Source organism: Streptomyces sp. NRRL F-4489, from assembly GCF_001509485.1.
GTDB lineage: Bacteria > Actinomycetota > Actinomycetes > Streptomycetales > Streptomycetaceae > Streptomyces.
Genome location: NZ_LLZI01000270.1, coordinates 1 through 49,298, shown reverse-complemented (window position 1 = coordinate 49,298; position 49,298 = coordinate 1). Strand labels below are relative to the sequence as shown.

At 69.8% G+C, this 49,298-nt stretch carries 34 protein-coding genes and 3 pseudogenes; 11 read left to right on the top strand and 26 right to left on the bottom strand.

Translation table 11 applies throughout. From position 1 onward, the window contains the following. Positions 1-72 precede the first annotated feature (72 nt). Together ADL22_RS29365 and ADL22_RS35540 are read left to right on the top strand one after the other, a co-directional pair. On the top strand, positions 73-486 hold the full coding sequence (locus ADL22_RS29365; protein WP_066986525.1) for a cupin domain-containing protein: 414 nt from the start codon (positions 73-75) through the stop codon (positions 484-486). Positions 487-1,120: 634 nt separating this feature from the next. Beyond that, positions 1,121-1,267 (top strand): hypothetical protein, encoded by a 147-nt coding sequence (locus ADL22_RS35540; protein ID WP_159048737.1) that lies wholly within the window; start codon positions 1,121-1,123, stop codon positions 1,265-1,267. 200 nt (positions 1,268-1,467) lie between these two features. Here the strand turns inward: ADL22_RS35540 and ADL22_RS29360 are convergent, their stop codons facing one another. From ADL22_RS29360 to ADL22_RS36515, 10 genes and pseudogenes are all read right to left on the bottom strand, one after another. Then, a complete protein-coding gene (locus ADL22_RS29360; protein ID WP_234430899.1) occupies positions 1,468-2,112 on the bottom strand; it encodes a hypothetical protein in 645 nt (214 codons plus the stop codon). A 9-nt stretch (positions 2,113-2,121) separates the two neighbouring features. Further along, positions 2,122-4,653: a hypothetical protein gene (locus ADL22_RS29355; RefSeq protein ID WP_066986522.1), complete on the bottom strand. Its 2,532-nt coding sequence runs from the start codon at positions 4,651-4,653 to the stop codon at positions 2,122-2,124. Beyond that, positions 4,650-5,102, bottom strand: a complete 453-nt coding sequence (locus ADL22_RS29350; protein WP_066986516.1) for a DUF6507 family protein — start codon at positions 5,100-5,102, stop codon at positions 4,650-4,652. Before ADL22_RS29350 ends, ADL22_RS29355 begins: the two co-directional genes overlap by 4 nt. A gap of 134 nt (positions 5,103-5,236) precedes the next feature. Then, positions 5,237-5,548, bottom strand: a complete 312-nt coding sequence (locus tag ADL22_RS29345) for a pore-forming ESAT-6 family protein (RefSeq protein WP_066986513.1) — start codon at positions 5,546-5,548, stop codon at positions 5,237-5,239. Between the two features lie 49 nt (positions 5,549-5,597). Further along, the gene (locus ADL22_RS29340) at positions 5,598-5,930 is read right to left on the bottom strand and encodes a hypothetical protein (RefSeq protein ID WP_066986510.1); all 333 of its coding nucleotides are present in this window, start codon (positions 5,928-5,930) and stop codon (positions 5,598-5,600) included. 201 nt (positions 5,931-6,131) lie between these two features. Further along, positions 6,132-7,550 carry a DUF6177 family protein gene (locus tag ADL22_RS29335; RefSeq protein WP_066986543.1) on the bottom strand — a complete coding sequence of 473 codons (1,419 nt, stop codon included), beginning with the start codon at positions 7,548-7,550 and terminating at the stop codon, positions 6,132-6,134. Positions 7,551-7,632: 82 nt separating this feature from the next. Beyond that, a pseudogene (gene eccCa, locus ADL22_RS29330) lies at positions 7,633-11,540 on the bottom strand (type VII secretion protein EccCa). Between the two features lie 66 nt (positions 11,541-11,606). Further along, a complete protein-coding gene (locus tag ADL22_RS29325) occupies positions 11,607-12,857 on the bottom strand; it encodes a MinD/ParA family ATP-binding protein (protein ID WP_079064522.1) in 1,251 nt (416 codons plus the stop codon). A 71-nt stretch (positions 12,858-12,928) separates the two neighbouring features. Next, entirely contained in the window at positions 12,929-14,284 is a 1,356-nt protein-coding gene (gene eccD, locus ADL22_RS29320; RefSeq protein ID WP_066986507.1) for a type VII secretion integral membrane protein EccD, read from the bottom strand. Then, a complete protein-coding gene (locus tag ADL22_RS36515; RefSeq protein ID WP_234430901.1) occupies positions 14,285-14,587 on the bottom strand; it encodes a hypothetical protein in 303 nt (100 codons plus the stop codon). Between the two features lie 807 nt (positions 14,588-15,394). On the opposite strand from ADL22_RS36515, the gene ADL22_RS29310 reads away from it, so the two are divergent. From ADL22_RS29310 to ADL22_RS29300, 3 genes are all read left to right on the top strand, one after another. Continuing rightward, positions 15,395-25,687: a LamG-like jellyroll fold domain-containing protein gene (locus tag ADL22_RS29310; protein WP_420711609.1), complete on the top strand. Its 10,293-nt coding sequence runs from the start codon at positions 15,395-15,397 to the stop codon at positions 25,685-25,687. A gap of 31 nt (positions 25,688-25,718) precedes the next feature. Continuing rightward, a complete protein-coding gene (locus ADL22_RS29305) occupies positions 25,719-26,339 on the top strand; it encodes an SMI1/KNR4 family protein (protein WP_079064521.1) in 621 nt (206 codons plus the stop codon). 1,027 nt (positions 26,340-27,366) lie between these two features. Then, the gene (locus tag ADL22_RS29300; RefSeq protein ID WP_079064520.1) at positions 27,367-28,782 is read left to right on the top strand and encodes a lytic transglycosylase domain-containing protein; all 1,416 of its coding nucleotides are present in this window, start codon (positions 27,367-27,369) and stop codon (positions 28,780-28,782) included. 554 nt (positions 28,783-29,336) lie between these two features. Here ADL22_RS29300 and ADL22_RS29290 read toward each other — a convergent pair. From ADL22_RS29290 to ADL22_RS29280, 4 genes and pseudogenes are all read right to left on the bottom strand, one after another. Continuing rightward, positions 29,337-29,564, bottom strand: a complete 228-nt coding sequence (locus ADL22_RS29290; protein WP_066986499.1) for a hypothetical protein — start codon at positions 29,562-29,564, stop codon at positions 29,337-29,339. A 320-nt stretch (positions 29,565-29,884) separates the two neighbouring features. Further along, a pseudogene (locus ADL22_RS34290) lies at positions 29,885-29,995 on the bottom strand (3-hydroxyacyl-CoA dehydrogenase family protein); the annotation flags it as partial. 17 nt (positions 29,996-30,012) lie between these two features. Then, positions 30,013-30,465, bottom strand: coding sequence for a tyrosine-type recombinase/integrase (locus ADL22_RS36900; RefSeq protein WP_066986496.1), 453 nt, complete (start codon positions 30,463-30,465; stop codon positions 30,013-30,015). A gap of 51 nt (positions 30,466-30,516) precedes the next feature. Further along, the gene (locus tag ADL22_RS29280; protein ID WP_066986493.1) at positions 30,517-31,287 is read right to left on the bottom strand and encodes a transposase; all 771 of its coding nucleotides are present in this window, start codon (positions 31,285-31,287) and stop codon (positions 30,517-30,519) included. A gap of 90 nt (positions 31,288-31,377) precedes the next feature. Between ADL22_RS29280 and ADL22_RS29275 the strand changes: the two genes are divergently transcribed. Beyond that, complete coding sequence (locus tag ADL22_RS29275; protein ID WP_234430897.1) at positions 31,378-31,935, top strand: GNAT family N-acetyltransferase; 558 nt, start codon at positions 31,378-31,380, stop codon at positions 31,933-31,935. Here ADL22_RS29275 and ADL22_RS29270 read toward each other — a convergent pair. The 9 genes and pseudogenes from ADL22_RS29270 to ADL22_RS29230 all read right to left on the bottom strand — a co-directional run bounded on the left by ADL22_RS29270 (position 31,932) and on the right by ADL22_RS29230 (position 41,537). Further along, positions 31,932-32,465, bottom strand: coding sequence for an immunity 49 family protein (locus ADL22_RS29270; protein WP_234430896.1), 534 nt, complete (start codon positions 32,463-32,465; stop codon positions 31,932-31,934). The genes ADL22_RS29275 and ADL22_RS29270 overlap by 4 nt on opposite strands. 258 nt (positions 32,466-32,723) lie before the next feature. After that, on the bottom strand, positions 32,724-33,488 hold the full coding sequence (locus ADL22_RS29265; protein WP_324615622.1) for an immunity 49 family protein: 765 nt from the start codon (positions 33,486-33,488) through the stop codon (positions 32,724-32,726). 92 nt (positions 33,489-33,580) lie between these two features. Next, the gene (locus tag ADL22_RS29260) at positions 33,581-36,499 is read right to left on the bottom strand and encodes a hypothetical protein (RefSeq protein ID WP_066986479.1); all 2,919 of its coding nucleotides are present in this window, start codon (positions 36,497-36,499) and stop codon (positions 33,581-33,583) included. After that, positions 36,496-36,948: a DUF6507 family protein gene (locus ADL22_RS29255; RefSeq protein ID WP_066986476.1), complete on the bottom strand. Its 453-nt coding sequence runs from the start codon at positions 36,946-36,948 to the stop codon at positions 36,496-36,498. The genes ADL22_RS29260 and ADL22_RS29255 overlap by 4 nt, the downstream gene beginning before the upstream one ends. A gap of 130 nt (positions 36,949-37,078) precedes the next feature. Further along, positions 37,079-37,390 (bottom strand): pore-forming ESAT-6 family protein, encoded by a 312-nt coding sequence (locus ADL22_RS29250; RefSeq protein WP_066986474.1) that lies wholly within the window; start codon positions 37,388-37,390, stop codon positions 37,079-37,081. Between the two features lie 52 nt (positions 37,391-37,442). After that, the gene (locus tag ADL22_RS29245; protein ID WP_066986530.1) at positions 37,443-37,775 is read right to left on the bottom strand and encodes a hypothetical protein; all 333 of its coding nucleotides are present in this window, start codon (positions 37,773-37,775) and stop codon (positions 37,443-37,445) included. A 190-nt stretch (positions 37,776-37,965) separates the two neighbouring features. Further along, on the bottom strand, positions 37,966-39,384 hold the full coding sequence (locus ADL22_RS29240) for a DUF6177 family protein (RefSeq protein WP_066986471.1): 1,419 nt from the start codon (positions 39,382-39,384) through the stop codon (positions 37,966-37,968). Between the two features lie 81 nt (positions 39,385-39,465). Next, a pseudogene (locus ADL22_RS29235) lies at positions 39,466-39,979 on the bottom strand (type VII secretion protein EccC); the annotation flags it as partial. A 688-nt stretch (positions 39,980-40,667) separates the two neighbouring features. Then, on the bottom strand, positions 40,668-41,537 hold the full coding sequence (locus ADL22_RS29230; RefSeq protein ID WP_079064519.1) for a 3-hydroxybutyryl-CoA dehydrogenase: 870 nt from the start codon (positions 41,535-41,537) through the stop codon (positions 40,668-40,670). A gap of 192 nt (positions 41,538-41,729) precedes the next feature. On the opposite strand from ADL22_RS29230, the gene ADL22_RS29225 reads away from it, so the two are divergent. Next, positions 41,730-43,013, top strand: coding sequence for a glycoside hydrolase family 10 protein (locus ADL22_RS29225; protein ID WP_066986465.1), 1,284 nt, complete (start codon positions 41,730-41,732; stop codon positions 43,011-43,013). A gap of 62 nt (positions 43,014-43,075) precedes the next feature. Here ADL22_RS29225 and ADL22_RS29220 read toward each other — a convergent pair whose 3' ends face one another. Both ADL22_RS29220 and ADL22_RS29215 read right to left on the bottom strand, forming a co-directional pair. Then, on the bottom strand, positions 43,076-43,285 hold the full coding sequence (locus tag ADL22_RS29220; RefSeq protein WP_066986461.1) for a DUF1918 domain-containing protein: 210 nt from the start codon (positions 43,283-43,285) through the stop codon (positions 43,076-43,078). A 237-nt stretch (positions 43,286-43,522) separates the two neighbouring features. Continuing rightward, positions 43,523-44,506: a DMT family transporter gene (locus ADL22_RS29215; protein ID WP_066986457.1), complete on the bottom strand. Its 984-nt coding sequence runs from the start codon at positions 44,504-44,506 to the stop codon at positions 43,523-43,525. On the opposite strand from ADL22_RS29215, the gene ADL22_RS29210 reads away from it, so the two are divergent. From ADL22_RS29210 to ADL22_RS29200, 3 genes are all read left to right on the top strand, one after another. Beyond that, a complete protein-coding gene (locus tag ADL22_RS29210; protein ID WP_066986455.1) occupies positions 44,505-45,968 on the top strand; it encodes a PLP-dependent aminotransferase family protein in 1,464 nt (487 codons plus the stop codon). The genes ADL22_RS29215 and ADL22_RS29210 overlap by 2 nt on opposite strands. 371 nt (positions 45,969-46,339) lie before the next feature. Further along, positions 46,340-46,792, top strand: coding sequence for a GNAT family N-acetyltransferase (locus ADL22_RS29205; protein WP_066986452.1), 453 nt, complete (start codon positions 46,340-46,342; stop codon positions 46,790-46,792). Between the two features lie 103 nt (positions 46,793-46,895). Beyond that, on the top strand, positions 46,896-47,549 hold the full coding sequence (locus ADL22_RS29200; RefSeq protein ID WP_079064518.1) for a pyridoxal-phosphate dependent enzyme: 654 nt from the start codon (positions 46,896-46,898) through the stop codon (positions 47,547-47,549). Between the two features lie 90 nt (positions 47,550-47,639). Here the strand turns inward: ADL22_RS29200 and ADL22_RS29195 are convergent, their stop codons facing one another. Further along, positions 47,640-48,434, bottom strand: a complete 795-nt coding sequence (locus ADL22_RS29195; protein WP_066986448.1) for a helix-turn-helix transcriptional regulator — start codon at positions 48,432-48,434, stop codon at positions 47,640-47,642. A 395-nt stretch (positions 48,435-48,829) separates the two neighbouring features. Between ADL22_RS29195 and ADL22_RS29190 the strand changes: the two genes are divergently transcribed. Further along, positions 48,830-49,021, top strand: a complete 192-nt coding sequence (locus tag ADL22_RS29190) for a DUF1059 domain-containing protein (RefSeq protein WP_066986445.1) — start codon at positions 48,830-48,832, stop codon at positions 49,019-49,021. Positions 49,022-49,298 lie beyond the last annotated feature (277 nt).

The window sequence follows — 49,298 nt, the reverse complement described above, 5'->3', positions numbered from 1 at the left end:
CCCACCCACCACACGAATTACCACCCCCCACCCCACTCCCATATCGGACCGATCGGACCGAAAGGCACCCCCATGCACTTCATCCAGCGCCAGCCCACCAGCAAGGCCCCGGCCGACTGGTTCACCGGAGACGTCTGGTGGGACGTCATCGTCACCGGCCAGGAACCGTCCCGGATGCGAGCCAACCTCGTCCGCTTCGCCCCGGGCGCCCGCACCAACTGGCACTCCCACGCTGTGGGCCAGACCCTCCACATCACCTCCGGCATCGCCCTCATCGGCACCCGCGACGGCACCGTCCTCGAAGCCCACCCCGGCGAAACCATCAGCTGCCCGCCCCACGAGGAACACTGGCACGGCGCCACCCCCAACCACTTCATGGAACACCTCGCCCTCTGGGAAACCACCCCCGACCACACCCCCGAAACCCACTGGTCCACCCCCGTCACGACCTCCCAATACAACGCCCCCCGCCGCCGCAGCAATTGACCCCTACCGCACATACGGATGTCCCGGGCCGCAGCCCGGGACATCCGCCGCTATTACGACACCCACGAGACCTGAATGTGCTCCGGGCTCGGCGCGCTGGCCATCACCAACGGGCAACCGACGTCTGGAACGCCGCGCCGGCCCACCTTCAACAGAGCAATAGCGGGAGCCCACCGAAAGTCGGAATCGCAGGAATTCCACGCGCTCGTTGCGGTGGCTACCGCGGCCGGCTTGACGTTCCGCCCAGTGACTGCTCCTCGTGCCGAGGGGTTGGAGACACGCCGCGCGGTGTCGATCTGGGCGTCCCGCCGCATCGGCATCATGACGACGTGGCTGTCCCCGCGTCGCCAACTGACGATCCCCCGAGTCCCGCCCGATCGCCGACGGGGAAGTGCGGCTCAGCGCCCCGAAGCCTTGTCCGGCGCGCCTTCGACTCCCTTGCGGAGTCACACCGTACTTGTGGAATAAAGGTCGCCGAACCTGGCGGGTGGGTTTCTCGGTCGCCCGCCGTTCCGTGATGTGAGGGCAGCGGCCCGAGGTGGTCAACCCGTTTCCGTCGCTTACCGAGATGGAGTCGCCGGCTCATCGCACGCAAAGAGCATAGGTAGGTGGTCTGCGGTAGCGGCTTGGCGAGATGACCAAGGCGATGGCACTGGCCGTCACCGAACGGGTCGGCGAACCGGTCGAGGAACACGCCACGCGATCCTCGGCACACCGGTTCTCTCTGGTCAAGGAATCCGGTCTCGCGCACACCATCGACCAGTACGGCTCGCCCTCTTGAACATGGACGCGTGTCGGCAATGGACGAGCCATATCCGAGCGCTATCGGGCCTCCGCGTTTAGGTTGGAATAAGTCCCGCTCCTACCGACTTCCATGCCTTACACCAGACTCTTGGGTGCCATGCTGTGCCTGGCTTCCCGGTTCTCGCCGCTCAGTGCATTTCTGAGTGGGATCGCGTGGACCGTTGAATTTGGATTATGTCATAGCAGGTCAGTCAAATTTGGCCCGAGCCCGTCAATGATGTCGGGAGCCTTGAGGCCGTGGCCCTCGGCGACGCCGAAATAGGTCGGCTCCCCTGGCTCGGCCAAGACCCCCAGCATGTCATCCAGATGTCGCAGCGCTTCCGCGAGGCGCGGGGCATTGCGTTCATGAACGGCAGGATGTGGTCTGCCCTGAAAATCACATAGACTCCAGACGTCGTGGTAGACGGAGAGTTCCGCCGAGGGGCCGATGACGTCGGGAGATACGCTGAGTTCTACGAGGCGAGGTTCGCGATGGGGTTTTCCTTCGGCGTCGAGCCAAATACCCGAACCGACCACGGTGATCTCGGACATCTCTGCTGACGGGTAGCCGACCGGTTGGCAGGCCCTTGCCTGTTCCGCGATTTTAGGGTCTTCAAGTGAGCGCCCCGCGATGTCGAGGCGAGTATGGATACCGATCCCACCCTTGCCCACCTCGAACCAGCTCCACTCCAAGGAGGCGGGCTTCAGCAACTCGTTCGCCTGCAGAACGGCGGACATGCGCGAAGCCGTCTCGAGAGCTGACTCCAGCCCCGGCCCGGTCACGTCCTCAAGATCCCAAAACCATGATCCGCATTCCTTTGGTGCGCGCATCAGAGTCGGCATGGACTTTCCTTACGGTTTAGTTGCATTGGTCGGGAATACGGTGAAAGAACCGTCCTTGAAGCGTAGCTCAAAAGAGGCATTGGTTCGGTCCGCGGCGCGGTGGACAATATTCAACATGCGCTCTGTCAATGATCCCTTGACATCGTCAATGTCCAGAATCGCGGCCTTCACTTTCACTCCCGGTCCTGCGAGCTGAGCCTTCGCGATCTTCGTCACCGCCGACTTGATCCCATTGGCACTCTGCAGATCCTTGAGTTGGGCGCCGTACTCGATGCCGTTCTCGGATCTTACGAGAACATCCAAGTCGAGATTTTCGTCGGGTAGCTTCAACTCGAATTCAATGTTACCTACACCCTTGGTCTGCAGGTCGGCGGCATGTTCCAGTGCTTGATGAACAGCTGGCATCATGTCTCTCTGCTTCACCTGGAAGATGAGATCCTTATATCCTGGGCAGTCAGAGAATCGTCCGCCTGCGATATATTCGGCGACAGCTCCTCCATAGCCCGACTTTCGGAGCTGAATCAGCATTCGTTCCTGGTCCGCCGGAGGTACCTTCGACTCCGTAAGTGCGGCCAGGACCGCGTCTTCCTGCTCGGGGGCCATTTTGCCCAGAGGCTGTTGAGCAACGCTATCGCCTTCGAGATGCACGGAAGGCTCGTCAGGGGTGCCTGGTGCGTCCGTCCCATGGCTGTCATGGCCGGAGCCGGCGCCACCTCCGGAGTTGGCATCGGACGAAGTCGGCTCTTCGTGTCCGCTGTATGGCGCGTTTCCGTGACCGCCCTGGTGCGCCGCATCCTGCCCGACCCCCGTGCCGTGGCCTGACTCAACGGGTTTGGCCTCCGTGTTGGCCCGGCCGCCCAAGGGGGAGGCGTCGATATGGTCGTTGTTGGGCGTGTGAGTGCTCCCGGTGCTGCTTGGGCCATCATGATTCGTTGCAGAGATCGGGCGGATGCCGTCGTCCGGTCTGCTCCCTCCGGGGCCCACGCCGCCGTGCGCCCGGCCGGGCACGTCCGAGCCGACGGGTACGGCGTCATCGCCCCGTCCGCCGACTCCGGCCAGGACCGGTTGCTCCTGGCGAACCGGGGTCTCGGTCCGCGGGGTGTCCGCGCCCGCGGCGGAGGTGGTGGTTTGTGCCTTGGGGGCGTCTTCGGCGTGTTGGAAGAGGGTGCCGTCCTCGTTGTAGAGGTCGCCTCTGCCGCTCATGTACTTTCCGGTGGCCGGGTCCTTCACCGTGTTCGGTGGGAGGTCGACGGTTCCTTCGGGCAGCTTGATCCGGTCGTCAGGGAGCTTGGTCGCCCCTTCGGGGATGGCGGTGCCCTTGGGCAACTGCACCGTGCCGTCCGGGAGCTTGACGGCGCCTTCGGGCAGACTGAAGGCCCCCTCTGAGATTTTCGGGACCTGGAGATGGCCGGTGTTCTTCAGGTGGGCCATGACGTCGCTGATCTTGGATACGCCGGTGCCTGCGCCCTTGAAGAGGTAGGTCATGGGGTCGATGGCCTCGCCGACCTTGCCGGCCATGGACGCGGCTCTGGCCGCTGCGCCGGCTTTGGTCGCGCCTTCGACGGCGGCGCCGCCGCCTCGGGTGATGAGGGCGGTGAGGACGTTGAAGGTGACGGCGCCGGCGGCGCGGGAGCCGTTGGATTGCCATTGGTCCCAGGCGACGAAGGCCTTGCCGGACTCGAGCATCGCGGTGCGGGCGTCGCGGAACCAGGAGGGGAGCATGCGTCCTGGCGTCATCAGGTAGAGGGGGGCCGCGGCGGGCATGATGCCGAGGAGTCCGGCGGTGGTGGAGAGTTTGGCCAGGCCCTTCCATGCCTTTCCGGCGGCGTCCCAGCCATCGACGCCGACGAGGGTGAGCAGCCCTTTGATGGCGCCGCCGGCGCCGTCGATGAGGACGCCTTTGCCGAAGTCGTAGGCGTGGTCCCAGACCTTCCACCAGGGAACGGATTCCTCGACCGCCTCGCCCCAGGGCAGGCTTGGGGAGTGGGTGAGGGTTTTGGCGTCGTAGCCGTAGCCGCTCTTGTGGGCGGCGTCGAGGGTGTGGAGTTTCTGGCCGCCGACCAGGCCGACGATCTTGGCGTGGCAGTCGCGTTCGGCTGCCTGGAACGCGGCCCAGACCTGGGCGATCTTGTTGCGGCGGGCCAGATTCTCCTCGATCAGGTCGCTGTCTTCGCGCCAGTCGTCGTCGCTGCCCTCGACCTTGTGGCGGAAGTCGGCGGCGTCCTGTTGGAGCTGCTTGAGCTGGTTGACCAGAGGCCGGATCTCGTGGGCGTAGGTGCCCAGGGCGCCGGCGATGACCCGCATGTCGTGGCTGACGTCGCGGGCGGTGTCCGCTACGGGTTTGGTGACGGCGAAGAGTTGCTCGGCCTCGGGCGCCTTGTAGAAGGCGGACAGGCCGCCGAAGGAGGTGTGGACGGCCGAGCCGGCGGTTTCGACCTTGGGGCCGCCGTGGGAGAGGGACTTGACCTTGGATTCGAGGAGGTCGAGGTCGCCGGTGAAGACCGGTACTTCGGAGGGGTCGACCGGTGCGCCGTCGCTCATCTCTGCTTCCCCCCGAGGTCCTTGAATGCGTCCAGGCGTACGGCGCGGGCGGCGTTCTGGGCGTTCCGCGCGGCTTCCAGGTCGCCCTGGACGTACTCATTGGTGGCCTTCACCGCGCCGAGAACGGCGGCCTGGCAGCGCTCGGCCATGGCGTTGAAGTCGTTCTTGCGGGCCGCGGCATACGCGGCCAGCGCGGTGGCGACCGGACCCGTCGACGTCTGCGACCACACCGGTGCGCCCGTCGGCCCCTTCGCCGCGGGCCCCGGCATCACGGGCCCGTGCGGTGACGCGGCCGCTTGTGAGCCCGGCACGGCCGTGCCCGCCGCCTGCGCGGCGTCGCGCAGGTCCGCGAGCAACCCGCTCAGCACGTCCCCCAGGTCCTCGGCGTGCCCGCCGACGACCTTCAACTGACCCTGCACACCCTGCGGTTGAATATCCCACGACGTCATGGATCCCCCCTGCCTCACTTTCCGCCGCGCCGCCCGCAGCTGTCATGTGCGGCGCCGCCCCTTCCCCGGGCGGCCGCGACCACCCCGCCGGCGCGCCCCGGAAGGCGCTTGCCGTGCCGGTCCACCGCGGCCGGTCAGCCGATGTTGTCGACCGCGGACTTCGCGCGCGCGAGCGTCTGGTGGGCGGTCGCGTCGTTCTTCTCCAGCGTCGTCTTCAGCAGGTGGATGATGTTCTTGACCTCCTGCGAGGCGCGGTTCCAGCGCATTTCCTTGGCGTGGTACTCCTCCGCGACACCGTCCGCGGTGAAGTCCGCCATCGCCTGCTTGACCTGCGCGTCACGCGCCGCGATCACCTGCTCCAGACGTCCGATCACCGCCTGGATGTTGCCCTGCGCCTCCGCCGACGCGCCCGAGTCGTACGAGCGGCGGTCCATACCCGCAGCCATCACTATCCTCCCCGTTGAAAAATCCGATGACGTCTGCCGCGCCGGCCGGTCAGCGGCCGGAGAAGCGGGCCGCGTCGAAGTTCGCCGCCGCCATCTGCGACCGGGCGTTGTCGGCCTGCTCCTGAACGCCCGAGCCGAACGCCGACTCCATGCCCGACTGGCCGCCCACGATCGCGGCCAGCGCGCTGTTCAACTCCGCCGTGATCTCGTCCGCGTGCGCCTTGAACGAATCGAACGCCGCCTTGCCCGCGCCGTTGAACTTCCCCTCCAACGGCTGGGCCGCCTGGACCAGCTGATGGATCAGCGACCCCAGTTCCGTACTCGACCCCTGCGACTGCGACCTCAGCGTCGAGAGCGTCTGCGCCCCCATGTCGAACTTCATCCCAGCTCCCCCTACCAGTCCTGACGTGCCTACGGCCATGCCTATCAACCGCGACGTAACCGCCGCAATCGACAATCCGATGCTACGACGAGGGTGTGACAGTGGCTGGCTGCCAGGGGCTGCCAGGGGCTGACAAGGGCTGACGGTGGCTCAAAGTCGCTGCTCCTCGCTGCCTCCCCTCATCCGGCCGGCCGGCCCCGCTCACGCGCCCTTCAGATGCCGCATCAGACGTTCGAAGTCCTGCCAGCCCGACAGGTCCGACGGATTGCCCGGCAGCGGGTAGTACAGCGCCGGGCGCGCCGTCGGACCGAGGGGGACCGGTGCCGGGGAGAGCGGGGTGCGGCGGGCGCGGTCACCGGGCATCTGCCGGACCTCCTCGGCGCCGAGCACGAACGCAACCGGCACGCCCGGTCCCTCGAAGCGGGGCGGCACCGCCAGGTCGCGGCGGGCCTTGCGGAGCTGGACGAGCATCGACTGGAGGTGGTGCCGGGTGGCGAGCAGCTCCGCGGCCCCGGTCAGGGACGCAACGGGGGGCTCCTCGCCGGCGCCGTAGCCGAACATCAGCGTGACGTGTTCCTCCACGCCCGCCTTCGTACGGCTGATCCGCACCGTGGCAAGGCCCGGCCGGTCCGGGCCGCCGACCACCACCAACCACGTCGGCTCCGGCGCCCGCTCACGGGCGAGATCGGTGATCTGCCGCGGTGACCAGGGGAGATTGGCGGGTTCCGCCGTTCCCCACCCGGCCGGCGGCTCACCGGTCAGTTCGCGCCATATCGACTCCAGCGCGCCACCGAGCACCAAGCTTTCGTCGGCGGGGTGGACGGTGCGGAACGTCACGGCCAGCTGACGCTCGCCGGTAGCCGTGACCTCCTTGTAGGAGGCCGCCACCGGGGTCCGCGGGTCGTCAGCTGTCGCCTCCGCCGACGGTGCGGGGGCGAACATGCCGTCCTGCCAGCGCAGTACGGCTCCGGTCAGGCCGTCGTAGTAGCCGTCGCGCTCGTCCCGCACGACCCAGCGGGAGGGCCAGGCGCTGAGGCTGTCGCGCGCCGCCGGGGAGAGTGCGGTTCCCGGTGGGGTGACGACCTGGAGGCCGAGCCCGGCGGTGGCGGCGGTGCGGAACGCGTCCGAAAGCCAGGCGGTCATGGCGAGAACCGGACGGTCCTGGATGACCACCGCGACCTTGTCGGTGAGGACGTCGACGGCGGGCTGCCCCGCGGTGGGCGGGGACGCGACGGTCACCCCCTCGGTCTTCACCACGGCCAGGGAGCGCGCGGCCTCGGGCGGCCAGGCGGAGCCGCCGGCCAGCGTGGCCAGCCGGGCGGCGAAGGTCCCGGCGAGTTCTTCCGCGTGTGCGATCCCGGTGGTGGCGCGGGCCTCGGTCCACCAATAGGGGACCGGCGGCGGGGTGGCTCCGAGCAGGCGCTCGGCCTCGCCCTGGACCTGGACGAGCAGCGGCGCCTCGACGGAGACGAGCGGGCGGCCCTCGGCGTCGCACAGCCGCACCACGGCTCCTTCGCCCGCCGTGTCCACGAGGTTGTCGGGTCCCCCGGAGAGCAGGCCGGCGAGCATGGCCCAGGGGTCGGGCATGCGCGAGGTGAGGGCGATGACGTCCTTGGTCATGTTCTCGTCCGGTCCTTCATCGGTCGTGGCATGGCTGCCGTGGGCCTCGTGGTCGCACATGCGCGGGGCGGGTCCCGGTGCGTCACGAGGGGGAGTACGCGGTCTGGATCAGCCGGTTGGGGCGGCCCCTGCGGATGAGGACGCCGCGGCCGGGGGGCTGCTGGGAGGCGTAGACGCCGGGGAACAGCTGGCCCTCGCCGCGGTCGCCCGACATCACGAGCGCCGAGGCCCCCGATTCGCGCAGGCTCTGCACCAAGGGCTCGTAGAGGCCGCGGGAGGCGCCCGCGACACGGCGGGTGAGGACGAAGTGGAGGCCGATGTCCGCGGCGGAGGGGACGTACGGCAGGAACGGGGCGAGAGGTTCCTGGCCGGCGGTGGTCAGGACGTCGTAGTCGTCGACGAGGACCACGATGCGCGCAGGACGCTCGCGACGCCGGCGGCCAGGCCCGCGCACAGCTTGGCGTTGTAGGCGTAGCCGCCGTTGAACTCCTCGGGGATCGCCCCGCGCAGACTCCGCCGGGGGTCCATGACGGCGAAGACCAGCTCGTCCTCGCCGTAGCGGTCGATGAGGCCGCCGGCGATGGTCTTCAGCAGGTTCGTCTTGCCGCATTCGCTGTCGCCCAGGACCAGCAGGTGCTGGTCGTGCCCGAACAGGTCGAGGAGGACGGGTTCGAGGGCGGTCTGGTCCAGGCCGATCGGGACCCGCCGGGGTTCGGTGGCGGGGCCCGGCAGGAGGCCGGGCTCCAGGAGGTGCGGCAGTACGCGGACCGGCTGGGCGACCTCGCCGCTCCAGGTGGCGCGGACGGTCCGGGCGGTACGCTCCAGGACCGTACCCAGCTCCGCGGTGTCGGCGACCCCGTCCGTCCGGGGCAGTGCCACCTGGGCGAAGAGCTTGCGGTCGGTGAGGACGCGGCCGGGCTCGTCGGGGGAGAGCGTGGCGGCGAGTTTGTGGTCGATGCTGGATTCGCCGGGGTCGTTCAGGCGCAGTTCCATACGGGTGCCGAAGGTGGACTGGACGGCGATGCGGGCGTCGTTCCAGCGGAGCATGCCCGCGACGACGTGGATGCCGTAGCCGCCGCCGCGCTTGAGGATGTCGGTGACGCCGTCGTCCAGCTCCTCGAAGTCGTCGCGCAGCGCGCCGAAGCCGTCGATGACGAGCACGATCTCGGCCGAGGCGAGCTGGGGCAGCCGGCCCGCGGCGTGCAGGGCGCGCAGCTGCTCGACGGAGTCGATGCCGTGCTCGCGGAAGAGGTCCTCGCGGGCGGCGAGCATGGTGCGTACTTCTTCGACGGTACGGGCGGCGCGTTCACGGTCGGCGCGGCCCGCGACGCCGCCCACGTGTGGCAGGCCGGACAAGGCGTGGAGGCCGCCGCCGACGAGGTCGAGGCCGTAGACGCCGACCTCGCGCGGGGTGTGGGTGAGGGCGAGGGAGAGGACGAGGGTGCGCAGGAGGGTGGTCTTGCCGGACTGGGGGCCGCCGATGACGGCGGCGTGGCCGCCCGCCACGGTGAGGTCCAGGTACCACTGGCCCTGCCACTGCCGGGTCGGGTCGTCGAGCACGCCGAGCGGTATCTCAAGGGGACCGCGGCGCCCCGCGAGTTGCGTACCGCGCGTACCGACGTCCAGGGGGCCGGCGACGGTGTCCAGGGCGATCGCATCGGGAAGCGGGGGCAGCCAGATGCGGCGCACCGCACCCGCGGCGTTGGTCAGCTGCCCGACCATGACGCCCAGCTCGGTCGGCCCCATCTCCCGGCGCCGTACGGCCTGCTCCTGCTCGTCCGAATTCCCGGCGGTGGCAAGGGAGTTGAAGGTGCCGTAGGGAAGGGCGAGGGGACCCGTGTCCTCGTCCGCCTCGCGCTGCACGGGGCCTCGGTAGGGGCCCGATACGTAGCCGGCCTTGAAGCGGTCGTAGTGGCTGGTGTCGACCTTGAGGTAGCCGAAGCCGGGGATCGGCGGCAGGTGGAAGGCGTCGGTGGTGTCCAGGACGGTGCGGGATTCGTCGGCGGAGAAGGTGCGCAGGCCGAGCCGGTAGGAGAGGTAGGTGTCCAGGCCCTTGAGGTGGCCGCCCTCGATGCGCTGGCTGGACAGCAGCAGGTGGACGCCGATGGAGCGGCCGATGCGGCCGATGGACAGGAACAGGTCGATGAAATCCGGCTTGGCGGTGAGCAGTTCACCGAATTCGTCGATGACGACGAAGAGGTGCGGCAGCGGCTCCAGGCCGGGCCGTCCGTGGGCGCGCAGGGCCGCGTAGTCGCCGATGTCGGCGATGTTGCCGGCGTCCTTGAGGACCTGCTGGCGGCGCTTGACCTCGCCGGCGAGCGAGGCGTGGACGCGCTCGACCAGGCCCGCCTGGTTCTCCAGGTTGGTGATGACCCCGGCGACGTGCGGCAGGCCGGCGAACGGCGCGAAGGTGGCGCCGCCCTTGTAGTCGACGAGGACCAGGGCGAGGTCTTCGGGCGGGTGCGTGGCCGCCAGGGCGAGGACGATGGTGCGCAGCAGTTCGGACTTCCCCGAGCCCGTGGCGCCGACGCACAGGCCGTGCGGGCCCATCCCCAGCTCCGAGGACTCCTTCAGGTCCAGCAGCACCGGTTCGCGGGCGTCGTTGACGCCGATGGGGACGCGCAGGAAGGCGCGTTCGCCGCGCGGCGCCCACAGGCGCGCGAGGTCGAGCCGCGCCACGTCGTCGATGCCGAGCAGCTCGGCGAAGTCGACCGGCCCGGTCAGCGGCGCGTCGGCCCGGGACTCGGCGGACAGCCGCAGCGGCGCCAGCATCCGGGTCAGCCCCTCGGCGAACGCGAGGCCGACGTCGTCCACGGTGCCATGGGCGCCGGCCGGCTCCTGCCCGCGCAGGTCCTCGATGACCACCCGCTCGCCGTCCACGGTGATCCGGACCCCGACCTGCCCCGGCTCCTGCACCCGCTGTTCGAGCAGGTGCAGCACGGTCACTCCCATCTCCCGCAGGCCCACCGCCTCGTCCGGGCACGGCAGTTCAACGGCGTCCGCGCCGTGTCCGTCGGCGACCACCAGCAAGCGGGACGTCATCGACAGGGCGTCGTCACCGGACAAGCCGCGGCGCACCTCGGCCGCGTAGGACGCGCGGCGCCGCAGCTCCGGACCGAGCTGCCGGGCGAGCTGAGGAGGGGAGGGCGCGATACGGCGCGCGGCCACCGGCCCGTCGAACTGCTCGGCGTCCAGCAGATGCGGCAGCCACTTGGCCCACTCCCACTCGGCGATCCGCTCACCGGGCACCGCGAGCGCCATCGCCACATCGTCCGGCGCGTGCAGCGCGGCGGCCTGCACCAGCACGGCGCGCGCGACGCGCAGGCAGTCCTCGCGCGGACCGATGACGCTGACGTTGCCCACGCGGTCGAGCGGGACGGTCAGCGGCAGTTCCGTGCCGGTGCGGAAACGGGCCCGCAGCGCCGACGCCTCGTTCAGCATGAACCGGTCGGGCGGCGTGAGGACGGAGGACCCCTGCTGCGCGATCTGTATCTCGCGCACCGGCATCTCGCCGGCGCCCACCCGAACCCGCAGGAAATCGGCGTCGGCGCGCCGGCGCTCCCACAGCCGCGCCGGATCGCGCACGATGTCGTAGAGCGCGGCCGGCGGCGGGTCGAGCACCTCGGCACGCTCCCGGCGCCGCTGCTCGTCGGCCGAGAGCTCCTCGCGCAGGTCCTCCAGATACGCCAGATACGCCTCGCGCTGGGTGCGCCGGGTGCGCTGGGCCCTGCCGCGCTGCGAGAAGACCAGGGCGGCGGACCCGATGACGGTGACGAGGAGGATGATCGCGCCGAGCCCGGCGAACTGGCTGTTGCGCACCACCGTCATCATCACCACCGACGACATGACACCGGCGACGGGCAGCAGCGACATGGCGATATTGCCCGCCTTGCCCTCGGGGAGGTTGGGCGGGGCCTCGATGACGCGCGGCTCGGAGGCGGCCGGGGGCCGGACGGTCCTGGCCGGTCGGTGGATCAGTCGGGTACTCATCGTCGTCGTCCGTCAGTCGCAGTTCATCGGGCCCGGCCGTGGCGCACGGTCGGGCCCGGCATCCGGTCAGTGGCGTGTCTGGGCGAGCTGGAAGACGTCCGCGGCGATGCGCGCGGCGGCCTCCCTGGTCGGGGCGGCGAGGAGTTCGGTACGGACCGGCCCGCCGGCGGCCAAGTGCCGGTCGTACGGCAGGACGTGGACGCTCGCCCCCGTGGTCCCGATCCGCCGGGCGGCCTCGTCGAGGTCGAGTCCTTGGTGCGGGACCAGCTCCGTGAGGACGACGACCGTGCCGGCGATCACCTGCCGGGGCAGCTTCCGCATCCACTGGAGCACGGCGTACGTACTGCTGACGCCCTCCGGCGTGGCCGGCGCGGTCAGCACCCGGCTGTGGGAGGCGGCCAGCGCGACCCGGGCGACCTCGGCGGGCAGCGTCTCGCAGTCGACGACCATCACCCCGAAGTAGCGCCGCAGCGCCACCACCGCCCGCTCGTACGCCCGGCTGTCCAGCATCGCGCCGATCTGCCCCAGACTCGCGGGCAGCAACCACGCGTTATCGGGCAGCTGGACGAGATAACCGGTGACGTCGAGCAGCGTCATGTCCGGCTTCACGAGGTCCGCGATATCGCTCGTCGTCCAGCGCCGCGACGGGGCACCGAGCCGCAGCGGCAGCGAGCCCAGCGCCGGATCGGCCTCCAGGAAGAGGACCGGATCCTGACGGTAGTGCGCGTAGGCGGTGCCCAGCAGCGCGGCAACGGTGGACTTGCCGGACCCGCCCCGGATGGAGGTGACGGCGATCTGCCGGCCGGTCGTCACGGGCTGCTGGAGCACGGCGGCGGTGCGGGTCGCCTCGGCGACCTCACGGGCGGCGGACGAGGAGAGCGTACGGCGCAGGGCGCGCGCGGCACGCGCTGCCCAGGACTCACCGCGCCGCGGCTTGCGCAGGCCGGGCATCCCCTCGTCCACCACGGGCCGGGAGCCGGACGACGCGGTGCCGGGCGGGGTCTGCGGGGAGTACGGGGCCGGGGCGGGCTGCTCCTGCGGCTGGCCGTACGACTGCGGGTGCGGGTGCGGAGAGCCGGGACGGCCGCCATTGCTGCCCGCCTGCGGCCCCTCCACCGGGTACGGACGACCGGCCTGCCGCGCCGCGCCGACCTCACCCGCGGTACCGGGCCCCGGTCCCTGGGGGACCTCCGCGGGAAGCCCCGGCCCGGGCGCCGGGTCGCCATACGTTGGGGCGGACGGGCCCTGCGCCCCCTGCTGTGCGCCGCCCCGCAGATCGCGCAGCACATCCCCCTGCCAGCCGTCTCCGCTCGACATGCCTGCCCTTCATCCCAACCCGCTGCCCCGCCCGCAGCGCTCGCACATCGACTCAGAACTGTTCAGAACTGTCAGAACTGGTGGAGCAGCTGCCCGTACACACCGAACACCCCGAACGCGAGCGGGAACAGCCCCACCATCCCGACCGATTCCACCAGATCGGCCATCCGCCGCAGCCGGACCTGCATGTGCTCGGGCACCCGCACCGCCAACACCACCAACGGCAGCACCGCGGCCGCGCACAGCACAATCAGCGGCCCGGCGCCCCCCTCGTGCTCCATCCACACCATCACCAGGCGCACCACCAGGCACGACGCGGCGACGACGAGCGCGGCGACCTCGGCGACCAGCGGGAAGGCCCGCGCCCGCGACAGCAGCACCACCACGACGAGCGACGTCAGGGCCACGGTCCACACGGTCGGCCGCTGCGCCGGTGTCAGCAGCCAGCCCGCCGCGGCCGCCGAGCCCGCGGTCACCGTCGTCGCCAGAACGAGGCCGCGATGCGTCGCGGCAAGCGCGGTCCCCACCTGATGGCGACTCACCGAAACCCCCGCCGAACGGCGGTCGTCGAGCGCGGTCAACCCCGACGCCATCAGGGCGAGCCGCGGCAGCAGCCCCAGCACCACCAGGGAGAAGACGGCCATGACCGCGCCGAGCCGGGCCGGATCGCCCTGAACGGCAGCCGCCGCTTCCCAGGCCGCGGCGAGCACGGCGGTGGCAGCGGCCCCCACGAGCCCGCCCCTGCCCAGGGGCGAGAGGTACCCCAGGGCCGCCAGCGCCACCACCAGCGCGCCCGCCACGCCGGCGAGCCGCCCGGCGCCCGGCCAGCCGTAGGCATCGGCCGCCGTCCACGCGGCGAGCACGCCGAGCCCGCCGGAGGCGACCAGCAGCGCGGTGGCCAGGCCCCGATTCCCCCGCCCGGCCTTCGCGGCGAGCGCACCCGCCGCCAGAAGGACGAGCGACACACCCCACAGCACACCGGCCAGACCACCGAGCGGGAACTCACGCCGGGCGAGCAGCGCGGCGGCCACCGCGAAGGCGACGCTCGCCACACCGGCGCCGGCCCGGCGCGCGGCCGGCCGCCAGCGCCAAGCCCGCACGTCGAGATCGTCAGCCACCTGGTCGGTGACATCGTGGATAACGGGAGCGGGCGGCGCGGAATGCGCCGTGACGAGCCGCAGCACCGTCCCATCGGCGATCCCGGCCGACGCCAGTGTGCTGTCGTGCGGCAGAACCGTTCCGTCCGACGTCGCCAACTGCCGTGCGGCCGGCCGTGACGCGGGCCGATCGCCCAGCAACTCCAGCACATCCGGAATCAACTGCCCGATCGGCGTATCGGAAAGCAGAACGACATCGGCCCGCCGCCGGTCACCGACCAACGTCACCCGACTCAGCTGCCCCCGAGAAGTCGCATTTCCGCTCACCACTTACCGGAACCTATCATCGCGCCCTTGACGAACTCCCGGCTCAGCCGGACCGCCTGGCCGATTCCGATCCGCCGACACGCCCCGGATTCCCGCCGTCCGCGCCCCCTGCCCGTACTGCCGCACCTGCCTCTGCTGCTTCTCCTGCTCCGACTTCTGCTGCGCCAGCGTGTGCTGAAGAAACGACCACCCCACACACCCCGCACACAGCACAGCCGTGATCGCGATCCCCGCGAACACCTTCCCCAGCCGCTCATCCGCCGACCGCCGCCCCCGCTGCGCACCGAACAGCACGGCATCCCGCATCCTGCGCCGCCGCACCGCCACCGACTCCAGCAACTGACTGTCGTAATCCCGCACTACGTCGCCTTCCACCGCCTCGGTCGTCCCGACTTACCCTCGCAACATAAGGCATGGGCCTATTGGCGACGGACCGGTGCGCCGGGCAGGCGGCCCCACAGCGCCGGTTCCTCGGCCGCGTGGTGAGTACACCCCCGCCCCCGCGGGCGATCCGCAAGATTCGGACGGACTGCCTCATCGGTCGCCACACGGGCTGGGCGACTGTCACGGGCAGCGTGATCCCGCAGACGGCTGCCGACGATGTGCGATGCAGCTCGGCAGCCACCACCTAGTTCAAGCGAAGAGTGACGAGTGGCGCCTGCTGATGCCTCGTCAAGCGCGAGAGCGTCACGATATCGCAAAGATGATATAAATCTCTCTTTCCGATTCTATGTAATTTGCAAAGAGTGGGGCGGATGTCATAAACATTGATCGCTTTTGGCTGCTCCGTGGGGGATTCCTGTGCGTTGTGTGCGATCTGTCGCAACTCTCATTGTTTTCGTGCTCGCTGTGCTGTGTGGCACGGAACAGGCCGCGTTGGCGCTGAACAAGTGGGAGCAGGTCAACTCGCTGATCACTGACGCACCGGAGCAGCGGTGGGGCTCGGCCGACGGCAAGGGGCACCACTCCTCGGCCGCGGACACCCGTGCCCGCGCCGGCGGTGGTCGTGCCGGGGCGTTGGAGGCCCCCGGACAGTTGCCGGCAGAGCAGAGAGCTCCCGGCAAGGACATGCTGACCGGCAAGAAGCTAGGCGCTGCGGCCGCGCCGCCTGCCATGGATCCTGCCGAGCAGGTCGAGGCGCCCCCCGTGCCTGAGCCCAAGGGATTTGATCCCGAATCGAGCCGGGAGGTCGTGGACGAGCGGGCGCGCCAGCAGCGCACGTACCGGAATGAAGACGGTACGTACACCACGCGCTTCTACGACGAGCCGGTCAACTTCCGGACGAGGGACGGCAAGTGGCAGGCGATCGACCCCTCGCTCGTCCGCCGGGAATCCCCTGCGGGGCCGCGAACAATGAGTGCCGCAGCGCCGGGTTGGGAGACTCGGTCGACGGAGTCGGGCATCGTCTTCGCTGATCACGCTGACGCCACCCCGGTGCTGACGATGGATGTCGGTGAGGGATACGCGATCGGCTACGGGGTCGAAGGCGCCGCGCACCGTGAGGGCGCCGTGGACGGAGCGCTGGTCGCCTATCGCGATGCGCGGCCGGGCGCGGACCTGGAGTACCTCGCGAGCAGTGACTCGGTGAAGGAGACCCTGCTCCTCAAGGGCAAGGAGGCGCCTACCGAGTGGCGTTTCCCGCTGCAGACACAGGGGTTGACGGCGAAGCCGGACGAGCGCGGTGGTGTCGCCTTCACGGACAAGGACGGTCGTGAGCGGGCCTGGATGCCGCCGGGCTGGATGGAGGACTCCGCCCTCGACGAGCACGGGAACCAGGGCGAGATCTCCTCCGGTGTGCACTACAGCCTGGAGGACAAGGACGGCCGGCAGACCCTGGTTGTCTCCTTGGACAAGGAGTGGCTGGCCGCGCCGGAACGGGTCTTCCCGGTGCGGGTCGACCCCTCGGTCAAGGCACTTGCCGCCACGTCCGGTACGTACGTCCAGTCCCCGTACGACCAGAACTTCTCCAGCGACACCATCCTCAAGGTCGGAACGTACGACGGCGGTAAGCACAAGGCGGCCTCCTTCCTGCGCTTCAACGGTGTGGAGTCGGAGCTCAAGAACGCCTGGGTGCTCGGCGCCCGGCTGTCGCTGTACAACACCTGGTCCTACTCGTGCAGCGCGCGTCCGGTGACAGTCCATCCCCTCACCTCCAACTGGGAAGAGAGGAGCACCACGAAGTACCCCGGGCCGGCCACCGGGCCGTCGCTGGCGTCCAAGAGCTTTGCGCACGGCTGGCGGCCGGCAGGGACCAACAACTGGTCCTGCGGCCCGGCTTGGGAAGGCATTGATCTCGGGACAGCCGGCCGTCATCTCGTGGATGACTGGACACACGGCCGCAAGAAGAACTACGGGTTGGCGGTCAAGGCGTCGGAATCCGACTCCCGGGCATGGAAGCAGTTCGGATCGGACAACTACCCCAATGGCAAGCCCAGTCTCGATGTGACGTGGGACAAGTACGGGGCTGCCTACAAGGCCGGCGCCTTCACCAAGCCGGTGACCGCCACCTCTGAGGGGGCGATGAAGGTCACGGTCACCAACCAGGGCCGTGACACCTGGGGAAAGGCCGGCCAGTACAAGCTGCGCTACGACCTGTTCGATGCCAAGGGCATGCGGCTCAACGAGGATTCCAAGGTGCGCTGGACCGCGATGCCCCGTGACGTCAAGCCGGGTGAGAGCGTGACACTCGACGCCGCGATCGCCCCGATGGCGCCCGGTACTTACACGCTCGTGTGGACGATGGAAGACGTCGGCACCGTTCGCTTCACCGACCGGGGTGTGCCTGGTGCCGCCATCAAGTTCTCCGCCGCCAACATCCCGCCACAGCTCACAGCCGAATCACCGGGCAGTGGGGGCATCCTGCCCTCGCTGACGCCCACGCTGTGGGCCGCGGGCAAGGACCACGACCACTATCCGAGCAACGCGCTGCAGTACTCCTTCGAGGTGTGCGAGGTCGAAGGCAAGGACGCTCGCAAGAACTGCCGCATGGGCCCGCGTGGTGCCTCCCAGCAGTGGTCGGTCCCCAGCGGCTGGCTGTCCTGGGGCAAGAACTACGCTTGGTATGCCTACGTCTACGACGGCAAGGACACCTCCGTCCGCCCCAACCCGGCATTTTTCAGCAGCCAGGTGCCGCAGCCTGCTGTGACCGGATACCTCGGTGGCGACGGCGGCCGCGAGTTCGGCGCCCGGGCCGGGAACTACTCCACGGCCGCGACCGATGCCTCGGTGTCCACCGTCGGGCCCGAGCTGGCGGTGACCCGTACCTACAATTCGCTCGACCCGCGCACCGACAACGTCTTCGGCGCCGGCTGGTCGACTCGCTGGGACATGCGGGCGTTGCGCGAGAACAGCGGCGATGTGGTCGTCACGCTCGCCAACGGCAGCCGGGTCCGGTTCGGCCGCAACACGGACGGCAGCTACGCAGGTCCGTCCGGGGGCAAGGGAACCCTCACCCAGACCAAGGATGGCGGCTGGGTTCTGCGGGACAGCTCGGCGATCCTGTACTCCTTCGACTCCGCCGGACGCCTGACAAAGATCACGGACGATGCCGGGCGGGAACAGTACCTGACATACACCGACGGCAGATTGGCACAGGCAAAGGACGCGCTGTCGGGACGCGCTCTGGCCTTCACCTGGAGGGACGACCGGGTCGCATCGGTGACCACGAATGAGGTCGGCGGTGGAAAGTCCGGGCTGACCTGGACCTATGGGTACTCCGGAGGTCGCCTGGCGAAGGTCTGCGCACCGGACTCCGGCACCAAGTGCACGGTGTACGACACCGCCGACGGCTCGCTGTACCGCAGCGCCGTCCTGGACCGTAACCCCCTGTCCTACTGGCGACTTGGTGAGACCGAGGGCTCGGTCGCCAAGAGCGCAGCGCCCTCACGCACCGGTCTGAACGACGCCCTCTACCGAGACGTGCAGCTCGGTAAGAGTGGCGCGTTGGCGGGTACCAGCGACCTGGGCGCGGAGTTCGACGGTGAGGACTCTTACGTCGAACTGCCCGAGGACACCTTGCGGACCTCCACGTTCCTGACCACCGAGCTGTGGTTCAAGACAACCACCCCCGGCGTGCTGGTTGGCTTTCAGGATGGACGTCTCGACGAAGGGCAGCCTGGGGACTGGGTACCGCCGCTGACGATCGACAGGGACGGAAAGCTGCGCGGACAGTACTGGACCGGCAAGGTCGAGACGATCGTGAGCAAGTCCGCGGTCACGGACGATGTCTGGCATCACGCCGTACTGACCGGCGCGGGCACCACGCAGTCTCTCTACCTCGACGGTGAGCTCGTCGGTTCGCGTACCGGCCCGATCGACCACCGGAACATGTCGTATGCCTACCTGGGTGCCGGCTTCTCCAGCCCGGGCTGGGGGACGTCCGACGGCGTGCATCACTTCAAGGGCAGCATGGACGAGGTGGCCATCTACCACCACGCGCTGGACGCGGCGGCCGTGGCTGAGCACTACGCGTCCCGCAAGGCCGTCGGCCAGATGACCAAGGCCACCCTGCCGTCGGGCCGGGTCCACGCCCAGGTTGCGTACGACAGCGCCACCGGGCGGGCGACCGAAATCACCGACCGCAACGGCGGAACCTGGAAGGTGTCAGCTCCCACCTATTCCACCGGTTCGACGGCCTACGCCGCTGCTGTGCGCAAGGCAGGGCCGGCCGGCTACTGGAGGCTCGGCGAGCGCAGCGGCGCCACTGCCGCCAATGAGATCGGCGACGGTGGCGACGGCTCATACCTTGACGGTGCCCAGCTCGGCGGAGCCGGAGCTTTCGCAGACGGCGACAACGGTGCCTTGACTCTGGACGGCACACGAAGCGCAGTGGAACTCCCCACGGACGCCTTCCACAACGGCGGCCCGATATCGGTCGAGATGTGGTTCCGGGCGGAGCAGCCGGGTGTCCTGTTCGGTCTGCAGGACAAGGAACTCGGACAGACACCGTCGAAGTGGAACCCCAGCCTGCTGGTCGCCGCCGACGGCAAGCTGCGGGCGCAGATATCGAGTGGGGGGAAGAACGACCCGATCGTCTCCGCGCAGAAGGTGACCGACGGCACATGGCACCATGTGGTGCTGGCCGTCCACGACTTCGGACAGGCACTCTTCCTCGACGGTGAGGCCGTCGGCTTCAAGGACGGAGCCGTCAAGCCGCAGACCGTGGGGCACGCGTACATCGGTGCCGGTTTCTCCAGCACGGGCTGGGACGGAATAGAGGGCAACAAAACCCGGTACCTGACCGGTGAGGTGGACGAGGTCGCCTTCTACTCCTACGCCGTCTCCCGGGCGGAGGCGACCGGGCACTACCTGGCCCGCAACGGTCTCGTATCCGGCAGCGGCGCCGCGTACCAGGGAATCGTCACCGCAGACGCGCCAGGCGGCTACTGGCGGCTGGACGACATGGAGGAAACGGCACACAGCCGCACGGCGGTGAACGACGGTACCGGCCGCTACATCAATGCTCAGCGAGGCGTGTTCGGCATCTTCGGTACCGCCGACAACTACGGGGTGCACCTCTCGGGCAACGGTGCGGTGGAGGTTCCGTTCGAGCGGCTGGTCAAGGCTCCAGACATCTCGGTGGAACTGTGGTTCCGTACGGATAAGCCGGGAGTGCTGTTCAGTCTGCAGGACAGGAAGCTGGGCGAGACACCGTCAAAGTGGAATCCCAGTCTGCTCATCGACCCGCAAGGCAAGCTGCGTGGCCGCCTGTGGACTGCCGCGTCGCCGACCGGCATCATCTCGCCCGGCGCCGTCACGGACCGCCAGTGGCACCACGTCGTTCTGGCCGGCTCGGGCAGCGGTCAGTCGATGTACCTGGACGGCACCAAGGTGGGCTCGCTCGACGGCGAGGTCAAGCCGCAGTCGATGACGTACGCCTACTTCGGGGCGGGATACTCCAACCGGGGCTGGGACGGCCTGGACAAGGCCGACACCCGGTACTTCACCGGCGAGCTGGACGAGGCGGCGGTCTACCCCAAGACCCTGACCGAGGACCAGGTCGCCCGGCACTACCAGGGCCGACAGCACTCCGGCTTCTCCGCGCTGACGTCGACCGTCTCGGTCACCGACCCGCAGGGGCGCACCAGCAGTGTTTCCTATGACGCGCTGCGCGGCCAGCGACCGGTGGCCGCCATCGATGCCGACGGCGGACGCACCACCTACGCATACGACACCGGCGGCTTCCTGCACACCGTGACCGACCCCAACGGGCACACCACGGTCACTGGACATGACACGCACGGCAACACCGTCTCCAGGACCACCTGCCGCGACAGCAACTCCTGCTGGACCACCTTCACCGACTACTACGTCAACGACAAGGACCCGCTGGACCCGCGCAACGACAAGATCGTGGCGACCCGGGATGCCCGTTCCTCCAGCGCCAAGGACGACCGTTACAAGACGGCGATGACCTACACCGCACACGGTCTGCCCGACAAGACCGTGCTCGCCGACGGGAGCACCTCGGCCACCACGTACACCACCGGAACGGAAGCGGCCGAAGGCGGCGGAACCGTACCCGCGGGCCTGGTCAGCGTCCAGACCGCTCTCGACGGCGCGGTCACCCGCTTCGATTACTACGCCAACGGCGACCTGGCTCGGACCAACTCGCCGTCCGGCTTGATCACGCGGTTCGCCTACGACGGCCTCGGCCGCAAGGTCTCCGAAACCCAGATATCGGACACCTTCCCCAAGGGCGTCACCACCACTTACACCCACGACAACCTCTCGCGCGTGGTGTCCGAGACAGGCACCAGCGTCAAGAACGAGATCACCGGCGCCACCCACACCGCCAAGATCACCCGCACCTTTGACCCGGACGGCAAGCTGCTGACCGAGTCCACCGAGGACATCACGGGTGGCGACGCCACCCGCGTCACGACCCATCACTACGACACCCACGGGCGCCTGGAACGCACCACCGACGCCGAGGGGAACGAGACCAGCTACGGGTATGACACGTTCGGCCGGGTTGACCGCCAGCAGGACGCGATCGGCAATACCTTCGCCTACACCTACACGCCTCGTGGTCAGCACGCCACCACCGTCCTGAAGGACTGGCAAGGCGGCCCCTCCGGCGAGCCACGTGATCTGACCGTCGTCTCGCACTCCTACGATCCGGCAGGGCGACTGGCCGAAACCACCGACGCGATGGGCGCCACCACCGCGTACACCTACTACGACGACGGCCTGCCGGCCACCGTCACGGCCAAGGACGTCGTACAGGCCGACGGCAGTAAGCACGACATCGTCCTGGAGAAGAACCACTACGACGGCGCGGGCAACCTCACCGAGCAGACCACCGGCGGTGGACGGACAACCGTCACCCGCGAGGTGGACGCTCTAGGACGGATCACCCGCAGCATCCTCGACCCCAAGGGCCTCAACCGCTGGACCACCTACGGCTACGACCCGGGCGGCCGACTCGCCGAGCAGAAGAACGCACTGACCACCAAGCACGTCACCTACGACACCGCGGGCAACCCCGTAACCGAGACCCTCAACGACGGAAAGCGCGAGATCACCAACCGGTACGCCTACGACCAGCGCGGTCTGCTGGTGTCCTCGGTGAGCCCGCGGGGCACGGAGGAGGGGGCCAAGGCCGCGGACTTCACCACCACCGTCCGCTATGACGAGCTGGGCCGCCCTGTGGAGAGCATCTCCCCACAGATACAGGCCGAGCAGGGAGGCGCGGAGGCCAAGGCCGTCAAGCCGGCCACACTCACCGGCTACAACACCTTCGGTGAAGCCACCGCGACGCGCGACCCCAACGGCGCGATCACCCGCACCGAAGTCGACAGGCTCGGTCGCGCCACCGCCGTCACCTTGCCCGGCTACACCCCGCCGGGCGGCGAGAAGATCACCGCAGTTCAGCGGACGGCATACGACGGCGTCGGCCGCATCACCTCCACGACCGACCCGCTGGGACGGGTTGTCGGGTACGCCTACGACCAGTTCGGCCACCTCACCGGGAAAACCCTCCCCATGCGGCAGGCGGACGCCGGTACGCCGCAACTCAACGACAAGAGCAGCTGGTTCAAGCTGGGCCCCAAGGGCTTGCCGCAGTTCCCGGACAAGGGTCACTGGTTCACCTGGACCCCCACCGGCCTGCCGCTGTCGGCCACCGACCCCAACGGCGCACGCGTGGAGGCCACCTACGACGGACTCGGCCGCAAGCTGACCTCGACAGTCGTCGAACGCAGCGCCCCCGACCACAACCTGACGACCCGCTACTCCTGGGACGACGCAAGCAACCAGATCGCCTTCACCAGCCCCGCGGGCCGCACCACGAAGGCCGCCTACAACGCGGCCGGTGAACCGGTCGAAACGACCGACCCCGCGGGCGGCACGACGACGTTCGGCTATGACGCACTGGGGCGGCGGAGCGAGACCACCGATGCCACCGGCCGCAAGAGCACCACGCAATACGACGGCCTGGGCAACATCACCGGCACCACTGACTACGGCACCGGCACTCAGGCGCTGCGCTCGACCGGAGCCCAGTACGACGCCGACGGAAACCGCGTTGCCGCCACGACGGCGACCGGCAGCACGATCAAGTTCGCCTATGACGCGCTGGGCCGGATGACCAGCCAGACCGAAGAGGTGGCCGACGGCAAGTCGATCAACACCGGCTTCGGCTACGACGCCGCCGGCAACCGCACGCGTATGACCGACGGCCGCGGCAACAGCACCACATACACCTTCACCCCCTGGGGGCTGCCCGAGTCCACCATCGAACCCGCCACCAAGGCCCACCTCAAGGCCACCGACCGCACCTGGACCACGATCTACGACGCAGCCGGCCAGGACGTCACCGAGCTGCTGCCCGGCGGCGTAACGCGCCACCGCACCTTCGACCTCTCCGGACGACTGGTCAAGGAGACCGGACAGGGAGCAGAAGCCACCACCGGCGACCGCGTCCTGGAATACGACCTGGGCGGACGACTCACCGCGACAGGCGCCGGTGACGGGCCGGACCGCAACACCTTCCACTACAACGACCGCGGTCAGCTCCTCTTGGCAGACGGCAAGGGCGGCAAGTCGACCTACGCGTACGACGTCGATGGCAACATGACCTCCCGCGCCGACGCGTCCGGAACGACCACCTTCACCTACGACAGCGCAGGCCGACTCAGCCTGACCCAGGACGCCCTGACAGGCGCGCGCTCCCAGGTGTCCTACGACGCCGCCGGCCGCGTCACCCAGGAGCAGTACGCCACGCGTGCGCCGTCCTCCAGCGATGCCTGGACCGAGGGCGCACGACGCAGCGACAGCTACGACGCCCTGGGCCGGCTGACCGAGGACAAGATCACCTCGCCCGACGGCAAGAGCGAGGTCACCGCCATGAGCTACGGCTACGACCTCGACGACCGCCTGACGGCCAAGACCACCCACGGCACCGCCGGCGCCGGCACCAACACCTACGGCTACGACAAGGCAGGCCGCCTGACCTCCTGGACCGCCGGCGGCACCACCACCTCCTACACGTGGGACGCGGCAGGCAATCGCACCGCGGTCGGTACGTCCGCCGCCACCTACGACGAACGCAACCAGCTGCTCACACAAGGAGACACCACCTACGGCTACACACCACGCGGCGCCCTCGCCTCCATCAACTCCGGCAAGGGCGCTTCCCGCCACCTCACCCACGACGCCTTCGAACGCCGGATCACCGACGGCGACACCACGTACTCCTATGACGCGCTGGACCGCGTCACCCGGCGTGGCGACACCTCCTTCACCTACGACGGCGGGTCCAACAACCCGGTCAGCGACGGCACCCGCACCTACAGCCACACCCCGGACGGCAGTCTGCTGGCCACGTCCAACGGCCAGGCCGCGGCACAGCGCTCCCTGACAGACCGCCACACCGACGTGGTCGCGGGCCTGACCCCGGACGGCACGAAAGTCACCGGCTCTACCGCCTACGACCCTTTCGGTACCGTCACCGCCAAGGCCGGCATCACCGCCTCGCTCGGTTACCAGTCCGGCTGGACCGACCCCACCAGCGGCGACATCAACATGGCTGCCCGCTGGTACCAGCCAGGCACCGGCACCTTCGCCTCCCGCGACACCTGGCAGCTGGACCCCACACCGTCCGTCAAGGGCAACCGCTACCTGTACGGCGATGCCGATCCGCTCAACGCCACCGACCCAACAGGCCACTTCATTCCGCTCGTGATAGGCGGCGGCCTCGCGCTGGGAGAGGCCCTTGGCTGGGGGATCTTCGGGGGCGTCGTCACCGGCGGTGGGGCCGTGGTCATCGACCAGTGGTCCCGCAACCACACGGGCGGGGTCATCGGCAGCTACCGTCCCACCATGGCCTGGGACTCCATTACCTCCACCAACCCCCTGGCAGGGCAGGTTGACTACTGGACACAGGCGTCTCGTGGCCGCGAATTCATCGTGTCGACCCCCGGAGCCTATAGAGGAGGGTCCTATACGCACTCCGGGTCTCGCCGCTGGCGCTCTTGGGCGACCTACCGGGCACGTGGCCGGACCATGATGCAGACCAAGGCACGTCCCGTCCGCCCGCCGCGCCCGCCGATCCCGCAGAACCCCAACCGCGGCAAGCACCCCAAGCCGGCCCCGAACCGTCCCACTCCGAAACCGGATTGGGACCCCGGTAGCGGTCAGTGGAAGCCGGGCGACGGCTGGAATATCGTCCTCGGTGCCCTCCACATGATCGAGATGCTGGGCGGCGACGAGCAGTACACACCAGACGAAGTCCCGGCCCATCATCCCGCACCAGGCGCCGACTCCGGCAGTGGCAACGCCAACGACGAGCAGGTGGATTGCCGCCGTGGCGGTTCTGGTTGGATCGATCTCGGCCCTCTGGACCCGGCCAACGGAAACCGCGCTACCGGCGCGGAGGCGTGCCTGGACTCGGCCTACATCGCCGAGCACCCCGGATCCAGCACAATGTCGTCGAAACTGACTCCCCCCGGATACGCCTGGGCCAGGGGGATGGCTGGGTACCTCGGGAATCGTCCTCCCGGTTCGTGGGTCAACGCTTGCCACCTGATTGCGCGCCAGCTCGGTGGCGACGGGAGGAATTTGCAGAATCTGTCGACGTGCTCGCGTTCGGCCAACGCGACCCCCATCGCTGAGGACGATCCGGGCAATCCAGAACGCATGAGCAAGTACGAGACCTTGATCAAGAAGGCGATTGGTCTCGGGCAGGTCGTGCACTACAAAGTCACGCCGACCTATGACGGTAATCGAACCGTGCCCAAGGGGTACGAGATGGTCGCACAGGGAGTTGCTGCGGACGGCACACGGGGCATATCCCTGGATAAATTCGTGCCCAACGATATGTACAGCAACAAATTTGGGGACTGGCGCAACATCGGACGGATCTCTCTCGGCGGTAATCCAGTTCCCGTCGGTGGCACCCCGTGACCAAACTGCAGATAAATAGAGGAGGAGCACCGTGAAATCTGATTCCTTGCGGCAGTTGACGGAAATCATGCCGCCGCATGCTGGTGCCGGCGACGTGGTTGACTGGACGGCGGCCGAGGCCACGCTGGGCGTGTCGTTTCCGCAGGACTACCGAGATTTCGTCGCCACGTACGGCGCGGGGACGATCAGCGACGCCCTCTTCGTCTTCAGCTCGCTACCGACAGAACCGAAATCCCGGACCATAGGCCGGTTGCCGAAGGCCGCCTTGCAGGCCCCGGAGATGCATCAATGGCAGTCGCCTGGCGCAGGTGCGCACCATCACCTGTCGGATATGTTCGTGTGGGGAGAGACTGACGGAGCGGACGCACTGTGCTGGCTCACGGTCGGCGACTCACCCGAGGAATGGCCGCTGGCTGTGTGGTCGCGCCACGGTGGTGGATGGCAGCTCTATCGCTGCGGCATGGTGGATTTCCTGCTGAAGATCTTCCGGGCGGACTTCGCTGAGTGCCCACTGAGCAGCACATCATTGTGGGGTGACACCGCACCACACTTCCTGCACTGGCGGGAGGAGGATCGCCTTCGTGACGCCGGGCTCAACCCCTGGACCGGCGAGCCGGATGATTTTGCGGGGATGGATTTGGAATTCGACTGAACGGGCCTGGCCGCTGTGTGCACGGGCGAGCCTGCATGTCACTACGCCGGCGCCGCAAAGGTGTAACGGGTCAGAATTGGCGGGTCTTCGTCGCCCTGGATGGCGAGTCGGGACGGACGGGGGCGTATGGCTGGCGTTGTGTACGAGACGGCGAACGCGCGGGGACTTCGGCAACCGGTGCCTGCATCTTCTGGCGCGGGGAGGAGGAGGCCCCGGCTATCGCGTGGGGCGACACGCCAAGGTGCTCTGGAATACCTGCAAATGCGGAATTCGACGAGTTCCCCCTCGGCGACGACATGGTGCAGGGCAACGCCTTCCGTGGTTACTCGACTTCCGTGAGTTCAACAGACTTCGGGAGGCTGGAGTCGGCCCTTTGACTGGTGACCGGATCACTTTGTCGCGTTGCAATCTTAGTGACCGGTCACGCGCTGTGCATGGAATTGGTTCTACAGTAGTTCCGGTATAAGGTCTTGAAGTGCCCTTTTGGGATATTTTCTTGCGGCCGTGTTATCGCCGCATGTATGTCTGTTAGCAAGGAAATCCTGTGGACACTTGATGCCCGCAGCGCGTCGGTTACCGGAAGTGGTACCGCGGGGCCAGCATCGATGGGGCTCTCAACTTTCCCTTGCAGCACCCTGAGTCAAGGACCCGGATATCTGTGAAAACGCTGCCTGCTTTGTCATACGTCCTCTCTTTGTTGATGACCCGTCGGATGCGTCAGGGACTGTGCGTCTGTGCCCTGGCCGCTGGTCTGACAACCGCCTCCGCGATCAGCCCGCTTCCGGCCGCCGGTCCGCCGAGCGCTGAGGCCAGCGATTCCGGCCCCGATGAGAAAACTCCGCAGGCTCAGCCTCGTGGCGTACCCGACCTCGACCTGCCCAACCGCCCACCCCAGGGGCAAGGTCGCTCCGCGCAAGAACCTGGAGCAGGGACGGGGGCCGAGGGGCGCACGGGCATACCAGCCACCGCCCTGGACGCGTACAAGAAGGCCGAGTGGACCCTGAGCCGTGCCCGGCCGTCGTGTCATGTGTCCTGGCAACTGGTCGCGGGCATCGGCCGCGTCGAGTCTGTCCATGCCTCCGGCTACGGCTTGCGTGCTGACGGAACCACCACGAAGCCGATCCGCGGCCCGCGGCTGGACGGCAAGCGGTTCGCACTGATACGCGACACGGATCGCGGTCGCTGGGACGGCGATGCCGAATTCGATCGGGCCATAGGCCCGATGCAGTTCATCCCCTCCACCTGGGCCAGTTGGGGTGCGGACGGCAACGGCGACGGCGTCAACGACCCCAACAACATCTACGACGCGGCACTGGCCACCGGCCACTACCTGTGTGCCGGCGGCCGCGACCTGAACGGCTCGGCCGACCTCGAAAAGGCCATCCTCAGCTACAACAATTCCCGTGAGTACGTGAACGCCGTACGGGACTGGATGCGCACGTACCAAGGCAGCAAGGTCACCCCGACTCCGGATGAGGCACCCGCCGCCCCTCACTACCCCGACCCTGCAGACACCCGCGCCCCGGCGACCGCGAAACCGTCCCGAACTGTTCGGCAGGGATCCGTCACCCGTCCCCCGGCTCAACGGGAACGCGTTCCGGAGGAAACGGCGACTCCCCGTCCCGCCAAGCCCGTTGCGACTCCAGGAGCGGAGAAGAAGCCTGCTGGGAAGCCAGAGCCCGCACCGGGCCGGAGCACCGGGACCGCCCACCACACGGTCGCCCGCCTGGAACGGGTCGGAGAGGACTACCTGGGCGAGCGCGGGGAAGGTGAGGCGTTCACGCGGCAGCCGCAGGTGCGGGCTCTTGACGCCCACGGACACCCAGTCGCCGGCGTCAAGGTGACGTATCGCCTCACCGGGCCGAGCGCGGCGCACTTCGCAGACCACACCACCAGCACGACCGTCAGCACCGACGATCGGGGCCTAGCCACGGCGCCCACCATCTGGGCCGGAGACCGCCCCGGATGTGTGATGCTCACCGCCGCGGCTCCCGGAAAGCAGCGCCCGGCCACCGCCGCGTTCACCGCGGCTGTCCGGCAGGCGCCCGCACCGATGACTGCCGACCACCTGGAACTCCTCACTCCTCAGCCTGTACACGCCGACCTCGACAGCCGGCTCCCAGATCTCCCACAGGTCAGGACGACCACCGGAAACAAGCCCACACCGGGCGTACGCCTCACCGCGACGCTGCTCGACAGCGCCCGCGAGAGGGAACAGCCCCGGGAATGCGCCTTCGGTCCCTACTTCAAGGATGAGCACGGCAACCCCCTCCGTACCCTCGTCCTTCCCGACACCGACTCCGAGGGCCGGCTCACCCTCCCGCAGCTCTTCACCGGCGAGCGCTCCGGAAGCTACACGCTCCGCCTCGCCACGCCCGAGGGAGTCACCTTGGACATTCCCCTCACTGTCGGAGAAATATCTACGGACGGGCCCGCCACCTGAGACGGACGGGAGGCCGGTGCCAGCGGATTCCCGCTTCGTCGGCACCGCACGGTGCGGGTCAGAAGGGCGGCGCCCCCGGTTCGGCCGGTTGTCGTGCACCCCCATGAAGCCCGGAAAGCTTTTTCATGTGGCGGTCGGCGGGTCGGGCGTGCGTGGATGTCCGTTCCCATTGGCGAGGGCCTCTGCCCTGGCCGCGTGCCCGGGGCGTTTCGCGTGGCGCATGCCGGCGGCGAGGACCTCGTAGACCATGCGTTTTTGCGGTGGGTCCTGGAAGCTGTCCAGGAACTCGCGGATCACCTCAAGATCGCGAGGTCCGCGGGGTCGCACGTCGGCGTGATGTCTGACGCAGCCCGGCGCAGAGGGCCCTGATGGCTGCGGCGGGCTCGTCCGTGCTCTGCGGATACGGCGGGTGGGTGAGGACGGTTGCCGTGATGTGGGCGGTGAACCCGATACCGGGGACTTGCTGGGCAGTCGGACCTCGAAGCGGGACAGGGCGCGCCGCAACGCCCGGGGGTGCGGCGGCGCACCCGGCGGATTTTTTTGGTCGTCACAGCTCAGGCCCCGCTACTTTCGGCCGGGTGCGAGGCATGCGGGAGGACCGGCAGTTGGAGATCCTTGCGGAGTGCGATGACGGGTTCGTCGTACTGGACGCCCGGCTCGCCGAAGACGAGAGCTGCCACGGGGCTGCTGTAGAGGCGCTCGGTGACGACCTGGCGAAGGATGCCGGTGATCAGCCCATGTGGCACCAGCCCATCGGCACGAGCGTGCGCCCACGAGATCATCAGATCGTGGCACCGTGTGGCAACGCGTGTGTCGGGGTGGTGGGATGGTGAGCACGCGTGGGAGTCCCGTCCGGCCGCGAGCCTGTCGGCGTGCGTCAGCAATTTGAGGCCAGGGGGGCGCAGGGCCGTCGCTGGGGACTTTCTCGGGGCTGCCAGCTCTGTCCTGGCTGCTCGGGAGTCGCCCCGGCGGGGCAGTGACGTACGGGCGAGGCCCCGCCGGGGCGGTGGCGTGAGCCACTGTCCGGCGGGGCCTCGATCGGCGTCGGGTCGCCTCAACTCTCGCTAATACGGTGCGAATTGGCGCCGTCGGCGGGCCCGGCCTAGTACGAGTAGAACCCCGACCCCGACTTCCGGCCCAGGCGCCCCGCGTCCACCATCCGCTGGAGCAACGGCGGCGCGGCGTACAGCGGCTCCTTGTATTCCTCGTACATGCCGTCAGTTCGCGCGGCTAGCGCTCTGACCTGCGGTTTCGCGGCCGGTTCGCGGCCTGCGAGGCGCCCAGGGACTTCTCAGGGACAATCGGCTGTAGATCTTGACCGGATGATGGAACTTGTTCGAACCACTCGTCCATGGCGGCGAGGCCCCGCTTGCCCGCCCCGGGCATGAAGTGAGCGTAGTGCTTCAGCGTGATCTGCGGTGAGGAGTGCCCGAGCCACTCCGACACGCTGACGATCGACTCGCCGGCCTCAAGCTGGGTACTCGCGTACGTGTGCCGGAGGACGTGGAACATGTCCGAGCGGGACAGCTCGTAGACGGGGTACCGACGGGTGCGGCCTCCGTGCGTCCTGACCTTCTCGCCGATCTTCTTCAGAATTCCGGCCGCCGCGAGCGCGGGCCGCCAGCTCTGCTTGTTCCACTTCGAGTAGTTGATCCGATTGCCCTGCGAAGGGTTGTCCCGCAAATGATCTCTGAGTCGGCCTGGACACGGTCGTGTGATGTGCGGCCTGCTCGCTCACCCGGCGAGGGCGAGGTTGTGCAGGCGGGCGATGCCGAGCATGGTGTGATGGACGCCGTCGCCTTTCAGGCGGCAGTCGCGGAGGATCTTCCAGCCCTTCATCCGGGCGAAGACGTGCTCGACGCGGGCGCGGACCTTGCGGTGAGAGGCGTTGTGTTCCTCTTTCCAGGCCGGGAGTTCGGCCTGGCCGCGCTCGCGGCGGTGCGGGATCACCAGGCCGGTGCCGCGGTAGCCGCCGTCCGCGATCACCGTGGCCTTGCCGACGGCGGCCTTCGCGCCGGACAGCTCCCACGCCTTGCAGTCGTTGCGGTTCCCGGGCAGGGGTCGGCCGACGGCGACGACCAGCCGGGTGTCGGCGTCGATGACGACCTGGTGGTTGGTGGAGTACCGGTAGTTCTTCGACTGCTCGGCGATGGTGTGGTCGCGGGTGGGGACCAGCGTGCCGTCCACGATCAGTACGGTGTCCTTGCGGAACCGTTTGCGAGGGTGGAGCGCAAGTGTTGGCCCGAGGTGGTCGATGATGCGGTCGGCGGCCGACTCCGAGACCCCGAACAGTGGGGCGATCTGCCGGACGGTCAGATTCGTCCGCCAGTACGCGGCGACGAGCAGAACCCGGTCCTCCAACGGCAGGCTCCACCGCCGTCCTCTGCGGATCGCATCCGCGCCTTCGCGGCGCAGCGCGGTGATCAGTTTGCCGAACTGACGTGGGCTCAGCCCGGTGAATGGGGCTATCCAGGAAGGCTCCGACGCCGTGATCACACCAGTCACTCCGAGATCATCCCCTGTGGTCGAGCGGCTCTGCGCGATGTCCCGCGGAATCCGATGGCGCAACGCAGCTCCGGCGTCAAGAATCGCCGGATGCATGAAGTGGAGCTATCCGACGGGATCATCACTCTGTCCCCGCTGTGTCTGGACGATGCGGAGGCGCACCTCGCGGGGGAAGATGAGTCGCTGGTTCGCTGGCTCAGCGGCGGTCCGGGCACACGCGAGGGCGTCGAAACCTACATCCGGCACTGTCGGGAACAGTGGGACACTGCCGGCCCGCTCCGGGCTTTCGGTATCCGGGCAGGCACCGACGAGGTGCTCACGGGGACGATCGACCTGCGGTTCGTAGCAGAGGGCTTGTCTCCCGGTCAGGTGAATGTCGCCTACGGCCTCTACCCGTCCTGGAGGGGGCTCGGCCTAGCCACCCGCGCGGTCCACCTGGCCTCCCGATACGCGGCAAGTGAGGGCGGGAAGGAGGCGGTGATCCGGGTAGAGCCGGAGAACGCCGCGTCTGCCGCAGTCGCCCACCGGGCGGGGTTTACCCCCGGCAAGCACACGCACAGCGAGGACGGGACACGGCTCGACTGGTACATCCGAGACCTGCGAATCCATACCCCGACCCTGGCACCAAGCCAACATGAGTGCGTTTAGCAACGCGTGACCAGCGATTGCGGGACAACCCTTAGCCAACTGTGCTGCAGAAGGTGCTTGGGCAGGTATTCCGACTCGACCTCGATCGGGAGCTTTCCGTCGTAGGCGAGGCAGGCAATCGCGAGAGGGCCCAGGGCGATGCTGCCGTCGACGTCGGCCCGCCGCTCTTCGGTCATCGTCCAGTACATCTGGTGCAGCTTCAAAGCCTCTTCCAAAGCAGGGCTGAAGCCAGCTTCGTCTTTGAGCACGAAGTGGTAGAAGAGGTTGATCGGCGGATAGAGCACCCCCTGAAGACGGCAAATGACCGCCAACCAGAACGCCGTCAGCCAATTTCCCGCGTCTGCAGAAGAAAGAGGGCCGATGGCCTGAAGGGCCCGCGCCTTCCGATCGATGCGGCACTGAATGGTTCCCTCGCTTGCACTTGTCACGGCGAACAGCGCCGAGCCCAACTGCATCGCGTTGACGGTCGCCTCCCAGGTCTCCACCTTCGCCGCGCGAGGATCGATGACACAGCGAGCGTGTAGCGCCATGACAGAGGTACTGAAGGCGAAGTCAATCGAGTTGGCCGACTCCTGAAGGCGCTCGATACGCCGAGCTACTCGTTCATTCAGCCGCTCCGTGAACCGTTCGGAGTCAGGTCCTGCCGGCGGTGCATGCCGAGAGATAGTTACGGTCACAGAAGTCCCCCGCGGATGTTTAACCGCCCGTGTGCGTCCTTACGTTTCTCACGGAACGCCGAGGGCTCCTCACCCTGGCCCTGACGAGGAGGGGCGATGATCACCTGTGCTTCACGTAGGGAACTCACCCAGCCAGGCGCGGTTGAGTAGCTCACTGGGCAGGTAGTCCGACTCGACAGTGATGGGGAAGCCCGCGTCGTAGGCGAGGCATGCGATGGCGAGCGGACCGAGAGCAAGGTAGCCCGCGACACTGCTCTCCCGCTTCTCTGTGGCTGTCCAGTACGCCTTGTGGAGCTCTAGAGCTTCAAAGAGAGCTTGGTTGAAGCCTTCTCGGTCCTTGCGAAGGAAGCGGTGAAAGAGATTGACCGGCTGGTAGAGGATCTTCTCCATCAGCTCCATGTCTGCGACCTGGACGTGCTCCGGGTAGGACGCCTCGATCGCCGCGACCAGCTTGTCGATAAGTCCGGGCCGCTCCAGCCAGTACGTCTGGAGGGCGTCGATCCAGAGGTAAATGAATTCGTCGTACTCTGTGCCTGAAGCGCGCAGCGCCTCAACCGGGATCTCACACAGCTGAGTCATCCGGTCCTGTTCGCGGCACACGACGGCCAGCCAGAACGCCGTGATCCAGTTGCCGGGGTTGGCGTGTAGTCGAGGCCCGGTCGCCCGGAGGGTACGCATCTCTTCGGCGATACGGCATTCGACAGTGCCCTCGGTGCGGGCAGCGACGGCAAACATCGCTGAGCCCACCTGCATCGCCGTTACGACGGCCTCCCATGTTTCCAGGGCGGATGCATCGGAATTGACCGCCAGACGAGCCTGGACATGGAGCATCGCCTTGTCCAGAGCTCCGTCGAGCATCTCGGGCGATTCCTCCAAGAACGAGATCGTCTGGAGGAGCCCCTCGTTCAGGGCCTGGGCGTAGGCCTGGTCATCAGGCCCTGGTCCACCGTGCCGGTCCACGCTCCGCGTCACAGGATGTTTCCGTTCTTGTCGCGCTGCCGAATGTCGAACTTCTCCATTTCAAAACCCCCGTACAGGCTGCCGTTGGACTTCCCCTTAACCAGGATGTAGTCGACCTTACCCTCCTTGAGGGCTGCCTCCAGGGCATCGGCCAGCTTGCCCTCACTAGGGTACTGCCGGCTCCGCTCGCGCATCTCACGCAGGATGTCGAAGAAGTATTCCCGCGTCCCTTGCATGGCCCTACCACCTCCAGGGAGCTTGCGGGAGTTCAGGCGGGTATCGACATCGGATTTAGCCTCGACGACCACGTACTTACCGCCTTCGCGGCGGTATACCTGGTCGAATTGGTCGTTGCCGTTCGTTGGGCCGTGGAGCGTCTCACGTCCAACGACGTCGTTGTAGAGCTGCGGCATCACGTGCTCGGCGACCGTCTCCCCGTATGCTTCGGCCGCCTTGGTCTGCGTGTGCATGGCTGAGCGGTACTCGTTGCGAGCTTCGATTCGAGTGGGGTCTTTCTCCGGCAGCCCGGAATACATGTCCCTGTGGCGCTCGGCGGCCTGTGCGTAGTCGATGGAGCTTCTCCGGTGACCGGCAGCCTCGTCGAAGACACGAAGCGAAGCCTCGTCCAGCACATTGTTGCGCGTACCGCTCGCCCCCTCGCCGCCGTGGTACTTCTCCGGGATGGGCGGCGGGGCATCAGACGCTGCGATCCAAGGACCATTCGGAGTTTCCTGGACCAAGTGCGGGGGAACTCGGAGGCTCTCGTCTACGACCGTCGTGCGGTGCCGACGGCCATTGGATTTGTAGTACTCCTCGAAGTAACCGGGCTCGTGGTTAGCGCGGTAGACCTGGATCTCCGCGATCTGCTTGTCCGTCAGCGAACCAGGTGGGCCGTACGGATTGTCTCCGTCGTGCATGAAACTGGGGCGTTCGATCGCCCTGGGTGCCGTGTCCGCCTGGCTGCCCGACATCGCGGCGTTGTCAGCAGTCCCAGTCGTACTGTCGCCTGCGTGCGCACCATTGTCCATGGCGTTGTCGCGCGCGCGAACCGCGTCGTCCAAGGCGCTGATGTCCAGGCCCTCGCGGCGGTGACTGTGAGGAACGCCGTTGTCGGCGGACGATCCGTTTGGGAGACCATGGCTGCCGGAGCCGGTGGACGCGGTATCTGCGTGGCCGCTGCCGGCCGCGGGCGTACTGTCCGTCGTCTGACTGACGTTGTTGCCCGTGGGGTAGTCGTTGCCGACGCGGTCGGTGCCGCCTGCCCCGATGTCCAGGCTGTTCGTGGGCATGTGCTCGCCCACACGGCCACCGGGAGTATGGCCCATGGTGCGGCCCGGAGTCACGTCTGGGCGGCCAGCTGGGAGGTCGTCTGCGGCGCGGGCCGGGTCGGAGATGTCCGAGCCGAGTCGTGTGACGTCGTCGCCGCGTCCGCCGACGCCGGCCAGGACCGGCTGTTCCTGGCGAACCGGGGCCTCGGTCCGCGGGTTCTCCGCACCGGTGGCCGGTGTGGGGGTCTGTTCCTTGTGGGCGGCTTCGGCTTTCTGGAAGAGGCTGCCGTCCTCGTTGTAGAGGTCGCCTCTGTCGTCCAAGTACTTCTCGGTGGCCGGATCCTTCACCGTGTTCGGCGGGAGTTCAACCGTTCCTTCGGGCAGCTTGATTCTGTTGTCCGGGAGTTTGTTCGCCCCTTCCGGGGTGGGGGCGTCCTTGGGCAGCTGGATTGTGCCGTCCGGCAGCTTGACGGCGCCTTCGGGCAGGCTGTAGACGCCCTCGGAGATCTTCGGGACCTGGAAGTGGCCGGTGTTCTTCAGGTGGGCCATCACGTCGCCGATCTTGGAGATGCCGGTGCCCGCGCCCTTGAAGACGTAGGTCATCGGGTCGATGACCTCGCCCACTTTCCCGGCTACCGACACGGCCCTGACCGCCACGCCGGCCTTTGTCGCGCCCTCCACGGCGGCGCCCCCGCCGCGGGTGATGACCGCGGTGATGGCGTTGAAGGTGACCGCGCCGGCTGCTCGGGAGCCGTTGGATTCCCACTGGTCCCAGGCCACGAGTGCCTTGCCGGTCTCCAGCATCGCGGTACGCGAGTCCCGGAACCAGGAGGGCAGCATGCGCCCCGGCGTCATCAAGTAGGCGGGGAGCAGGGCGGGCATGGTCATGATGAGCGAACCTGTGGTGGTGAGCTTGGCCAGGTTGGACCATGCCTGTCCGGCGGCCTCCGAGCCTTCCCAGCCGAACAGGGTCAGCAGGCCCTTGGCGCTGCCCCAGGCGCCGTCGATGATGACGCCCTTGCCGAAGTCGTAGGCGTGGTCCCAGACCTTCCACCAGGGGACGGATTCCTCGACCGCGTCGCCCCAGGGCAGGCTGCGGGACTGCTTGAGGGTTTCGGCGTCGTAGCCGTAGCCGCTCTTGTGGGAGGCGTCGATGGCGTGGAGCGCCTTGCCGCCGACCAGGCCGACGATCTTGGCGTGACAGTCGCGTTCGGCCGCCTGGAACGCGGCCCACACCTCGGCGATCTTGTTGCGCCGGGCGAGATTCTCGTCGACCAGATCGCTGTCTTCGCGCCAGTCGTCCTCGCTGCCCTCGACCTTGTGGCGGAAGTCCGCGGCCTCCTGCTTGAGCTGCTGCAGCTGGTGGACCAGCGGCCGGACCTCACGGGCGTAGGTGCCAAGCGCCCCGGCGATGACACGCGCGTCGTGGCCGACGTCGTGGGCGGTGTCCGCTACGGGCTTGGTGACGCCGAACAGTTGCTCCGCCTCGGGCGCCTTGTAGAAGGCGGACAGGCCGCCGAAGGACTTGTGGACGTCCGAGCCGGCGGTCGCGACCTTGGAGCCGCCGTTCGAGAGCGACTTCACCTTGGCTTCGAGAAGGTCCAGGTCGCCGGTGAAGACCGGTACCTCGGACGGGTCGACCGGTGCGCCCTCGCTCATCTCTGCTTCCCCCCGAAGTCCTTGAAAGCGTCCAGGCGTACGGCGCGGGCGGCGCGCTGGGCGTTCTGGGCAGCTTCCAGGTCGCCTTGGACGTACTCGTTGGTGGCTTTGGCCGCGCCCAGGACGGCGGCCTGGCAGCGGTCGGCCATCGCCTTGAAGTCGCTCTTACGGGCCGCCGCGTACTCGGCCAGCGCGGCGCCGACCGGACCCGTCGACGTCTGCGACAGCACCGCTGCCCCCGTCGGCCCCTTCAGCGCGGGCCCCGGCATCACGGGCCCGTGCGGCAGCGCGGCCGCCTGTGAGCCCGGCACAGCCGTACCCGCTGCCCCGGCTGCCTCTCGCAGGTCCGCGAGCAGGGTGCTCAGGGCGTCCCCCAGATCTTCGGCGCGGGTGCCGACGATCTTCAACTGACCCTGGACTCCCTGCGGCTGAATGTCCCATGACGCCATGAAACGTCCGCATTCCTCTCTGCTGCACTTTCACCGCCGCCACATCCCCCGTGGCTCCGCCGCTTCCTGCGGTCGGTAATCCGTCGGCGCACCGCGGAGGACCGCTCCTGTCGCTGCTGCGCCGGGTGGTTCAGCCGATGTTGTCGACCGCGGACTTCGCGCGGGCGAGCGTCTGGTGCGCGGTGGCGTCGTTCTTCTCCAGCGTTGTCTTGAGCAGGCGGATGATGTTCTTGACCTCCTGCGAGGCGCGGTTCCAGCGCAGTTCCTTGCCGTGGTACTCCTCGGCGACACCGTCCGCGGTGAAATCCGCCATCGCCTGCTTGACCTGCGCGTCACGGGCCGCGATCACCTGCTCCAGGCGGCCGATCACCGCCTGGATGTTGCCCTGTGCCTCCGCCGATGCGCCCGAGTCGTACGAGCGGCGGTCCATGCCGGCAGCCATCACAATCCTCCCCGTGGAAACCTGGCCGTAGTACGTCTGTCGCGGTCGGGCGTCAGCGGCCCGAGAAGCGGGCCGCGTCGAAGTTGGCCGCCGCCATCTGCGACCGGGCGTTGTCGGCCTGCTCCTGGACGCCTGTGCTGAAGGCCGATTCCATGCCCGACTGGCCCCCGATCATCGCGGCCAGCGCGCCGTTCAGCTCCGCTGTGATCTCGTCCGCGTGCGCCTTGAACGAGTCGAAGGCCGCCTTGCCCGCGCCGTTGAACTTCCCCTCCAACGGCTGGGCCGCCTGGATGAGCTGGTGGATCAACGTCCCCAGCTCCGTGCTCGACCCCTGCGACTGCGACCTCAGCGTCGAGAGCGTCTGCGCCCCCATGTCGAACTTCATTGAGCTCCCCCCACTGGACTGGATGACCGTTTGCACGGTCATGCCTATCAATTGCGCATCACCGGAGCAATCCGCATCCCCATGCTATGACCAGGGTGTGACAACCACTCAGAATTGCTGTCCGCCGACCCGGCGCCGCAGTGCGTTCGACGATGAGCGGGACGCGCCCGTCCACTCGCTACAGGTGTGCTCACGCGCCTTTCAGATGCCGCATCAGGTGCTCGAAGTCCTGCCAGACCGACAGGTCCGACGGGTCTCCCGGGAAGGGGTAGTACAGCGCAGGGCGGGTCTGCGGGCCGAGCGGGACGGGCGGCTCGGCCAGCGGGGTGTTCCGGGCCCGGTCGTCGGGGAACCCGCTGACTTCCTCTGCGCCGAGCACGAAGGCCACGGGGACACCGGGGCCCTCGAAGCGGGGCGGCACGGCCAAGTCGCGGCGGGCCTTGCGGAGCTGGACGAGCATCGACTGGAGGCGGTGGCGGGTGGCGAGCAGCTCCGCGGCCCTGGGCAGGGCGTCTACCGGCGGGGCCTCGCCGGGGGCGTAGCCGAACATCAGCGTGACGTCTTCCTCCACGCCCGCCTTCGTGCGGCTGACCCGCACCGTGGCAAGGCCCGGCCGCTCCGGGTTGCCGACCACCACGACCCAGGTCGGCTCCGGCGCTCGGTCGCGGGCGAGGTCGGTGAGCTGTCGCGGTGACCAGGGGAGGTTGGCGGGTTCGGCGGTTCCCCAGCCGGCCGGGGGCCGGCCGGTGAGCTCGCGCCATATCGACTCCAGCGCGCCGCCGAGCACCAGGTGTTCGTCGGCGGGGTGGACGGTGCGGAAGGTCACGGCCAGCTGGCGCCCGGCGGCGGGCGTGACGTCCTGATAGGCGGCGGCCACCGGGGTGCGCGGGTCGTCAGCGGTCGCCTCGGGCGACGGTACGGGGGCGAACATGCCGTCGTGCCAGCGCAGTACGGCGCCGGTCAGCCCGTCGTAGTAGCCGTCCCGTTCGTCGCGTACCACCCAGCGGCAGGGCCAGGTGCTGAGGCTTTCGCGGACGGCCGGGGAGAGCGTCGCGCCCGGTGCGGTGACGACCTGGAGGCCGAGCTCGGCGGTGGCGGCGGCGCGGAAGGCGTCGGAGAGCCAGGCGGTCATCGCGACCACAGGCCGGTCCTGGATGACGACGGCGACCTTGTCGGTGAGGACATCGACGGCAGGGTGAGCGGCGGCCGGTTCGGGCGCGACGCTCAGGCCGTCGGTCTCGACGACGGCCAGGGACCGGGTGGCTTCCGGTGGCCAGGCGGAGCCGTCGGCCAGGGCGGCCAGTCGGGCCGCGCAGGTGCCGGCGAGGCGCTCGGCCTCTTCGACGCCGGTGGTGGCGCGGGCCTCGGTCCACCAGTACGGAACCGGCGGCGGGGTGGTGCCCAGCAGCCGCTCAGCCTCCCCCGGGACCTGTACGAACAGCGGTGCCTCGACGGAGACCAGCGGCCGGCCCTCACCATCGCACAGCCGCACCACGGCGCCCTCGCCGGCCGTGTCGACCAGCTTGTCCGGGCCTCCGGAGAGAAGGCCCGCAAGCATGGCCCACGGGTCGGGCATCCGCTGGGTGAGGGCGATGACGTCCTTGGTCATGGGTCGTCTGGTCCTTCGCGTTGTTCGGGGCACCGGTGCCGTAGGTCCCGGGTGGTGCGCGTGCACGGGCACCTCCGGGAGTCAGGCGGGGGAGTGCACGGTCTGGATCAACCGGTTGGGGTGGCCCCTGCGGATGAGGATGCCGCGGCCGGCCGGTTGCCGGGACGCGTACACGCCGGGGAACAGCTGTCCCTCGCCGCGGTCGCCGGACATGACGAGGGCGGCGGTTCCCGATTCGCGCAGGGCCTGTACGAGGGGTTCGTAGAGGCCGCGGGAGGCTCCTGCGACGCGGCGGGTGAGGACGAAGTGCAGGCCGATGTCGGCCGCCGAAGGGATGAACGGCAGGAACGGGACGAGGGGTTCCTGGCCGGCGGTGGTGAGGACGTCGTAGTCGTCGACGAGGACCACGATCCGCGGACCGCCGCCCCAGCTGCCGGGCTGAAGGTCCCAGGACGCTCGCGACGCCGGCGGCCAGGCCCGCGCACAGCTTGGCGTTGTAGGCGTAGCCGCCGTTGAACTCCTCGGGGATCGCCCCGCGCAGACTCCGTCGGGGGTCCATGACGGCGAAGACCAGCTCGTCCTCGCCGTACCACTTCCCGAGCCGCTCGTCCGCCGTGCGAGGCCCCGCTGGCCACCGAACAACAAGGCATCCCGCATCCTGCGCCGGCGTACCGCCACCGACTCCAGCAACTGACTGTCGTAATCCCGTGCCATTTCCTCGCCCGTCGCCTCTCGTCCGCCGCTTCACTTGCGCGCGTTGATCCCTTGGCCGCCAGCGACAACGTGCCAGCCACCCTGAGGCCCTCCGAACCTGCCCATCACCACCAGACCGGTACTCGGTCGCTCGAAGGATGCCAGTTCGGTCCGGGCATCGTGCGGCCATGAGGGAGTCCTCAGGCGAGAGGGAACTGCTGCCGCCGTCCAACGCCCGCCCGATGCAGTGCTCGGAACACAGGTCAGGACGCTCCACCACGGGGACATCCCAGGGATTTTTCAGGGACTTTCAGCTCTGTCCCAGGGACTTTCCAGGGACTTTTCGCTGAGTAAGCAGGAAAGGCCCCGACAGCCCTGAAAGACGCAAAGCCCCAGGTCAGGGCCGGTTTTCCGCCCGCCGATGGGCCTCGCCGGGTCGTTTCCCTGTGGGGACCACGTGGACCGGGCGTGCCTGCGTGGGCGAGGGGCTGGCCGGGCCTCGAAAGCCACCCGGCCGCAGCGCCGCCGCTGGCGCTGCCCAGAGTGAACTCACCCTGGAGCAGCGCCAGTTGGCGACGTCGCCGCACTCCCTAGTACGAGTAGAAGCCGGATCCGCTCTTCCGCCCGAGTCGCCCCGCGTCCACCATCCGCTGCAGCAGCGGCGGTGCCGCGTACAGCGGCTCCTTGTATTCCTCGTACATGGAGGCGGCTACGGAGGCGACGGTGTCGAGGCCGATGAGGTCGGAGAGTTTGAGGGGGCCCATGGGGTGGGCGCAGCCCAGTTCCATGCCGTTGTCGATGTCCTCGCGGCTGGCCATGCCCGACTCGAACATCCGGATCGCGGAGAGGAGGTACGGGATGAGCAGGGCGTTGACGACGAAGCCGGAGCGGTCGGGAGCGCGGATGGCGTGCTTGCCGAGGACGTCCTGGGTGAGGGCCTCGGCGCGCTTGAGGGTCTCCTCGCCGGTGGTCAGGGCCGGGATCAGCTCGACCAGCTTCTGGACCGGCGCCGGGTTGAAGAAGTGGATGCCGATGACCTGGTCGGGGCGGGAGGTCGCCACCGCCAGCTTGACCAGCGGGATGGAGGAGGTGTTGGAGGCCAGGATGGCGTCCGGGCGGACCACCACCTGGTCGAGCACCTGGAAGATCTCCGTCTTCACCTGCTCGTTCTCCACCACGGCCTCGATGACGAGGTCGCGGTCGGCGAACTCACCGAGGTCGGTGGTGAAGCTGAGCCGGCCGAGCGTCGCGTCGCGTTCGGCCACCGTGATCTTGCCGCGTTCGGCGGCCTTCTCGAGCGAGTTGGTCAGCCGGGTGCGTCCCAGCTCCAGTGCCTCGCCGGTGGTCTCCGCGACCTTGACGTCCAGTCCGGCGCGGGCGCACACCTCGGCGATGCCTGCGCCCATCTGGCCGCAGCCGACCACTCCGACGCGCGCAATGTCGGCGAATGAGTCCGTCACCTCGTGCCTTTCGCTGATCTTCGGGACCGGCGGTACGCCGTAAGGGTCCGGCGCCCGCCTCGCCCCCGACGTTACTCCGCGAGGTGCTGGGAGGACGGCCCCGGGGCGGGCATTCTGAGGCTGCCAGATGGGACGAAACGGATGAGATGGGGGTTTTTGATGCGAGGGATGGCGCGAGGGATGGCGCGGGGGATGACGCGTAGGGGGTTCGGTGCGGCGGTGGTGGTGGGGGCGGCCTCCTGGATGGTGCTGGGGGCGGGTGCTCCGGGGGAGGCGGCCGGTGCGGGTGCCCCGGGTGGGGCCGGGGGGACGGGCGGTGAGGGGGCGCACCCGGGGAAGGGAGGCTCGCCGCGGCGGGAGATGCGGGGGATGTGGCTGGCGACGGTGGCCAACCTGGACTGGCCGTCGCGGCCCGGGCTGGCCCCCGACACCCAGCGGCAGGAGCTGACCCGCCTGCTGGACACCGCGGTCCGGCGGCGGCTGAACACCGTCTTCTTCCAGGCCCGCCCGAGCGCCGACGCGCTGTGGCCGTCGCCGTACGAGCCCTGGGCGCAGTGCCTGACCGGCACCCAGGGCCGCGACCCGGGCTGGGACCCGCTGGACTTCGCGGTCCGCGAGGCGCACCGGCGCGGGCTGGAGCTGCACGCGTGGTTCAACCCGTACCGGGTCGCCAACCACGCCGACCCCGGCCGGCTCGCGCCCGGCCATCCGGCCCGCCGCCACCCGTCCTGGGTGGTGCCCTACGGCGGCAAGCTCTTCTACAACCCCGGGCTGCCGGAGGTCCGCCGATTCGTGCAGGACGCGATGCTGGACGCGGTGCGCCGCTACCCCGTCGACGGGGTGCACTTCGACGATTACTTCTACCCGTATCCGGTCGCGGGCCAGACCTTCCGCGACGACGCGGCGTTCGAGGCGTACGGCGGCGGGTTCGACCACCGCGCGGACTGGCGGCGGGACAACACCGACCGGCTGATCCGGGAGATGGCGGAGCGGATCGGGGCGACCGGGCGGCGGGTGCGGTTCGGCGTCAGCCCGTTCGCGGTCTGGCGCAACAGCGGGACCGACCCGCGCGGCTCCCGGACCGAGGCCGGTGTGCAGACGTACGACGACCTCTACGCGGACACCCGGCGCTGGGTGCGGGAGGGCTGGCTCGACTACATCGTGCCGCAGGTGTACTGGCCGCTCGGCTTCACCGCCGCCGACTACGCGGAGCTGGTGCCGTGGTGGGCGCGGACCGTGGCCGGTACGCGGGTGGACCTCTACATCGGCGAGGCGCTCTACAAGGCGGGCCGGACGGCGCAGCCGGCGGCCTGGCGCGATCCGGCCGAGCTCTCCCGCCATGTGGCCTTCGCCCGCCGCCATCCGGAGGTCGGCGGACACGTGTACTTCTCGGCGAAGGACGTGGTGCGGGATCCGGTGGGGGCGCTGGAGCGGGTGGTCAGGGACCACTACGGGGCGGGGGCAGGGGGCGGCTGACGCCCCGGCGTTCCCGGCGGTGGCGGGCGCCGGGGCGCGCCACCGCCGGTGGCCGGCGCCGGCTAGCTGATGGTGTGGGGCCGGGTGGCCTTGGGGTGCTGGACGACGCAGTCCGGGCCGGGCCACATGATCGTTTCGTGGCCGTCCTCGGCGCGGATGCGGTAGGGCGGTTCGCCGTTCGCCCCCAGCACTTCCACGATCTCGACGACATGGTCGCCATGGCCGACCGTTCTGCCGTGGACCAGCAGCCGGTCGCCCGTCTTCGCGTGCATCTGGGCTCCTCCCGCCTGGGATGACCGCCGACCGGAGCGCCCGGCGCGTACGGCCGGACGGGAGCGGGCGGCCAACGGATCGCGGGCCCGGAACGGCCCGGACGGCACCAACTGCCATCGTTCGCCAGTTTAGGTCCGCCCTCCCGGCGCGCGCCCGGTGAGCGCGGGTGGGCCTCCGGGCCCGCGTCCCGAAAGCCGCCGCGCGCCGTAAGCCATCCGCGCCCCGCCCCCGCCCCCTCAGCTCCGCGCCCGCTGCGTGACCACGATGCAGGCCAGTACCGCCAGGGCGGTGAGCGGGGCGGCCGGCGGCAGGTGTTCGCCGAGCAGGACGACCGACCAGACCAGGGTCAGCAGCGGCTGGGCCAGCTGGAGCTGGCTGGCGCGGGAGACGCCGATGGCGGCCATCCCGCGGTACCAGACCACCATGCCCAGGAACGTCGAGCCGGCCGCCAGCCACACCAGCCCGGCCACCGCGCGGCCCGTGACGTGCACCGGCTCGGTGGCCAGCGCCCAGACCGAGCCCGGCACGGTCACCGGCAGCGCCAGGACCAGCGCCCAGCCGATGACATGCCAGCCGGGCATGTGGCGGGCCAGCCGGCCGCCCTCGGTGTAGCCCGCCGCGCACACCAGGAGCGCGCCGAAGAGGTAGAGGTCGCCGAGGTTCGGGGCGCCGCCGCTCTGCTGGATCGCGAAGGCCAGGACGGCCGCGGCGCCGGCCAGCGCGGCGATCCAGAACGCCCGGGAGGGCCGGGCCCCTGTACGCAGCACCGACCCGGCGGCGGTGGCCAGCGGCAGGAGGCCGACGACCACGGCGGCGTGCGAGGTGGTGGAGGTCTTCAGCGCCAGGGTCGTCAGCAGCGGGAAGCCGAGCACGACGCCGCCGGCGACCACCGCGATCCCCGGCCAGTCGCGGCGGTCCGGCAGCGGCACCCGGGAGACCGCCAGGCATCCGCCGGCCAGCGCGGCGGCCAGCACGCTGCGCAGCATGACCACCGTCCACGGGCCCATACCGGTCAGGGCCCAGGCCGTGCCGGGGAAGGTCAGCGAGAAGGACGCGACGCCGAGGGCGGCGAGCAGGACGCCTGACCCGGCGGGCCGGGCCGTGGGGGCCGGGCGCCGCGGCGCCGCGGAGTCCTGGGGCGCGGGGGCCTGGGACGTGGGGTCCTGGGGCGCGGTGACCGCTATCGCACTCGAGGCGATAGCGCTATTCTCTGTACTCATGCATGAGCGTAGCAGTGGGGCTGAGCTGGCCGCCATCCTGCGGGAAGAGCTGGAGCGCTACTCTCCGGGTGAGAAGCTGCCGTCGAGTCGGGCGCTGATCGAACGCCACCGGGTCAGCCCGGTCACGGTCTCCCGGGCGCTGGCCGCCCTCGCCGCCGAAGGGCTGGTCGTCACCCGCCCCGGCGCCGGGGCGTTCCGCGCCGAACCGCGCCGTACGGCACCGCGCCCGGCCGACACCTCCTGGCAGGAGATCGCGCTCAGCGCCGAGCCGGCCGGCGACCAGGTGCCGCGCAGTGTCGACGCCACGGGAGTCCTCGCCACCCTCGCCGCCCCCGCCACCGGCGTCATCGAACTCAACAGCGGCTACCTCCACTCCGGCCTCCAGCCCGAGCGCGCGCTGGCCGCCGCGCTGGCCCGGGCCGGCCGGCGCCCCGGCGCCTGGGGCCGCCCGCCGGTGGACGGGGTGGCCGCGCTGCGGTCCTGGTTCGCCCGCGAGATCGGCGGCCCCGGCGGCGCGCTCGCCCCCAGCGACGTGCTGATCACCGCCGGCGGCCAGAGCGCCCTGACCGCCGCGCTGCGCGCCCTCGCCCCGCCCGGCGCCCCCGTCCTGGTCGAATCGCCGACGTACCCCGGGCTGCTGGCCGTCGCCCGCGCCTCCGGGCTGCGCCCCGTGCCGGTGCCGGTGGACGACGACGGGGTCCGCACCGATCTGCTCGCCGACGCCTTCCGGGCCAGCGGGGCCCGGCTGTTCGTGTGCCAGCCGCTCTTCCAGAACCCCACCGGCGCGGTGCTGGCCGCCGGCCGGCGCCGCGAGGTGCTGCGGACGGCCCGGGCGGCCGGCGCGTTCGTGGTCGAGGACGACTTCGCCCGGCTGCTGGGCCACGCGGACGCGCCCCCGCCGCCGCCCACCCTGATCGCCGACGACCCGGACGGCACCGTCGTGCACGTCCGCTCGCTGACCAAGGCCACCTCGCCCGGCCTGCGGGTGGGCGCCCTGGCGGCCCGCGGCCCGGTCCTCGACCGGCTGCGCGCCATCCAGGTCGTGGACTCCTTCTTCGTCCCCGGGCCGCTCCAGGAGACCGCGCTCGAACTGGTCGGCGCGCCCGCCTGGCCCCGCCACCTCCGGCAGGTCTCCTCGGTGCTGGCGGCCCGCCGGCAAGCCGTGCTCGGCGCCCTGGAGCGCGAACTGCCGGCGCTCGCCGCGGCGGCCGGGCGCCGGCCGCTCCTCGGCGGCTGCTCGCTCTGGCTCCGGCTGCCGGACGGCACCGACGAGGCGGCGCTGACCGGCGCCGCGCTCCGGGCCGGTGTGGCGGTGGCGGCCGGCCGCCCGTACTTCGCCGCCGAACCGCCCGCGCCGCATCTCCGGCTGAGCTTCGCCGGGGCGGCCGGCACCGGCGAACTGGACGAGGGGATCCGCCGCCTGCGCGCCGCCTGCGAGGAGCTGGGGGTGGCGGTGGCGTGAGCGGCCGCGTTCCTGGGCGTGAACTCCTGCCGGGGGAATGGTGTTTCACGTGAAACGTGAGGCGGCCGCGTGCCTGGGTGCGAACTCCTGCCGGGCGAGCGGTGTTTCACGTGAAACATGAGCGGCCGCGTGCCCGGGGGTGTGAGCGCGGCCGGGCGGGGTGACCGGTGGTCGGGGACGCGTACGGTCGGGGCAGCCGGCAGTACCGGCTCACCGGGGACGCGCACGGTCGGGGCAGCCGGCAGTACCGGCTCACCGGGGACGCGCACGGTCGGGGCGGCCAGCCGTACGGCCCGCCGGGGACGCGCATGCCCCAGCCCGCCCCGGTAACGCGTTCGACTCCGACCCGTGCCGTCTGCCACCCTCCCGGCATGAACGCGCACGCCCTCGACGGCTACGAGATCTCCACCGACCCGGACCGCCTCGACTCCGCCCTGGTGCACCAGTGGCTCGCCACCGACTCGTACTGGGCCCTCGGCCGCACCCGCGAACACCACGACCGGGCGCTGGCCGGCTCCCTCAACTTCGGCGTCTACGAACGGAGTTCCGGGCGCCAGGTGGCGTACGCCCGGGTCATCACCGACTACGCCACCTTCGCCTGGCTCTGCGATGTCTACGTCTGCCGCGACGACCGCGGCAAGGGCCTGGGCACCGCGCTGGTCGAGGCCGTCGCCGAGGAGTTGGCCCCGCACGGCCTGGCCCGGATCACCCTGGCCACCAAGGACGCGCACGGCGTCTACGAGAAGGTCGGCTTCCGGCCGCTGGCGGCGCCCGAGCAGTGGATGACGCTCGGCCTGCTCGACCCGGGCCCCGTCGGCCCCTGACCACCTCCGGGAACGCGCCCGTGAACGCGTCCTCCTCGGGGAGCGCGCCCGTGACCGTCCCTTTCGGGAGCCCACCCACGAACGCCCCTTCCGGGAGCCGCCCGTGACCACCCCCGCCCCGCCCGCCGGCGGATCCTGGGCCGAGCGGGCGCTCGCCGCGCTGGCCGCCGACGCCGTACCGACCCCGCTGCGTCCGGTGCCGCTGGCCGACCTGCCCGACCTGCCCGCGATCGGCCTCTACGTCAAGGACGAGTCGGCGCAGCCCACCGGCAGCGTCAAGGACCGGCTGCCGGCCCGGCTGGCCGTCGCCGACCCGGAGAACTCCGCGTACTTCCCGGCCTGGGCGAGCGGCTGCGACGACTACGCGACCGGGATGCCGTCCCGGATCCCCGGCATCGGCCGCCCGCGCACCGAACCGGGCTTCCGCGCCGAGCTGATCGACCTGGTCGTCCCGGTGCCGGACGCCGCCTCGGTCGCCGCGATGCGCTGGCTGCACCGGGCCGCGGGGCTCGCCTGCGGCCCGGCCGCCGGCACCGCGCTGTGGGCGGCCTGCCACCTCGCGGCCCGGATGCGCGCGGACGGGCGCGGCGGCATCGTGGTCGCGCTCGCCGGGGACGGTGCCGAGCCGTACCGCGCCACCCACCTCGACCCCGGCTGGCTCGCCGGCCAGGGTCTCGATCCGGCACCGTACGCGACCCGGCTGGACCGCTTCGCGGCGACGGGGGAGTGGAACTGGCCGGGGAAATATGGGAGTTGAGCCGGGTTCGGCGAGCCCATGAGCCGGGCCGGGCGGAAGGCCACGCCGACCGGGCCGCTGGCGCGCGCCTGGCGTGGGCCGCCCGCCGGGTCAGCGCTCCGTCCCCGTCCCCGTCCCCGCCCCCGTCCCTATTCCCATGCCCGCCCCCGCGTCCCGCATCAGCCAGGCGTTGGCCGCCGCGACCCGGCCGCCGACCCGCAGTTTGGCGTAGGCGTGCTCCAGGTGCTTGTCGACGGTGCGCGGGCTGATCGCCAGCCGGTGCGCGATCTGCTGGTTCGTCAGGCCGTCCGCGAGCAGTCCCAGGACGGCCGACTCGCGGCGGGTCACCCGCTCCTGGGCGGGCGCCGGAGCCGGCGGCGCCAGCCGGCCCAGGACCCGGCTCAGGCGGGTCCGCAGCAGCCCGGCGGCGGCCACGTCCGCGTCGGAGAAGTCCGGGCCGCCCCCGCCCCGGCTGACCACCACCGCCACCCGCCGCGGCCCGCCCCCGGCGTAGCCCGCCGGGAACGACATCGCCAGCTGCCGCTCGGCCCCGAACACCCGGAAGACGTCCGGGTAGAGGGGCAGCGCGTGGAACTCCGCGGGCGTCTGGAGCGCCGAGCGGCGCAGCGGGGTGCCGCTGCCGAGCCGGGTGTGCCGGACGAACGGGTCGCACCACCACGCGCGGTCGAACGCCTCGACGACTTCCCGGCTCAGCAGGTCCTCGGGCAGGGTGTGCCGCGGATGGTCCGCGTCCGGGCGGGGCGACCAGATGACGCTGTCGCCGGGGACCGCGCCGAGCAGCAGCGGGAGCAGCGCCGGAACCAGGGCTTCCTCGTCCACGGCGTCGATGAGGAGGTCCACGACGGGCAGGATCCGCCCCAGGCCGGCCTCCGCGGCCGCGCTCATGGCTCCAGCCTGACCGGCACCCGTACGCCGGTCAAGGCGGGCCCGGGCGGGCAGCGGCGAGCGGCTCCCGGCGGGGCCCGGGAGCCGTCCGGAGCGGGGCCGCCCGGCCGGCCGGGGGAAGACCGGCCGGGGGCGTCGGGCGCGCTCGGCGCCCGACGGCCGTGGGAGGCGGTGGGCGGACGCCCCGGTGGACGGGGCACGGTGCGCGGACTCCCCGGTGGGCGGCCCGTCACCGTCCGTCAGCGGCGCCCGTCCGGCGGTGGGGCGCCCGTGTCCTTCCGTCTCCGCCTCCACTGCACCAGGCCCGGCGCCCGGTGCGCCATACGCGGTTTCCCGTACGCGCCGCGCCGGGCGGCCGGCGGCGCCCGACACTGGAGACGAGGAGGTGGTGGATCATGCGCAAGATGATCGACTGCCGGGACTACCCGAGTGAGACCAAGTGCAGCCTCGTCATCGCCGGCGAGGAGGAGGAAGTGGTCCGCGCCGCCAGCGCGCACGCGGTCTCCGTCCACGGCCACGAGGACAGCCCCGAACTGCGCGAGCAGATCCGGAAGTCCCTCAAGAACGAGCAGCGGCAGCCCGCCTGAGCGCGCCGCTCGCGCGGTGGTCCCGCCCGGCCGTCCCCTCCCGGGGCGGCCGGTACCCGCGTTCGGGCCCGCTGCGGTCGTCCGGCCGCGCCGCCGGGCGCAGGATCGTCGTACCGGGCCGCGGTGGCCCGGGGGACGGCGGCGGGACGCGCGAGAACGGGAGCGGCCGATGGCGGACGGCGCGGTGGACGGCACAGCGGACGGGACGGCGGACGGCACGGTGCACCACCCCATGGACGGAACCGCCCCGCCCCCCGACCCCGATCCCGCCCCCCCC

Bases quoted from the DNA above. Each gene is read 5' to 3' on its own strand.
- ADL22_RS29365 (WP_066986525.1), top strand. From the start codon at position 73: ATGCACTTCATCCAGCGCCAGCCCACCAGCAAGGCCCCGGCCGACTGG.
- ADL22_RS35540 (WP_159048737.1), top strand. From the start codon at position 1,121: ATGACCAAGGCGATGGCACTGGCCGTCACCGAACGGGTCGGCGAACCG.
- ADL22_RS29360 (WP_234430899.1), bottom strand. From the start codon at position 2,112: ATGCCGACTCTGATGCGCGCACCAAAGGAATGCGGATCATGGTTTTGG.
- ADL22_RS29355 (WP_066986522.1), bottom strand. From the start codon at position 4,653: ATGAGCGACGGCGCACCGGTCGACCCCTCCGAAGTACCGGTCTTCACC.
- ADL22_RS29350 (WP_066986516.1), bottom strand. From the start codon at position 5,102: ATGACGTCGTGGGATATTCAACCGCAGGGTGTGCAGGGTCAGTTGAAG.
- ADL22_RS29345 (WP_066986513.1), bottom strand. From the start codon at position 5,548: ATGGCTGCGGGTATGGACCGCCGCTCGTACGACTCGGGCGCGTCGGCG.
- ADL22_RS29340 (WP_066986510.1), bottom strand. From the start codon at position 5,930: ATGAAGTTCGACATGGGGGCGCAGACGCTCTCGACGCTGAGGTCGCAG.
- ADL22_RS29335 (WP_066986543.1), bottom strand. From the start codon at position 7,550: ATGACCAAGGACGTCATCGCCCTCACCTCGCGCATGCCCGACCCCTGG.
- ADL22_RS29325 (WP_079064522.1), bottom strand. From the start codon at position 12,857: ATGTCGAGCGGAGACGGCTGGCAGGGGGATGTGCTGCGCGATCTGCGG.
- ADL22_RS36515 (WP_234430901.1), bottom strand. From the start codon at position 14,587: ATGCGGGATGCCGTGCTGTTCGGTGCGCAGCGGGGGCGGCGGTCGGCG.
- ADL22_RS29310 (WP_420711609.1), top strand. From the start codon at position 15,395: ATGGATCCTGCCGAGCAGGTCGAGGCGCCCCCCGTGCCTGAGCCCAAG.
- ADL22_RS29290 (WP_066986499.1), bottom strand. From the start codon at position 29,564: ATGATCTCGTGGGCGCACGCTCGTGCCGATGGGCTGGTGCCACATGGG.
- ADL22_RS29275 (WP_234430897.1), top strand. From the start codon at position 31,378: ATGCATGAAGTGGAGCTATCCGACGGGATCATCACTCTGTCCCCGCTG.
- ADL22_RS29270 (WP_234430896.1), bottom strand. From the start codon at position 32,465: ATGGCGCTACACGCTCGCTGTGTCATCGATCCTCGCGCGGCGAAGGTG.
- ADL22_RS29260 (WP_066986479.1), bottom strand. From the start codon at position 36,499: ATGAGCGAGGGCGCACCGGTCGACCCGTCCGAGGTACCGGTCTTCACC.
- ADL22_RS29255 (WP_066986476.1), bottom strand. From the start codon at position 36,948: ATGGCGTCATGGGACATTCAGCCGCAGGGAGTCCAGGGTCAGTTGAAG.
- ADL22_RS29250 (WP_066986474.1), bottom strand. From the start codon at position 37,390: ATGGCTGCCGGCATGGACCGCCGCTCGTACGACTCGGGCGCATCGGCG.
- ADL22_RS29245 (WP_066986530.1), bottom strand. From the start codon at position 37,775: ATGAAGTTCGACATGGGGGCGCAGACGCTCTCGACGCTGAGGTCGCAG.
- ADL22_RS29240 (WP_066986471.1), bottom strand. From the start codon at position 39,384: ATGACCAAGGACGTCATCGCCCTCACCCAGCGGATGCCCGACCCGTGG.
- ADL22_RS29225 (WP_066986465.1), top strand. From the start codon at position 41,730: ATGACGCGTAGGGGGTTCGGTGCGGCGGTGGTGGTGGGGGCGGCCTCC.
- ADL22_RS29220 (WP_066986461.1), bottom strand. From the start codon at position 43,285: ATGCACGCGAAGACGGGCGACCGGCTGCTGGTCCACGGCAGAACGGTC.
- ADL22_RS29210 (WP_066986455.1), top strand. From the start codon at position 44,505: ATGCATGAGCGTAGCAGTGGGGCTGAGCTGGCCGCCATCCTGCGGGAA.
- ADL22_RS29215 (WP_066986457.1), bottom strand. From the start codon at position 44,506: ATGAGTACAGAGAATAGCGCTATCGCCTCGAGTGCGATAGCGGTCACC.
- ADL22_RS29205 (WP_066986452.1), top strand. From the start codon at position 46,340: ATGAACGCGCACGCCCTCGACGGCTACGAGATCTCCACCGACCCGGAC.
- ADL22_RS29195 (WP_066986448.1), bottom strand. From the start codon at position 48,434: ATGAGCGCGGCCGCGGAGGCCGGCCTGGGGCGGATCCTGCCCGTCGTG.
- ADL22_RS29190 (WP_066986445.1), top strand. From the start codon at position 48,830: ATGCGCAAGATGATCGACTGCCGGGACTACCCGAGTGAGACCAAGTGC.